Annotated in this window: 56 protein-coding genes, 1 other RNA gene and 2 riboswitches (2 of these 59 cut by a window edge); of the genes, 24 read left to right on the top strand and 33 right to left on the bottom strand. The window is 66.2% G+C overall.

Annotation, left to right across the window (positions count from 1 at the left end; genetic code table 11):
- Window positions 1-150 carry the final stretch of a threonine ammonia-lyase, biosynthetic gene (gene ilvA, locus BTO32_RS11995; protein ID WP_076724854.1) on the top strand. 1,386 nt of this gene lie to the left of the window's left edge, so 150 of the gene's 1,536 nt are visible here — the last part of the coding sequence; its start codon lies beyond the left edge, outside the window; the stop codon is at window positions 148-150.
- 254 nt (window positions 151-404) lie between these two features.
- On the opposite strand, the gene BTO32_RS11990 is transcribed toward ilvA, so the two are convergent.
- The 6 genes from BTO32_RS11990 to BTO32_RS11965 form a co-directional block, all read right to left on the bottom strand.
- Window positions 405-1,076, bottom strand: coding sequence for a 5-formyltetrahydrofolate cyclo-ligase (locus tag BTO32_RS11990; protein ID WP_076724853.1), 672 nt, complete (start codon window positions 1,074-1,076; stop codon window positions 405-407).
- Between the two features lie 4 nt (window positions 1,077-1,080).
- Window positions 1,081-1,261, bottom strand: a non-coding RNA gene (gene ssrS, locus BTO32_RS11985) — 6S RNA.
- A 51-nt stretch (window positions 1,262-1,312) separates the two neighbouring features.
- Window positions 1,313-1,609 (bottom strand): cell division protein ZapA, encoded by a 297-nt coding sequence (locus tag BTO32_RS11980; protein WP_076724852.1) that lies wholly within the window; start codon window positions 1,607-1,609, stop codon window positions 1,313-1,315.
- Window positions 1,609-1,815: a TIGR02449 family protein gene (locus tag BTO32_RS11975; protein ID WP_076724851.1), complete on the bottom strand. Its 207-nt coding sequence runs from the start codon at window positions 1,813-1,815 to the stop codon at window positions 1,609-1,611. The genes BTO32_RS11980 and BTO32_RS11975 overlap by 1 nt, the downstream gene beginning before the upstream one ends.
- A 101-nt stretch (window positions 1,816-1,916) precedes the next feature.
- Window positions 1,917-3,188: an ABC transporter permease gene (locus BTO32_RS11970; RefSeq protein ID WP_076724850.1), complete on the bottom strand. Its 1,272-nt coding sequence runs from the start codon at window positions 3,186-3,188 to the stop codon at window positions 1,917-1,919.
- Window positions 3,178-3,900, bottom strand: coding sequence for an ABC transporter ATP-binding protein (locus tag BTO32_RS11965; RefSeq protein WP_076724849.1), 723 nt, complete (start codon window positions 3,898-3,900; stop codon window positions 3,178-3,180). Before BTO32_RS11965 ends, BTO32_RS11970 begins: the two co-directional genes overlap by 11 nt.
- 71 nt (window positions 3,901-3,971) lie before the next feature.
- On the opposite strand from BTO32_RS11965, the gene BTO32_RS11960 reads away from it, so the two are divergent.
- On the top strand, window positions 3,972-4,478 hold the full coding sequence (locus BTO32_RS11960; protein WP_076724848.1) for a DUF3299 domain-containing protein: 507 nt from the start codon (window positions 3,972-3,974) through the stop codon (window positions 4,476-4,478).
- A 7-nt stretch (window positions 4,479-4,485) separates the two neighbouring features.
- Here BTO32_RS11960 and BTO32_RS11955 read toward each other — a convergent pair whose 3' ends face one another.
- Complete coding sequence (locus tag BTO32_RS11955; protein ID WP_076724847.1) at window positions 4,486-5,133, bottom strand: ZrgA family zinc uptake protein; 648 nt, start codon at window positions 5,131-5,133, stop codon at window positions 4,486-4,488.
- A 147-nt stretch (window positions 5,134-5,280) separates the two neighbouring features.
- Between BTO32_RS11955 and BTO32_RS11950 the strand changes: the two genes are divergently transcribed.
- Genes BTO32_RS11950 through BTO32_RS11930 form a run of 5 tightly spaced genes read left to right on the top strand, consistent with a single transcriptional unit; the run spans window position 5,281 to window position 10,726 of the window.
- Window positions 5,281-5,880 (top strand): UPF0149 family protein, encoded by a 600-nt coding sequence (locus BTO32_RS11950; RefSeq protein ID WP_076724846.1) that lies wholly within the window; start codon window positions 5,281-5,283, stop codon window positions 5,878-5,880.
- A gap of 31 nt (window positions 5,881-5,911) precedes the next feature.
- Entirely contained in the window at window positions 5,912-7,237 is a 1,326-nt protein-coding gene (gene pepP, locus BTO32_RS11945) for a Xaa-Pro aminopeptidase (protein WP_076724845.1), read from the top strand.
- Window positions 7,234-8,517 carry a 2-octaprenyl-6-methoxyphenyl hydroxylase gene (ubiH, locus tag BTO32_RS11940; protein WP_076724844.1) on the top strand — a complete coding sequence of 428 codons (1,284 nt, stop codon included), beginning with the start codon at window positions 7,234-7,236 and terminating at the stop codon, window positions 8,515-8,517. The genes pepP and ubiH overlap by 4 nt, the downstream gene beginning before the upstream one ends.
- Window positions 8,504-9,763 (top strand): UbiH/UbiF/VisC/COQ6 family ubiquinone biosynthesis hydroxylase, encoded by a 1,260-nt coding sequence (locus BTO32_RS11935; protein ID WP_175618662.1) that lies wholly within the window; start codon window positions 8,504-8,506, stop codon window positions 9,761-9,763. The genes ubiH and BTO32_RS11935 overlap by 14 nt, the downstream gene beginning before the upstream one ends.
- Before the next feature lie 27 nt (window positions 9,764-9,790).
- On the top strand, window positions 9,791-10,726 hold the full coding sequence (locus BTO32_RS11930) for a DUF808 domain-containing protein (RefSeq protein ID WP_076724843.1): 936 nt from the start codon (window positions 9,791-9,793) through the stop codon (window positions 10,724-10,726).
- 7 nt (window positions 10,727-10,733) lie between these two features.
- On the opposite strand, the gene BTO32_RS11925 is transcribed toward BTO32_RS11930, so the two are convergent.
- The 9 genes from BTO32_RS11925 to ubiE form a co-directional block, all read right to left on the bottom strand.
- Window positions 10,734-11,453, bottom strand: a complete 720-nt coding sequence (locus BTO32_RS11925; RefSeq protein ID WP_076724842.1) for a 16S rRNA (uracil(1498)-N(3))-methyltransferase — start codon at window positions 11,451-11,453, stop codon at window positions 10,734-10,736.
- Complete coding sequence (gene tatC, locus BTO32_RS11920) at window positions 11,450-12,235, bottom strand: twin-arginine translocase subunit TatC (protein WP_076724841.1); 786 nt, start codon at window positions 12,233-12,235, stop codon at window positions 11,450-11,452. The genes BTO32_RS11925 and tatC overlap by 4 nt, the downstream gene beginning before the upstream one ends.
- Window positions 12,232-12,672 (bottom strand): Sec-independent protein translocase protein TatB, encoded by a 441-nt coding sequence (tatB, locus tag BTO32_RS11915; protein ID WP_076724840.1) that lies wholly within the window; start codon window positions 12,670-12,672, stop codon window positions 12,232-12,234. Before tatB ends, tatC begins: the two co-directional genes overlap by 4 nt.
- A gap of 12 nt (window positions 12,673-12,684) precedes the next feature.
- Entirely contained in the window at window positions 12,685-12,921 is a 237-nt protein-coding gene (tatA, locus tag BTO32_RS11910; protein WP_076724839.1) for a Sec-independent protein translocase subunit TatA, read from the bottom strand.
- A gap of 87 nt (window positions 12,922-13,008) precedes the next feature.
- Window positions 13,009-13,338 (bottom strand): phosphoribosyl-ATP diphosphatase, encoded by a 330-nt coding sequence (locus BTO32_RS11905; protein WP_076724838.1) that lies wholly within the window; start codon window positions 13,336-13,338, stop codon window positions 13,009-13,011.
- 11 nt (window positions 13,339-13,349) lie between these two features.
- The gene (gene hisI / locus BTO32_RS11900) at window positions 13,350-13,766 is read right to left on the bottom strand and encodes a phosphoribosyl-AMP cyclohydrolase (protein WP_076724837.1); all 417 of its coding nucleotides are present in this window, start codon (window positions 13,764-13,766) and stop codon (window positions 13,350-13,352) included.
- Window positions 13,767-13,796: 30 nt separating this feature from the next.
- Window positions 13,797-15,440: a ubiquinone biosynthesis regulatory protein kinase UbiB gene (ubiB, locus tag BTO32_RS11895; RefSeq protein ID WP_076724836.1), complete on the bottom strand. Its 1,644-nt coding sequence runs from the start codon at window positions 15,438-15,440 to the stop codon at window positions 13,797-13,799.
- Window positions 15,437-16,078 (bottom strand): ubiquinone biosynthesis accessory factor UbiJ, encoded by a 642-nt coding sequence (locus tag BTO32_RS11890; RefSeq protein WP_076724835.1) that lies wholly within the window; start codon window positions 16,076-16,078, stop codon window positions 15,437-15,439. Before BTO32_RS11890 ends, ubiB begins: the two co-directional genes overlap by 4 nt.
- Window positions 16,078-16,869: a bifunctional demethylmenaquinone methyltransferase/2-methoxy-6-polyprenyl-1,4-benzoquinol methylase UbiE gene (gene ubiE, locus BTO32_RS11885; RefSeq protein ID WP_076724834.1), complete on the bottom strand. Its 792-nt coding sequence runs from the start codon at window positions 16,867-16,869 to the stop codon at window positions 16,078-16,080. The genes BTO32_RS11890 and ubiE overlap by 1 nt, the downstream gene beginning before the upstream one ends.
- Window positions 16,870-16,984: 115 nt before the next feature.
- Here ubiE and BTO32_RS11880 point away from each other — a divergent pair, with 115 nt between their 5' ends.
- Window positions 16,985-17,263 carry a polyhydroxyalkanoic acid system family protein gene (locus BTO32_RS11880; RefSeq protein ID WP_076724833.1) on the top strand — a complete coding sequence of 93 codons (279 nt, stop codon included), beginning with the start codon at window positions 16,985-16,987 and terminating at the stop codon, window positions 17,261-17,263.
- A 6-nt stretch (window positions 17,264-17,269) separates the two neighbouring features.
- Here BTO32_RS11880 and BTO32_RS11875 read toward each other — a convergent pair whose 3' ends face one another.
- Entirely contained in the window at window positions 17,270-18,193 is a 924-nt protein-coding gene (locus BTO32_RS11875) for an alpha/beta fold hydrolase (RefSeq protein ID WP_076724832.1), read from the bottom strand.
- A gap of 337 nt (window positions 18,194-18,530) precedes the next feature.
- Here BTO32_RS11875 and BTO32_RS11870 point away from each other — a divergent pair, with 337 nt between their 5' ends.
- The 5 genes from BTO32_RS11870 (at window position 18,531) to msrB (ending at window position 23,981) form a co-directional block, all read left to right on the top strand.
- Window positions 18,531-19,895 (top strand): WS/DGAT domain-containing protein, encoded by a 1,365-nt coding sequence (locus tag BTO32_RS11870; RefSeq protein WP_084206839.1) that lies wholly within the window; start codon window positions 18,531-18,533, stop codon window positions 19,893-19,895.
- A gap of 184 nt (window positions 19,896-20,079) precedes the next feature.
- On the top strand, window positions 20,080-20,391 hold the full coding sequence (locus BTO32_RS11865; protein WP_076724830.1) for a hypothetical protein: 312 nt from the start codon (window positions 20,080-20,082) through the stop codon (window positions 20,389-20,391).
- 36 nt (window positions 20,392-20,427) lie between these two features.
- Window positions 20,428-21,129: a response regulator transcription factor gene (locus tag BTO32_RS11860; protein ID WP_076724829.1), complete on the top strand. Its 702-nt coding sequence runs from the start codon at window positions 20,428-20,430 to the stop codon at window positions 21,127-21,129.
- Between the two features lie 3 nt (window positions 21,130-21,132).
- The gene (locus BTO32_RS11855) at window positions 21,133-22,635 is read left to right on the top strand and encodes a sensor histidine kinase (protein ID WP_076724828.1); all 1,503 of its coding nucleotides are present in this window, start codon (window positions 21,133-21,135) and stop codon (window positions 22,633-22,635) included.
- A 92-nt stretch (window positions 22,636-22,727) separates the two neighbouring features.
- Window positions 22,728-23,981, top strand: a complete 1,254-nt coding sequence (msrB, locus tag BTO32_RS11850) for a peptide-methionine (R)-S-oxide reductase MsrB (RefSeq protein ID WP_084206838.1) — start codon at window positions 22,728-22,730, stop codon at window positions 23,979-23,981.
- A gap of 9 nt (window positions 23,982-23,990) precedes the next feature.
- On the opposite strand, the gene BTO32_RS11845 is transcribed toward msrB, so the two are convergent.
- Window positions 23,991-24,668: a response regulator gene (locus BTO32_RS11845; protein WP_076725095.1), complete on the bottom strand. Its 678-nt coding sequence runs from the start codon at window positions 24,666-24,668 to the stop codon at window positions 23,991-23,993.
- A gap of 270 nt (window positions 24,669-24,938) precedes the next feature.
- Entirely contained in the window at window positions 24,939-26,141 is a 1,203-nt protein-coding gene (gene zigA / locus BTO32_RS11840) for a zinc metallochaperone GTPase ZigA (protein WP_076724827.1), read from the bottom strand.
- Window positions 26,142-26,289: 148 nt separating this feature from the next.
- Here zigA and BTO32_RS11835 point away from each other — a divergent pair, with 148 nt between their 5' ends.
- From BTO32_RS11835 to BTO32_RS11825, 3 genes are read left to right on the top strand one after another with little or no spacing between them, the layout of a single operon-like run.
- Entirely contained in the window at window positions 26,290-27,444 is a 1,155-nt protein-coding gene (locus BTO32_RS11835) for a hypothetical protein (protein WP_245820322.1), read from the top strand.
- A gap of 2 nt (window positions 27,445-27,446) precedes the next feature.
- Window positions 27,447-28,367 carry a metal ABC transporter solute-binding protein, Zn/Mn family gene (locus BTO32_RS11830; protein ID WP_245820321.1) on the top strand — a complete coding sequence of 307 codons (921 nt, stop codon included), beginning with the start codon at window positions 27,447-27,449 and terminating at the stop codon, window positions 28,365-28,367.
- Entirely contained in the window at window positions 28,354-29,097 is a 744-nt protein-coding gene (locus BTO32_RS11825) for an ABC transporter (RefSeq protein ID WP_076724826.1), read from the top strand. Before BTO32_RS11830 ends, BTO32_RS11825 begins: the two co-directional genes overlap by 14 nt.
- 4 nt (window positions 29,098-29,101) lie before the next feature.
- Here BTO32_RS11825 and BTO32_RS11820 read toward each other — a convergent pair whose 3' ends face one another.
- Genes BTO32_RS11820 through BTO32_RS11805 form a run of 4 tightly spaced genes read right to left on the bottom strand, consistent with a single transcriptional unit; the run spans window position 29,102 to window position 32,801 of the window.
- A complete protein-coding gene (locus BTO32_RS11820) occupies window positions 29,102-29,902 on the bottom strand; it encodes an ABC transporter permease (protein WP_076724825.1) in 801 nt (266 codons plus the stop codon).
- 1 nt (window position 29,903) lies between these two features.
- A complete protein-coding gene (locus BTO32_RS11815; RefSeq protein WP_076724824.1) occupies window positions 29,904-30,626 on the bottom strand; it encodes an ATP-binding cassette domain-containing protein in 723 nt (240 codons plus the stop codon).
- Window positions 30,623-31,597, bottom strand: coding sequence for a YVTN family beta-propeller repeat protein (locus BTO32_RS11810; protein ID WP_076724823.1), 975 nt, complete (start codon window positions 31,595-31,597; stop codon window positions 30,623-30,625). Before BTO32_RS11810 ends, BTO32_RS11815 begins: the two co-directional genes overlap by 4 nt.
- Window positions 31,598-31,628: 31 nt before the next feature.
- The gene (locus BTO32_RS11805) at window positions 31,629-32,801 is read right to left on the bottom strand and encodes an ABC transporter substrate-binding protein (RefSeq protein WP_076724822.1); all 1,173 of its coding nucleotides are present in this window, start codon (window positions 32,799-32,801) and stop codon (window positions 31,629-31,631) included.
- 169 nt (window positions 32,802-32,970) lie between these two features.
- On the opposite strand from BTO32_RS11805, the gene BTO32_RS11800 reads away from it, so the two are divergent.
- Window positions 32,971-34,197, top strand: a complete 1,227-nt coding sequence (locus BTO32_RS11800) for a HAMP domain-containing sensor histidine kinase (protein ID WP_076724821.1) — start codon at window positions 32,971-32,973, stop codon at window positions 34,195-34,197.
- A complete protein-coding gene (locus tag BTO32_RS11795; protein WP_076724820.1) occupies window positions 34,194-34,850 on the top strand; it encodes a response regulator transcription factor in 657 nt (218 codons plus the stop codon). Before BTO32_RS11800 ends, BTO32_RS11795 begins: the two co-directional genes overlap by 4 nt.
- Window positions 34,851-34,861: 11 nt before the next feature.
- Here BTO32_RS11795 and BTO32_RS11790 read toward each other — a convergent pair whose 3' ends face one another.
- Together BTO32_RS11790 and BTO32_RS11785 are read right to left on the bottom strand one after the other, a co-directional pair.
- Complete coding sequence (locus BTO32_RS11790) at window positions 34,862-35,515, bottom strand: pentapeptide repeat-containing protein (protein WP_076724819.1); 654 nt, start codon at window positions 35,513-35,515, stop codon at window positions 34,862-34,864.
- 55 nt (window positions 35,516-35,570) lie between these two features.
- On the bottom strand, window positions 35,571-37,418 hold the full coding sequence (locus tag BTO32_RS11785) for a methanol/ethanol family PQQ-dependent dehydrogenase (RefSeq protein ID WP_425435229.1): 1,848 nt from the start codon (window positions 37,416-37,418) through the stop codon (window positions 35,571-35,573).
- A gap of 370 nt (window positions 37,419-37,788) precedes the next feature.
- Here BTO32_RS11785 and pedF point away from each other — a divergent pair, with 370 nt between their 5' ends.
- The 3 genes from pedF to BTO32_RS11770 all read left to right on the top strand — a co-directional run bounded on the left by pedF (window position 37,789) and on the right by BTO32_RS11770 (window position 41,178).
- Complete coding sequence (pedF, locus tag BTO32_RS11780) at window positions 37,789-38,217, top strand: cytochrome c-550 PedF (RefSeq protein WP_076724817.1); 429 nt, start codon at window positions 37,789-37,791, stop codon at window positions 38,215-38,217.
- Between the two features lie 70 nt (window positions 38,218-38,287).
- Entirely contained in the window at window positions 38,288-39,244 is a 957-nt protein-coding gene (locus BTO32_RS11775) for a transporter substrate-binding domain-containing protein (protein WP_076724816.1), read from the top strand.
- 158 nt (window positions 39,245-39,402) lie between these two features.
- Window positions 39,403-41,178, top strand: coding sequence for a PQQ-dependent methanol/ethanol family dehydrogenase (locus BTO32_RS11770; RefSeq protein ID WP_076724815.1), 1,776 nt, complete (start codon window positions 39,403-39,405; stop codon window positions 41,176-41,178).
- Window positions 41,179-41,230: 52 nt separating this feature from the next.
- Here BTO32_RS11770 and BTO32_RS11765 read toward each other — a convergent pair whose 3' ends face one another.
- The 3 genes from BTO32_RS11765 to BTO32_RS11755 form a co-directional block, all read right to left on the bottom strand.
- Window positions 41,231-42,016 (bottom strand): ABC transporter ATP-binding protein, encoded by a 786-nt coding sequence (locus BTO32_RS11765; RefSeq protein ID WP_076724814.1) that lies wholly within the window; start codon window positions 42,014-42,016, stop codon window positions 41,231-41,233.
- Complete coding sequence (locus BTO32_RS11760) at window positions 42,016-42,831, bottom strand: ABC transporter permease (RefSeq protein WP_076724813.1); 816 nt, start codon at window positions 42,829-42,831, stop codon at window positions 42,016-42,018. Before BTO32_RS11760 ends, BTO32_RS11765 begins: the two co-directional genes overlap by 1 nt.
- A 51-nt stretch (window positions 42,832-42,882) precedes the next feature.
- Window positions 42,883-42,996: riboswitch (guanidine-I (ykkC/yxkD leader) on the bottom strand.
- Window positions 42,997-43,198: 202 nt separating this feature from the next.
- A complete protein-coding gene (locus BTO32_RS11755) occupies window positions 43,199-44,230 on the bottom strand; it encodes an alpha/beta fold hydrolase (RefSeq protein WP_076724812.1) in 1,032 nt (343 codons plus the stop codon).
- A gap of 145 nt (window positions 44,231-44,375) precedes the next feature.
- On the opposite strand from BTO32_RS11755, the gene glnT reads away from it, so the two are divergent.
- Window positions 44,376-45,734 (top strand): type III glutamate--ammonia ligase, encoded by a 1,359-nt coding sequence (gene glnT, locus BTO32_RS11750; RefSeq protein ID WP_076724811.1) that lies wholly within the window; start codon window positions 44,376-44,378, stop codon window positions 45,732-45,734.
- Between the two features lie 28 nt (window positions 45,735-45,762).
- Here glnT and BTO32_RS11745 read toward each other — a convergent pair whose 3' ends face one another.
- From BTO32_RS11745 to BTO32_RS11725, 5 genes are all read right to left on the bottom strand, one after another.
- The gene (locus tag BTO32_RS11745) at window positions 45,763-46,374 is read right to left on the bottom strand and encodes a TetR family transcriptional regulator (RefSeq protein WP_076724810.1); all 612 of its coding nucleotides are present in this window, start codon (window positions 46,372-46,374) and stop codon (window positions 45,763-45,765) included.
- Window positions 46,375-46,501: 127 nt separating this feature from the next.
- On the bottom strand, window positions 46,502-47,569 hold the full coding sequence (locus tag BTO32_RS11740; protein WP_076724809.1) for a putative urea ABC transporter substrate-binding protein: 1,068 nt from the start codon (window positions 47,567-47,569) through the stop codon (window positions 46,502-46,504).
- A gap of 62 nt (window positions 47,570-47,631) precedes the next feature.
- Window positions 47,632-51,255: an urea carboxylase gene (gene uca / locus BTO32_RS11735; protein ID WP_076724808.1), complete on the bottom strand. Its 3,624-nt coding sequence runs from the start codon at window positions 51,253-51,255 to the stop codon at window positions 47,632-47,634.
- Window positions 51,246-51,884 carry an urea amidolyase associated protein UAAP2 gene (locus BTO32_RS11730; protein ID WP_076724807.1) on the bottom strand — a complete coding sequence of 213 codons (639 nt, stop codon included), beginning with the start codon at window positions 51,882-51,884 and terminating at the stop codon, window positions 51,246-51,248. The genes uca and BTO32_RS11730 overlap by 10 nt, the downstream gene beginning before the upstream one ends.
- Window position 51,885: 1 nt before the next feature.
- On the bottom strand, window positions 51,886-52,623 hold the full coding sequence (locus tag BTO32_RS11725; protein ID WP_076724806.1) for an urea amidolyase associated protein UAAP1: 738 nt from the start codon (window positions 52,621-52,623) through the stop codon (window positions 51,886-51,888).
- Window positions 52,624-52,681: 58 nt separating this feature from the next.
- Window positions 52,682-52,781: riboswitch (guanidine-I (ykkC/yxkD leader) on the bottom strand.
- Window positions 52,782-53,098: 317 nt separating this feature from the next.
- On the opposite strand from BTO32_RS11725, the gene exaC reads away from it, so the two are divergent.
- Complete coding sequence (gene exaC / locus BTO32_RS11720) at window positions 53,099-54,619, top strand: acetaldehyde dehydrogenase ExaC (RefSeq protein ID WP_076725092.1); 1,521 nt, start codon at window positions 53,099-53,101, stop codon at window positions 54,617-54,619.
- Window positions 54,620-54,826: 207 nt separating this feature from the next.
- Window positions 54,827-55,094, top strand: partial view of a ferredoxin reductase family protein gene (locus BTO32_RS11715; protein ID WP_076724805.1) — the 5' portion only. The gene runs 1,067 nt beyond the window's last position; the window shows 268 of its 1,335 coding nt (coding positions 1-268); its start codon is at window positions 54,827-54,829; its stop codon lies off the right edge, out of view.

Below are 55,094 nucleotides of genomic sequence, written 5' to 3'. Positions count from 1 at the left end.
AGCCGGGTGTTGCTGGGCGCGCAAGTGAACGACGACGAACAGGCGGACTTCGAGAAAATGCTGGACAAGGTCGGCTTCCGGTACGAAAACATGACCGACAACGAGGCTTACCGGCTGTTTCTCGGGGCGGGCAACGGAAACGAGCGGTAAATTCGGTGAAGGTTACCGAACTTTAACCCGTGAAAAATTGTAAAAATGAAGTTGCGTGTTAGTCTTTCGTCTAATTCTGCAAAGCCGGAATAGCTGGCTGATTTTCCGACTGTTTACCAACCACCTTGATCCGAGGGTATCACGACCATGGGCGGCAGGCCTGACATCATCAAAGCCATTGTGCTGATCTTTGCCGCCGGTCTCGTGATTACCGGGTTCACATCGATCCAGGCATCCGAGGACACGTCCCGCGATCAGGAGCCCGTCACCGTGGGGGCTCCGGCCGGCGAGGCGGTGCTGAACCGGTAACAACGCCGGTCCGTCACCACCCCGTGCAGGGGCACATCCCACGGTTCGATGGGCAACGCCGTCACTTTCTGACACTCATGGGCCAGGCCGATCAGCTTGGGCGCCAGTCTTGGCCGATGCCGGCTGAAGGCAAACGTCCGGTCGTAGAAGCCCCCGCCCATGCCCAGGCGCCCGCCCTGCTCGTCAAACCCCACCAGCGGAAACAGAACCGCATCCAGGGCCCAGACCGGTCGGCGCAGGCCGTGCCGGAACTCGGGCTCGGGGATGCCGAAACGGTTCGGTCGTAATACCACACCATCATCATAGGGGCTGAACACCAGTCGGCCGGTATGGATGGGGTGCAGCACCGGCAGGTAGAAATGGACGCCCCGGCGCCGGGCCAGGTCGACGTAAGGCCGGGGATCAATCTCGCCGTCGTTGGGCAGGTACACCGCGACATGGCGTGCCCGGTACAGGTCCGGGTGCCGCAGCAGGTTCAGGGCCAGCGCCTCGGCCGCCTGTTGCTGCTGCTCGAACGACAGGGCTCGGCGCAGACTCCGCAGGTGCTTGCGCAACTGGCTGCGATCCAGAGTATCGGGATGGGGCGCAAAGGACCGAGGGTGGGGAAAGGTGTTCAAGGTAAAGCTTCCCGGGCTGCCGTTATCGGATGTGGCCCTTGAACCCAAGGTTCAAGGTTGGTGGCCGCTGTGACATATTAGGCTTTCCCCGTCGGGGACGTGCTCACAATGCCCTGAAGTAGCCACCTGGGTAGTGCGCATCGGCTCGAGGACGTATCCGACCATCGCGAACAGCCCAGGAAGTTGTGACCATTATACGGGTAGCCCCGGGGCGGATTGCAACACCTGATCGGTAATCAATGATTGCCGTTTTCCCCGAGAGCCTGGTCAAGCTTGCTGCCCATGGCCTTGAGGATGGCACTGGTGGCGTCCGACATGGAGTCCCGCTCCAGCAGTTCATGGGTGATGTTCAGGGCCGCCATCACCGCGATCCGCTCGACGCCGAAGACCTTGCCGCTGGAGCGGATCTCCCGCATCTTGCCGTCCAGGTGCCTGGCCGCCCGGATCAGGGCCTCGCGTTCTTCTTCCGGGCAGGCAACCAGGTACTCCTTGTCGAGAATCTTCACCTCGACGGTGGTGGATTTCTGAGACATCAGTGGTGCTCCAGTGCCCGCAGGCGGCCGATCATGGCTTCGATCTTGTTCTTGGCCAGGTCGTTCTTGTGCATCAGCTGGGCCCGTTCCCGGTTCCAGTCATCCTGCAGCGCCCGCAGCATCGCATTGTCGCGCTCCAGTTTTTCGCAGCGCTCGATGAGCTTGTCCAGCTTGTCTGCTAATGCCTGTACTTCGGACTGTTCCATGACCTGCCCAGCATTGGTGGTTGTGAATGCGATTAACTATAAGTGTGCACCGTAACCCGGTCAATTTACAGGCTTGTCATCGCCCGGGTCCGTGACCGGTGTCACCCGGGACGGGCGCCGCCCCAGCCCGCCCGACTCTGTCGCCAGCCGCTCAGGGCAGGAACCAGGCCAACCAACAGCGCCGCCACCGGCACGGCCGCCAGCAGTCCCCATTCGGCCAGATCCAGAGGACGCAGACGCAGGTTCAGGCCGTAGCTGTCCAGCAGCCAGGGGGACAGCAGAGCCAGGGTCAGGGCGCCGATCGCCACGGCCAGGCCGCAGGATACCAAGGCCAGGGTCACGCACTCGATGACCTGGAGCGCGCCGATCAGCGCCGGCGACGCGCCGGTGGCCCGGAGGACGGCAACCTCGTGAGCCCGTTGTGCCTGGAGTGTGAGCAGCACGGCGGCCAGGCCGGCCAGGCTGGTGATCACCACGAAGCCGGTGATCGCCAGCAGTGCCCGTTCGAACTGGCCCATCAGGCGCCAGAGTTCGCTGAGTGCCACTCCTGGCAGGATGGCACTCAGGGGCTCGCCTTCGAACTCGTTGATTGCCCGCTGTACCCGGAACGTCAGCACCGGATTCTTCAGGCCGATGTAAATGGCGGTGATGGCCCCCGGCGTGAACGTGCGCTGGCGGGCCTGCTCCGGCGTCAGGGTGCGCCCGGGGGCGGCGATGCCCGACTCCCAGCCGACATGGATGGCTTCCATGCCGTCCAGGCTGATGTATACCCCCTGATCCACCGGGGTGCCGGTGGCGGCCAGAATGCCGCTGACCCGAAACGGCGTGGCGGCATGGGTGACGAAGCTGGTCCGGCCTCCGCCGTGGGATAGGATGATCTGGTCATCGAGCTGATGCCCCAGTTCCCGGGCCACGCTGGCGCCCAGCACCACGTCAAACATGTCGCTGAACCAGTGGCCGCTTGCCAGGCGCAGCGGCTGATCCTGGCCGTAGCGGAAATGATCCAGAAAGCGCCGGTCGGTGGCGACCACCCGATAGCCCCGGTAGCTGTCGCCCAGGGAGATGGGGACCAGCCAGTCGATGCGGTCGTCGGCTTCGAGCGCCTGGAAGGTGGACCAACGGATGTTGTTGGTGGCGTTGCCGATATGGAACACCGTGTAAAGCAGCAGGTTCAGGGGGCCGCTGCGGGCACCGACGATCAGGTCGGTGCCGTTGATGGTGCTGGTGAACGTGTGCCGGACCTCGGTACGCAGGTATTGGATGCCCAACAGCAGGCTCACGCTCAGGGTCAGGGTCAGGCAGGCCAGGGCCAGCACGCGGCGCCGGTGCCAGAGGCTGGCCAGGGCCAAGTCCAGGGCTAGCCTAGCGTTCATGGTGCGATCTCCCGAGGCGGACGTGGTGATGGAAGTGGTGACCGAGGCTTGGGTCATGGCTGACGAACACCACCGCGATGCGGTGTTCCCGCGCCAGCCCCAGCAGTAGGTCGAGGAACCGATCCCGATTGTCGGTATCCAGGGCAGAGGTGGGCTCATCGGCCAGGATCAGCGGCGGCGCCCCGATCAGCGCCCGGGCCGCGGCCACCCGTTGCTGCTGGCCGATGGACAGGCCGGTGACTTTGCGGTGCCAGTGGTCTTCCGGGATATCAAGCTGTTTCAGCAGGGCCCGGGCAGCCGGTTCAGGGGCCGGGAGAGCCCGAGCCCGGCGCTCGGGCGACAGCCGACAGGGCAGGGTGACGTTGGCCAGTGCGCTCAGGTAGGGCACCAAGTTGAACTGTTGGAAAATGATCCCCAGATGGTTCGCCCGGAATCGGTCCAGGGCGCCGCGCCGCAGCTGCCCCAGATCCTGGTCCAACACCTGAATTTGGCCCGTATCGGGGCGCTGCAGGCCGCAGATCAGGCCGAGCAGGGTGCTCTTGCCGCTGCCGCTGGCCCCCTGCAGGAACAGGTGCTCGCCCCGGGGCAGTTCCAGGTCCGGAAACCGGAGTCTGGGCTGGTCAGGCTGCCAGCGGAAGCTCAGGTCCCGTGTTCGCAGGGCCGGCGCTGGTGGCTCAGCCGGTGCCGGTGCGGTATCTTGCGTCTCAGTCATGTTGGTCGCCGCGCGTACGGTGTAAGATGGCGGGGTTTGCTGTCCCCGGATGTTACTGGCAGAGGTTCGTGATGATGTCCGTTCGCCGTGTTTGGCGCCCGCTGTTCGTGTGGTTGTTTTGTCTGACGGCGTTGCCGGTTACCGCCGAGCTCCGTGAAATCGACTGGCTGGAGCTGATGCCCGCGGAGGACCTCGCGTTGCTCGAGAATATGCCAGAAATCGTGCACGAGGGCGACGGCCCGGCCCTGCTGCCGGATGAGATCATGACCGGTCGGGTGGTGCCGGAAATGGCCAATGTCGAGGGCCGTATTCCCGGCTTCGTGGTGCCCCTGAAAACCACACAGGACATGAAGATCCTGGAGTTCTTCCTGGTCCCCTATTACGGCGCGTGTATTCACGTGCCGCCGCCGCCACCGAATCAGATCATCCACGTCACCTACGCCCCCGGCTTTTATCTGGAGGCCCTGTTCGACCCCATCTGGGTCGAGGGCACCTTGAAGATCGAGCGAACCGAGCACGCGGTCGGCACCTCGTCCTATTCTATGGTGGCGGACAAGGTGACCCCCTACGAACAATAGCGGAACCTCACCGGCCCAGCGTGATGCGGCGATCCTTGCCGGTCAGGCGCGTGGCGCCTTGGCCCCGGTCGCCGGCCCACTGGACGGACAGCTCGTCCATGTGCTCGGTATCGGTCATCAGCGGCGTGGTCAGCTCGTCGGTATCGGCCAGCTCCGGGCAGTCCAGGGTTTGGCTGACCTCGAACTCAGAATGGTGGTGTTCGTGAGCTTCACCGTCATGATCGTGGTCGTGGTCGTGGTCGTGGTCGTGGTCGTGGTCGTGGTCGTGGTCGTGGTCGTGGTCGTGGTCATGATCGTGATCGTGATCGTGATCATGAGGCTCATCCGCCCCATGAACCCCTTGGATCTGGTGCACCGATCCTTCGCGGATCACGCAGCTGGCCGAGGCGGTGTTCACCAAGGGGGTTTCCGACAGCCACGCTTTCACCCGGGCCAGTGCCTGGCGCTGGGCCTCGGTTTGCGGTGCGTGTTCAAAGCCGAGCAAGTTGTGGGCGGGCGTTTCCAGCAACAGGTCGATCCGGGTACCGTCGATCGCCAGGGACAGTTCGCCATGCCCGTGCTGGTGTGCGGCCAGATTGTCCGCAGCGCTGGCGGCGGTTGCCGGCAGCAGCAAGGCCAGGAACAGCGAGGAGCGTCGGTGGATGGGGTGTTTCATACGAGGTCTCCGATTAGGTTTGGTACGTTATAACATATTTTTCTCGGGCTGCGAGAGGAGAGACAAACGGGCAAGTCCAGTGCCTTGATGCGGCCTCAATGCTAGGATAGAGGCTTCACTCACCAATACATGGGGTTGTCTAGGTTCATGTCAGAATCCGACACTGCGTCCGCCGCCCGCGCGGCCGAATTTGAGCGTTGGGCGAACGTTTTCACGGCCCACCAAGCCTTCAGCCACCCCTCGGAACTGCATGGTCTCCTGTGCGGCCGTCTGGCCACCGGGGCTCGAATCGATGAAGCGGAGTGGCTGGCCATGGTGTGCGAGCATATGGGCCTTTCCGAACAGGCTGCCGAGGCGTCCTCGGATCTGGCGCCGTTCATGAATCAGGCGTACCAGAAAACCCTGGCCCTGCTGCAATCGGCCGATCTGAGTTTCCACCCACTGCTGCCGGACGACGACTACGCCCTGAACCAGCGCCTGGAAGCCCTGGTCGCCTGGGTCCGGGGTTTTCTCGACGGCATGGCACTGTCGGCCGGTGCCTCCCTTGGTCAGGCTCCGGAGGAGATCCGGGAGTTGATCGAGGACATGGTGGCGATCAGCCAACTGTCCGAGGATGAGGAGGCCGACGAGGACAGCGAGCATCAATTGCTGGAAATCACCGAGTATGTCCGCTTGGGCGCACTGGCCGTATTTACTGAGTTCAATCCGCCGGAGGCGCCGGCCGCCGATGGCCGGACCCTGCACTAACTAACGGGAACGGGCCGATACGGGAGACGCTATGTCATCGATGATACCCATCAAGGAATTTGCCGAAAGGCGCCGCAAGCTGATGGAACGCATGGCTCCGGACAGCATTGCCATTCTGCCGGGTGCGCCGGAACGGGTGCGCAACCGGGACGTGCTGCACCCGTTCCGCCAAGACAGCGACTTCCACTACCTCACCGGCTTTGCCGAGCCGGAGGCGGTGCTGGCGTTGATTCCGGGGCGGGCCCACGGCGAGGCGGTGCTGTTCTGTCGTGAGCGCAATCCGGAGAAGGAGCTCTGGGACGGTTACATCTGTGGTCCGGAAGGGGCGATTGAGCGCCACGGCCTGGATGACGCCTTCCCGATCTCGGACATCGACGACATCCTGCCGGGCATGATCGAGGGGCGCAGCCGGATCTACTATCCCCTGGGCCGGGATCCGGGTTTTGACCAGCGGGTGATGGAGTGGGTCAAAACTCTGCGCAGCAAGGTTCGCACCGGTGCCCACCCGCCGGGGGAATTCGTGGCGCTGGATCATCTGCTGCACGACCTCCGGCTGTACAAGAGTCCCGCCGAGATCCGGGTCATGGCCCGGGCCGGAAAAATCAGTGCCGAGGCGCACTGCAACGCCATGCGCCGGGCCCGCCGGGGCGGCTACGAGTATCACCTCGAGGCGGCACTGATCCACACCTTTATGGAGCATGGCGCCCGGGACACCGCCTATCCGTCCATCGTCGGCAGTGGCGCCAATGCCTGCATCCTGCACTACATTGAGAACCGAGCGCCGCTCCGGGACGGTGACCTGGTCCTGATCGACGCCGGTTGCGAGCTGGAGTGCTATGCCTCGGACATCACCCGGACATTCCCGGTCAACGGTCGCTTCAGCCCTGAACAGAAGGCGCTGTACGAGGTGGTGCTGGCGGCCCAGTACGCGGCGATCGATGCCGTGCGCCCGGGCAACCACTGGAACCATCCGCACGAGGCGGCCCTACGGGTGCTCACTCAGGGGCTGCTCGATCTCGGCCTGTTGTCCGGTTCGCTGGACGACGCCCTCGAGCAGGAAGCCTACAAGCCTTTTTACATGCACCGTACCGGGCATTGGCTGGGCCTGGATGTGCACGACGTCGGCGACTACAAGGTGGGCGATGCCTGGCGTCAGCTGGAGCCGGGCATGGTGCTGACGGTAGAGCCCGGGCTCTACATCGCCCCGAACAACACCGACGTGGATGCGAAGTGGCGGGGGATCGGCATCCGCATCGAGGACGACGTGGTGGTAACCCGCGACGGCTGCCGGGTGCTGACCGACGACGCGCCCAAGACCATCGCCGATATTGAAGCCCTGATGGCGGACGGATCGTGACCCCTGTCGAGACGGATCTGATCATCGCTGGTGGCGGCCTGGCCGGCGCCAGCCTGGCGCTGGCGGTATCCCGGCTGGTGCCGGAGCTGCGGGTGACCGTGGTGGAGAACCATCCACTGGCTCCGGATGCCGCACCGGACGACTACCAGCCCAGCTACGACGCCCGTTCCACCGCGCTGGCCTGGGGCTCCCGGCTGATCTTTGAGCAGCTGGGGCTGTGGCCGGCGTTGTCCGAACATGCCACACCGATCCGGCATATCCACGTGTCCGACCGGGGGCGTTTCGGCGCCACCCGCCTGCACGCCGAGGACCACCGACAGGATGCCTTGGGCTATGTCGCCGACAACCGCTGGATGGGCCTGTGTCTGGTCGCGGCTCTGCGGGAGACACCGGTGCGCTGGCTGGCGCCGGCCGAGGTGCGTGGGCTGGTGCCGGCCCCGACGGGCGTTGCCGTGACGGTCCGGCGCGAGGGCCGGGACCAGGTGGTCACCGGTCGCTGTCTGGTGGTGGCTGACGGTGGCCGCTCCGGCCTGCGGGAAACGCTGGGATTTCGCACCCGCACTGAGGACTATGGCCAGAACGCCCTGATCGCCAATGTCTCCACCTCGGAGCCGCACCGCTTTACCGCCTACGAGCGTTTCGACGAATCTGGCCCCATGGCCTTGTTGCCGCACGGCTCGCCGACACGGGCCGGGCATCAGTCGGCGTTGGTCTGGACCCTGGACGACCGCAATCTGGCGGAGGTACTGGCATTGCCCGATGACGACAAATGCCGCCGCCTTCAGGAACGCTTTGGCTGGCGGCTCGGGCGTTTCACCCGGATCGGGGCCTGCAGCCATTACCCGCTCAAGCTGGTGACGGTGGACGAACCGGTGCGCCCGGGGGTGGCCCTGATCGGAAACGCCGCCCATGCCCTGCATCCGGTGGCGGGTCAGGGCTTCAACCTGGCGCTGCGGGGCCTGATGACCCTGGTCGAACAGTTCCGCCGGGCGGTGGACCAGGGCCGGGACATCGGTGAGCTGTCGGTGCTGGCTGCCTACCAGCGCCAGCACCGACAGGACTGGCTGAAGACCGTGTACTTTTCCGACTCGTTGATCCGGCTGTTCGGTCCGGCTCCGGCGCCACTGGCCGGCGCCCGTGATGCCGGTCTGGTGGGACTGGACCTGCTGCCACCGGCCAAGCGCTGGTTCGTCCGCCAGGCCATGGGCCTGGGCGGCCGGCGCCCGTTCTTCGGAAACGCCGGCCGAACCGGCAGGGAGGTATACCATGACGACCGCTAGGGCCCTGACCGGCTCCGTCCGGGACACGGATTTCGACGTGATCGTCGTCGGTGCCGGCTTGGTGGGTTCGGCCCTGGCGCTCGGACTGGCGCAACAGGGCTGGCAGGTTGCACTGGTGGAAGGCGATACGCGGGCGTCGGTGCTGGCGGAACCGCCGCCGGCCCGTGATGTGTCGGATTTCGAGCCCAGGGTGAGCGCCCTCTCCCTGGCCAGCGAGGCCCTGTTGACAGCCCTGGGCGCCTGGTCCGGGGTACTGGCCGGACGCCACTGCCGGTATCAGGACATGGTGGTCTGGGACGGCGACGGCACGGGCCGCATCCACTTCAGCGCCGGAGATCTGCAAGCGCCGGCGCTGGGCACCCTGGTGGAGAACCGACACATCGTCCGGGCCCTGTGGCACGGCCTGCTCGGCTGCCGGACCCTGACCCTGCTGGACGGGGTACAGGTGGCTGGCTGGTCGTCATCCCAGGGGCTGACTCTGGCCGACGGTCGCCGGTTGACCGCCCGACTGGTGGTGGGGGCCGACGGGGCCCACTCCCGCCTGCGTCAGTGGGCTGGGTTGCCCACCCGAGAGTGGGACTACGACCAGGATGCCATTGTCTGTACCGTGCGCACCGTCCACCCGCACCGGATGACCGCCTGGCAGCGGTTTTCCGCCACTGGCCCGCTGGCGTTTCTGCCACTGGTCAGCGAGCAGGGGGATGATCGCTTCTGTTCGATCGTCTGGTCCCAGGATACCGACGCCGCCCGGCGTTTGATGGCGTTGCCGGACGAGGCCTTCCAGTGTGAACTGGAGCGGGCGTTCGAGTACACCCTGGGGCCGGTCGAGGCGGTGTCCCGGCGCTTTGCGTTCCCCTTGCGCCAGCGTCACGCCAAGGACTACGTCGCAGACGGTCTGGCGCTGGTGGGCGATGCCGCCCACACCATCCACCCGCTGGCGGGCCAGGGCGCTAACCTGGGGTATGGTGACGTCGGCGTGCTGCTGGACGAGCTGGCCCGAGCCCGGGAGTTGGGCCTGTCGCCCGCGGACCCGCTGCTGCTGGCCCGCTACCAGCGCCGCCGAAAAGGTGAAAACCTGGCCATGATGGCCACCATGGAAGGGTTCAAGCAGCTGTTCGCCCGCGACGAACTGCCGGTACGCTGGCTCCGCAACGCCGGGTTGCGCTGGCTGGACCGGCTCGGGCCGCTCAAGCACCGGCTGGCCGCCGAGGCCATGGGGCTGGGCAGCCCCTGGATTCCCCGATAACCCGCTGAACCGTCAGGAGAAGGAACCATGGCCGCAAGCAGTTTGCTGGCCCTGATTGATGACATCGCCACCCTGCTGGACGATGTTTCGCTGATGACCAAGGCCGCCACCAAGAAAACCGCCGGCGTGCTGGGGGATGATCTGGCACTCAATGCCCAGCAGGTGACCGGCGTGCGTGCGGCACGGGAGTTGCCGGTGGTCTGGGCGGTGGCCAAGGGATCCCTGGTGAACAAGGCGATTCTGGTACCGGCGGCCCTGGCGATCAGCGTGTTCGTACCCTGGCTGGTGACGCCGCTGCTGATGGTTGGCGGCGCCTTTCTATGTTACGAAGGGTTCGAAAAACTGGCCGGCCGTTGGCTGCATGCCGGGGAGAACGCCGCCCACCAGAGTGAGCTGAAACAGGCCCTGGCCCACCCGGAAACCGACCTGAGAACCCTGGAGCGGCAGAAGATCCGGGGCGCGGTGCGCACCGATTTCATCCTGTCGGCGGAAATCATCGCCATTACCCTGGGCACCGTCACCGGCGAGCCCTTGGTCGAACAGTTCCTGGTGCTGGCACTGGTGGCCCTGCTGATTACTGCGGGGGTGTATGGGTTGGTGGCCGGCATCGTCAAGCTGGATGACGGCGGCCTGTACCTGAGCCGCCGCGACAGTGCCCTGGCCCAGCGCCTGGGACGGGGTATTCTGTGGCTGGCCCCGTACCTGATGAAAACCCTGTCGGTGCTTGGCACAGCGGCAATGTTCCTGGTGGGCGGCGGCATCCTCAGCCACGGCCTGGCACCGGTGCACGAGGCAATCCAGCATTTGTCGGCGCCCCTGGAGGGCGCGGCGGGACTGGCTCAGACCCTGGGGAACGGGGTGTTCGGGGTGCTCGCCGGAGGCGGGTTGGTGCTGTTGCTGACGCCCCTGGGCCGGTGGTGGGCACGGCGTTCCGGTGCTGGCAAGCCCCAGGACGGTGGGTAACCGGGCACTAGCGGCAGGCGTCGAACAGCCGGCTCACCAGCACCGGCACCGCCGTTTCCACCCGCAGAATGCGGGGGCCCAGGTGCACCCCCTGACAACCGGCCTCTTCCAGCTTACCTACCTCATAGGGGGTGAATCCTCCCTCCGGACCGATGCACAGCAGCGCCGGTGCGTTGACATGCACCGGGCAGGGGGTGGCCGTGCCCGGGTGGGCCACCCAGCCTTGGCGACCGGCCAGCAGCCCGGGCAGTTCGTCCTCGACAAAGGGTTTGAAGCGCTGGCGGACCTGCACCCGGGGCATCACCGTGTCCCGGGCCTGCTCCAGCCCCAGCGTGAGGTTCTCCCGCAGGTGCGGTTCACTCAGCCAGGGGGTCTGCCAGAAGCTTTTTTCCACCTTGTAACTGTGGATCAGCCACAGGTCCTTGACCCCCAGGGAGGCGCAGGTTTGCAGCACCCGCCGGAACATTTTCGGCCGGGGCATGGCCAGTACCAGGGTCAGCGGCAGCGCGGGCGGGGGGAGCTGCGTCAGTTGCACCCGGAGCTCCGCCTCGGTGTCGCTCAGGCGCAGGACCTCGCCCATGCCCATGCGGCCGTTGACCCGGCCCACCGGAACCTGGTCGCCGGTACCGGCCTTGAGCACGGAACGCAGGTGTGCCAGGCGCCGGCCGGTCAGGCGGGCGCGGTCCTCGGCGATGAAGTCGTCGTCGAACAGCAGTGCCAGGTTCATTCGCCGGTCGGTTCCTCGGGCGCATCCTGGTGGATTTCACGGCGGGCCAGCCGGCTGAACAGGATGCCGATCTCGAACAGGATCCACATGGGCACCGCCAGCAGGGTCTGGGAGATGATGTCCGGCGGCGTCAGCAGCATGCCGATGACAAAGCAGGCCACCACCACATAGGGGCGCTTGGCGGCCAGGCTGTCCGGTGTAGTGGCCCCGGTAAGCACCAGCAGCACGGTGGCGATGGGTATCTCAAAAGCCACGCCGAAGGCGAAGAACATTTTCAGCACGAAGTTGAGGTAGCTGCTGATGTCCGGCAGCTCGACGATGCCTTCCGGGCCAATGGCGGTAAAGAAGCCGAACACCAGCGGGAACACCACATAGTAGGCAAAGGCGGCGCCGGCGTAGAACAGCAGCACCGAGGAAAACAGCAGCGGGAACGCCAGGCGCTTTTCATGGCGGTACAGGCCCGGTGCGACGAACCGCCAGAGCTGGTACAGAATGATCGGAATGGCGGCGAACACCGACACCACCAGCGCCAGTTTCAGCGGCGCGAAGAACGGGGAAGTGACATCGGTGGCGATCATGGTCTGACCCACCGGCAGCAGCGCCCGCAGCGGCTCGCTCAGCCACAGGTAGAGCTCGTTGGCGAAGGGATAGATGGCAGCGAAACAGACCACCACCGACAGCACCATTTTCAGCAGGCGGCTGCGCAACTCGAGCAGGTGCTCGATCAACGTCATTTCCTGGGATTCGGGAGCGCTGGGTGTGCCCTCGGAGTGCTGGGTCATGAACGGTGTTCCGGTGAGCCGGAGGGCGGCTCGTTGCTCTGGGGGGTATCCCGTGCCGGCTCGTCCGGCCCGGTGTCGGTGGCCTTGGGGGTGTCCGCAGCCGACGGCGTCCGGCGGGTGGCCGGGGCGGGCCGCGGCGGGCGGGTCTGCCCCTCGGGCAGGATCATGTGTTCGTACTTACGGGCTTCGGCCAGCGCGTCCTTGACGGTCTTCTGGACATCCTCCAGGCCCACGTCGCCGGCCTTGCGGAGCTCCTGGCGAAGTTCCTCGGCCTTGAGCTGGCGTTCCAGTTCCGAGCTGAACTGGTTGACCATCCGGCGCGCCATGCCAACCCAGCGCCCGGCCGCCCGCGCGGCCGTGGGCAGCCGCTCGGGGCCCAGCACCAGCAGGGCGATGACGGCACAGATCAGCAGCTCAAGAAAGCCGATATCGAACATTCAGACAGGGCCTCAGCCGTGGTTCTTTTCCTGGGGCTTGTCTTCCGCCGCAGCGGTGTCGGTGGCGGACTTGTTCTCCAGGTTGTCCGGTTTCGGCTTGGCCGGTGCCTCTTCTTCCTCGTTCATGGACTTCTTGAAGCCACGGATGGCACCGCCCAGGTCACTGCCGATGTTGCGCAGTTTCTTGGTTCCGAACAGCAGGATCACGATGCCGAGCACGATGAGAAGTTGCCAGATGCTGATACCCATTCGGGGGTCCTCGTTCAAGTGTGTCGATTCAGTGACATTGTACGCCACCGCAACCGCTTGGCGGAAACCCCGGCGTTGCCGGGACCGTCAGCGCGTTCGCGAGGCCTTTTCTTCCAGTCCCGACAGGTCGAAGCGCCGATCCAGCTCGGCCAGCACGTCGTCCGGTCCCAGGCCAAGGTGAGACAACATGACCAAGCTGTGAAACCAGAGATCAGCGGTTTCATAGACCAGATCGCGGCTTTCGCCGCTGCGTTCGGCGTCCTTCGCGGCCAGCAGGGTTTCGGTACACTCCTCGCCCACTTTTTCCAGGATCTTGTTCAGACCCTTGGCGTGCAGGCTGGCGACATAGGACTTTTCCGGGTCGGCGTTCTTGCGTGCTTCCAGCACCCGTGCCAGGCGTTCCAGTACATCACTCACGGGCAGCTCCTTCAGTGGTTACCGTAGATGGCGTCCGGGTCCTTGATGACCGGGTCCATGGTAACCCAGCGACCGTCCTGCAGGGACCGGTAAAAGCAGCTGCGCCGGCCGGTGTGACAGGCAATCCCGCCCTTTTGTTCGACCTTGAGCAGGATGACGTCCTCGTCGCAGTCCAGTCGGATGTCCTTCACCACCTGTTGGTGCCCGGACGTTTCCCCCTTGCGCCAGAGCGCGCCCCGGGAACGGGACCAGTAGACCGCCTGGCCTTCCTCGGCGGTCAGTCGGAGCGATTCCCGGTTCATCCAGGCCATCATCAGGACATCACCGGTTTCGGCGTCCTGGGCAATGGCGGGGATGAGACCATCGGCGTTCCAGCGGATGGCGTTCAACCAGTCAGGGGTGTCGACGTTAGCGGAGCTATCTTGCATTTCTGTGAATCCTGAATCCGTTTCGGTGAATTATCGCCCTGCCCGTAGCAGCAGGGCCGCGGCTCCGGCCATCAGGGCCCAGCTCCAGGCCGGTGCCTGGGCGAGCCAGAGGCGTGTTTCCGGTTCGCCGCCCAACAGGGCCGCGGCCAGCAGCACGGCTGCCAGGGTTGTTCGGCGCCAGCGCCGTTCCGAGCGTGCCTGCTGGGCTTCCAGGAACGCCAGAGTGGCCCGGCTGCGAGGGTCCGACGGCCCGGACTGACGCAGCTGCAACAGGGCATCATGCACCAGTTGTGGCATTTCCGGCGACTGCTCCAGCCACGAGGGCAGATGCGACTGCAGGCTCTTCAGCAGGCCGCCGGGGCCGATGCGCTTGCGCATCCAGTCTTCCAGGAACGGTTGCGCGGTGCTCCACAGGTCCAGTTCCGGGTACAGTTGCCGGCCCAGTCCCTCGACGTTGAGCAGGGTTTTCTGCAGCAACACCAGCTGCGGCTGCACCTCCATGTTGAAGCGTCGGGCGGTCTGGAACAACCTTAGCAGGAAGTGGCCGAAGGAAATGTCCTTGAGCGGGCGCTCGAAAATGGGTTCGCACACGGTACGGATGGCCGCCTCGAACTCGTTGACCCGGGTGTCCGGCGGAACCCAGCCGGACTGGATGTGCAGTTCCGCCACCTGTCGGTAGTCCCGGCGGAAAAACGCCAGCAGGTTCCGGGCCAGATAACTCTGGTCGTCCGGGGCCAGGGTACCGACGATGCCGAAGTCGACGGCAATGTAGCGCGGGTCGGCCGGGTTGCGTACGTCCACGAAGATGTTGCCCGGATGCATGTCGGCGTGGAAGAAACTGTCCCGGAAGACCTGGGTGAAGAAGATTTCCACCCCTTTTTCCGCCAGTACCTTCATGTTCACCCCGGCGGCCCGGAGCGCGTCGACATCGGCGATCGGGATGCCGTGGATGCGCTCCATCACCAGGACCGAGCGACGGGTGTAGTGCCAGTCGATCTGGGGGATGTAGATCAGCGGCGAACCTTCGAAATTGCGCCGCAGCTGGCTGGCATTGGCGGCTTCGCGCTGCAGGTCCAGTTCGTCGTGGATGGTGGCGTCGTAGTCGGCGACCACCTCCACCGGGCGCAGGCGCCGGCCCTCGGACCAGTAGCGTTCCAGCAGGCGGGCCAGCAGGTACATCAGCGACAGGTCTTGGTTGATCACCCGCTCAATGCCCGGGCGCAGGACCTTCACCACCACCTGCTGACCGTCGTGCAGGGTGGCGGCGTGGACCTGGGCCACCGAAGCCGAGGCCATGGGTTCGGCGGAGAACTCGGCGAACAGTTCCGACACCGGCTGGCCCAGGGCGCGTTCGATGATTTGCCGGGCGGTGTCGCCGGGGAACGGTGGGACCCGGTCCTGGAGCTGCTTGAGTGCCTCGGCCATGTCGTCTGGCAGCAGATCCCGCCGGGTCGACAGGATCTGCCCGAACTTGACGAACACCGGTCCCAGCTCCTCCAGTGCCCGCCGCAGCCGGTCACCGCGGCTGAGCCGGGGGCGTGGGAACAGGTGCCAGGGCGCGAGCAGGAACAGCAGCTTCAGTGGCACGGGCAGGTCCGCCACCGGCAGGAAGGTGTCGAGCCGGTAGCGACAGAATACCCAGGTAATGCGGAACAGGCGTCTGAGGCGGGTCACGGGGTCTCCGGCGTGTCTGTCGATCCGTGGTCTTCCAGGTGGCGCAGCCGGGCTTCCAGGCGCTCGGCGCGCAGGTGCAGGTCGTCGATGTCGGCGAAGCTGGCCTCCAGCTCACGCCGGCCGGGCAGAGCCCGGCGCTCCTCGTGGACGTATTCCTCGATGTTGGCGGTCATGGCCTGGGTGGCCTGGCGGCTCCATCGGACGGCATTGCGGATGCGCCGGCCAATGAAGTGGGCCGGTACATCGCCGAACTGGCGAGCCATGGCCGCCTCCCAGTCCGGATTGAGCCGGCGCAGGGCCCGCTGCAGCTGGTGTGCCAGAGCCATGTCGCCCTCGACCTCCAGCCGGCCGTCCTGGAACACCCGGTCATCGCCCAGAGCCAGGGCCGCGAGGGCCACCGGCCGGCCGCGCAGGGCCAGGGCCGGCGGTCCGGACGGCTGGCTACGGACCTGAACCGAGTCGGCCACCCACTCCAGAGCGTAGGTGAGTGACAGGGGCGCGGTGAGGCTGACCAGCACCGGCCCCGTCAGCGCCTGCCGCAGCGCCTCACGCCCGGCCGGGTCCAGCGCCAGGGCGCGGTTCAGGGCGGCCTCGACAATGGCGGTGGTGGCGGCGGTCAGGGTGGGACCGGGGAACATCAGGGCTTGATTCCCACGTGCAGGGCGACGATGCCGCCGGTCATATTGTAGTAGCGGCATTGCACCAGCCCGGCCGTTGCCATCATGCCCTTGAGGGTTTCCTGATCCGGGTGCATGCGGATGGACTCGGCCAGGTACTTGTAGCTTTCGCTGTCGCCGGCCACCAGCTGGCCCATCAGGGGCAGGGCGTTGAAGGAGTACAGGTCGTAGGCCTTGCTCAGCAGCGGGTTGGTGGGTTTGGAAAACTCCAGCACCATCAGCTTGCCGCCGGGTTTGAGCACCCGGGTCATGTCGCGCAGTGCCTGATCCTTGTCGGTGACGTTGCGCAGCCCGAAGGCAATGGACACGGCGTGAAAGCTGTTGTCCGGGAACGGCAGGTGTTCGGCGTCCGCCTGTACATATTCGATATTGCCAACATAGCCCCGGTCCACCAGGCGGCTCCGGCCTACCTGCAGCATGGAAGCGTTGATGTCCGCCAGCACCACCCGGCCACCGGGGCCGACCAGGTCCGAGAACTTCATGGTCAGGTCACCGGTGCCACCGGCGATGTCCAGCACTTGGTGGCCCGGGCGGACACCGGACAGCTCGATGGTGAAGCGCTTCCAGAGCCGGTGAATGCCCATCGACATGAGGTCGTTCATCAGGTCGTACTTGCTGGCCACGTTGTGGAAGACCTGCGCGACCTCCCGGGCCTTCTGGCTTTTCGGCACGTTGCGGAAGCCAAAATGGGTGATTTCTTCCTGGGCGCCTGAGGCGTTGTCCGGTTTGACGGGCGTCGGTTGCTCGCTCATGGCTGGTGTCCTGTCAGAATCTGAATCCCGTATTCTAACGGCTGCCGGGGTGGCGACAAGCTTATTCCCGCTTTACACTCTAAATCCGTTTCGTTGGGGAAGAGAAAACCGATCCATGGCCGTTATCGATGTCCACCGCAGCCACGCCCTGGATAAGGAGCATGCCCGCCAAGTCGCGGAGACCCTGGCCCAGGACCTGTCACGGCAGTTTGATGTGCAGTACCAGTGGGAGGGGGATGTGATGAGGTTCCGGCGCAGTGGCGTCAAGGGCGAACTGACCCTGACCTCGGATGACCTGCACGTCCGCCTGGAGTTGGGGCTGATGCTGCGCCCGTTCAAGCACCGGATCGAGCAGGAGATCCACAGTCAGCTGGATCAGGTACTGGGCGCCTGACCGGAATTAGCCCTGGGCCGCCGCCGGTAGGGCGGCGAAGCCGGGGATCCACTCCTTGCTGTCCAGGGTAATGAAGTGGCTGGGCGCTTTGGTCTCCACGATGCGCATGGTGGTCGGGCTCTGGCGCGCGCTCGCCAGCATCGCGGAGCGGTCCAGGATGCGGTCCACCGCGGGAATGAGAAAGGTGCCGTGGCGGATGTGCTGGTACACCGAGGTGTCGGTGCGGCTCATCCAGTCCATGATGTTCTCGATGTTGCGCACGATGGTCAGATGATCCTGGGTGGCCGAGAACAGTTTGCTCAGCAGCTGTTTCTTGCGCGGATTCATCTTGCCAAAGAAGGTTTGGCCGTAGGCGGAGTGGGGCGCGCTATTGATCAGCCGGATCAGCCAGGGCCACATGCCGTGGCTGATCGGCTCCAGCAGCATGGTCACCAGGGCGTGCAGCCGCCCCTGGGGCAGAACCGGGGCTTCCAGCACCACCTCGACCTGTTCGTAGAGTTCCGGGCGCTGGCGAATTGCCTCGAGAATCACGGCGCCGCCCCGGGAGTGGCCATGCACCCGGACATGCTCGGCGCTGGGCAGGTTGGCCAGCGCCTGGTTGAGGATGCAGGCGTCGTACTCGATGGTGCCTTCCAGATGCTTGATCGGAACTTCCCAGTCCGGGTTTTCCGGCGTCACGCCGTTGACCGGGATGTGGTAGTTGCTGCAGGTCAGCAGGATCAGCTCGGTGGTGGCTTCCTCGTAGGCCTGGGTGAAGTAGCAGTGGTTTTCCAGGAAACCGTGCACGGCAATGACGGTATGCAGGGCCTCGCCACTGTGGTTGCGCACCGAAACGGCGCCCTTGCCGACACGGTAAACCCGGCCGGAAAACATCTCCGAGTAGGCGCTCTCGATCGGCTTGATCAGCTTGCGAATGTGACTCGCTTTCATACTCAGCCCTCCCCGCCAGCACGTTTTTCGGTTTCTTGTTGGTCTCGTGGTGCTGGCCTGTCCCCGTTGTATCGCCATCGGGGCCGGCATGGATTGGCGCTGGATGCGCCGAATTCGCACATCCACAGCCAACCGGCAGCGGCAACGCCGGGGTCGTCTTTCGCCAGTATAAGGCTGAACCCCTGTTCACGTGTAACGTTTTGTAATCAGGGGTGGCCCGGCGTCATATGGAGCCCGCCGGGCTTGTCTGGCACAATGCCGAGTTCGGTTTCTACCTATCATCCGCTTTTCTGACCTCCGGGGACCTGCTGGTTTGAGTCAAGAGCCCTCGCATCTCATGCTGCCCGCGGATTCAGCCTGGCTGGCGCTGGAACGTCCGGAAAACCCGATGATCATTACGGTCATGCTGCGGGTTCAAGGGCTGACCGCACCGCGCTTCCGGGAGTTCCTCGCGGTGTACTGGAGCGCCTGGGAACGTTTCCGGTACCAGCCGGTGCGCCGGACCGCCGGCTGGTATTGGCAACGCGATCCCGACTTCGACCCCCTGCGCCATCTGGAGGTGGTGATCGACCGGTTCACTTCGGATCAGCTCCGGAGCTGGGTCTCGGCCCGCCTGAATGAACCACTGCCGTTGTTCCGGCCGTCGTGGAAGTTCTGGCTGGCGCCGAACGCCGAGGGGGGCGCCGCCCTGGTGTTGCGGATGCACCACTGCTATGCCGACGGTCTGTCCCTTCGGGGGCTGTTCGAGCGCCTGTGTCCGGCGTCGCCGCGCCAGCCGCCCGCGTTGTATGGCGCGCCCGAGCGGGACGGGTTCGGACGCTGGCTGGGGGCCGCCGAGGGCTGGCTGTCGTCGCTGGCCAGCGCGGTCGGCGACAACGTCGGTGACGGCGCGCTGGCAGAGGCCCTGGGGCGGGCCGGTCATACCCTGGGGCTGTGGCGCCGGGCCGGTGTGCGGCTGACCCACGACTTCACCGGTCTGCTGGTGGAAGCCGAGGACACCCCAAGCCCGCTGCGTCGCCCGCTGCTGGGGCGCCGGCAGTGCCACTGGTCGGCACCGGTGCCGCTGGCGCGACTCTGGGGCATCGCCCGCACCACCCGGACCGCCATCAACGACGTGCTGCTCAGCTGTGTCACCGCGGCGCTGGCCCCCCGGCTGGGTTTGACCCGCGGGGCGCGCCATCGAGCCTGTTTGCATGCGGCGGTGCCGGTGGATCTGAGGCAGCGCCTGCCCGCTGAGCTGTGCCCCGAACCGGGCAACCTGGGCAACGGTTTCGGTACGTTGTTCGTGCCGCTGCCGGTGGACGGCGAGTCGCCCCTGGAGCGGCTTTACCGGATCAAGCAGGAAACCCGGCGCCTGAAGGCCAGCACTCAACCCCTGGTGGCCTGGGGCCTGAGCGCCTGTGCCCCGCTGCTGCCGGACAGCCTGCGCTCGCCCATCGTCGACGCCTTCTGCCGCAAGGCGTCCCTGGTGGTTTCCAACGTGCCCGGCACCGCCGAGCCGCGCTATCTGGCCGGCTGCCGGGTGACCGAGCAGATGTTCTGGGTGCCGCAGGCCGGGGAGCAGGGGCTGGGGTTGGGAATCGTCAGCTACGCCGGCCAGGTGCAGTTCGGGGTGGTGGCGGACGAAGCCCTGAATCTGGAGCTGGAGGGTTTCCTCCAGGATTGCCTGCATGAACTGGACCGCCTGGAAGCGGGGGGGTAACCCTTGCCCGTCTTTCCACCGTCCCACCGTCTGTCACGCCGGGCCTGCGGGCGTGACTGTTCTGTGATATTTCCGCGATGGATTTTTTAACAAGGCGTGACCGGCTTGTGAGTCCTGATCGGGATACTGCTCCGTGTCGGGTGGGGCAACCACCCAATCTTGTGAATGACACGGAGAGACCATCATGAATGTGCTGAACCGGATGTGCGCGATTGTTTTGCTGAGCTGCTCGGCGAGCTTGGCCTTGGCGGACGACATGGGAATGGCCGATGACACCATGACACACCAGGGAATGTCTGACGACACCATGAAACACGAGGGAATGTCAGACGCGCCCATGAATCAGGGAATGGATGACATGAAGAAAGATGACATGGCCGATGACATGGGGCAGGGTATGAAAGAGGGGGCCATGTCCGATCCGGGCATGGATGCCATGAAGAAGGACACCATGTCCATGGATCAGGGAACCATGGACAAGGACACCATGAAGTAACGTCATTCGGAACGGGCCACCGGGGCCGGGGAGACCATGACACGAACCGTACTGATCATTGAGGACAATCCCGGTATCGGCGAGTTGGTACGTATGCAGGTGGTGGATCTGGGCCTGGAGCCTGTCCTGGTGGACAGCGGCGAGCAGGGGCTTGCCCGTTTTCGACGGGGCGGCATTGACCTGGTCATCCTCGATCTGATGTTGCCCGGCATGGACGGACTGGCGGTGTGCCGTGACATCCGCGCCGGCCAGGATTACGTGCCGGTGCTGATGCTCACCGCCAAAAGTACCGAGCTGGATCGGGTGTTGGGGCTTGAAATGGGGGCCGATGACTACCTCACCAAGCCGTTCAGCGTGGCTGAGCTGGCCGCCCGGATCAAGGCCCTGTTCCGGCGGGTGGACGCGCTCGCCGCCCGGGGGGCAACTGCGCCGGAAACCGAAGAGGTCGTCGTCGACGGGCTACGCATTGACCCGGTTCGACGGCGGGTCTTTGTCCGGGAGCAGGAAGTGGAACTGACCGCCCGGGAATTCGATCTGCTCTGGTATTTTGCCCGTCACCGGGGCCGGGTGTTCAGCCGGGCCCAGCTGCTGGACGCCGTCTGGGGTTACAACCACGACGGCTACGAACACACCGTGAACACCCACATCAACCGCCTCCGCAACAAGATCGAGGCCGATCCGGCCGATCCGCATTTCGTTCAGACGGTCTGGGGCGTCGGCTATCGGTTCATGGACTGACCCATGGCTCGACCGATGTTGCGAACACTGTACGGCCGCCTGGCACTGGCCCTCTTTCTGCTGCTGGTGACCGTCGGCGCGCTGTTTACCCTTCTGAGCCTGTATTCGGTGCGGGAGTACACCGCGGCGGTGAATCAGGCGCTCAACCGGGACCTGGCCCGGAACCTGGTGTCGGATCGCAATCTGGTGACCGACGGCCGGCTGAACCGGGACGCACTGAAAACGCTCTTCGAGCTGTATATGACCATCAATCCGAGCATCGAAATCTATTTGCTGGATGCCGATGGCCGTATCCTCTCCTACTCGGCGGACCCCGACAAGATCAAGCGCAAGCGGGTATCGCTGGGGCCGATCCGCGCACTTCTCAGCGATCCGACGGCGTTTCCCTTGCTCGGTGATGACCCCCGCAGTCATGATCGCCGGAAGGTGTTCTCGGTCACGCCGGTGCCATCCGAAGCCCACCCCACCGGTTACCTGTACGTGGTCCTGCGAGGCGAGGAATACGACCTGGCCGAAAGCATGGTCCACAGTCACCAGTTGTTGCAGATGGGGGCGGGCGCCCTGGCGGTGAGCCTGTTTGTCGGCCTGCTGGCGGGGTTGCTGTTTTTCCGCCTCCTGACCCGCCGGCTGTCCCGCCTGACCGAGCGGGTCGAGGCCTTCGAGGCAGACGTGGGAACGGCCGTATCCGCCGCCGGCGATGACGGCCCGGTGGCCGGGGACGACATCGATTACCTGTCCGCCCGGTTTGATCAGATGTCACAGCGCATTGTGGCCCAGCTGGAACTGCTGAAGGACAAGGATCACCAGCGTCGGCAGCTGGTGGCGCAGGTTTCCCATGACCTGCGCACCCCGCTGGCCTCGATCCAGGGCTACCTGGAAGCGTTGAAGCTGAAACAGGACAGCCTGCCCCCGGCCGAGCAGCGGCGTTTCGTTGCGGTTGCCCTGTCAGAGAGTCGCCGGCTGGCCCGGCTGGTGGACGAGTTGTTTGAGCTGGCGGCCCTGGAAGCCCGGGAGAAGCATGCACGGCCCGAACCGTTTGTGATGGCGGAACTGGTACACGATGTGGTTCAGAAACATCAGCCGGAGGCCGAGCGCGCGGGCGTCACCCTGCGCCTGGGGGACATGGCTCCGGTTCGGGCAATGGCGGACATCGCGCTGTGTGAGCGGGTTCTGGACAACCTGATTGGAAATGCCATCCGCCATTCTCCGCCGGGGAAGGCCGTGACATTGTCGGTCCGTGCCGACACTCCCGGTGTGAGTGTCTCCGTGCTGGACGACGGTCCCGGGATTGCGCCGGACCAGATGGATCACATTTTCGAGCCTTTCTTTCAAGGCAGCACCCGATCGCAGGCTGGCCACCATGCCGGACTGGGGCTGGCCATTGCCCAGCGGCTGGCCGGGCTTCAGGAGGGGCGTATTTCCGTCGCTAACCGGCCCGAGGGCGGTGCCGAGTTTCGGATCTGGTTGCCCGCGGCCGACAGGACGCCCCCCGGTGGGGAGACATGATCCGCGCCGTGATCGATTCGTGATAAACGAAGAACGGTTTTGTGAAACCTCAGCGGTAGCCTGATCGTATCGAATGATCAGAGGAGGTGTTTATGAAACGCGGAATGATAGCGGCGGCGCTCACCCTGATGGTGGCCCTCGCCGCGTCGGTAGGGGCCTTTCAGGCTTCAGCCGAAAAAGGTTCAGCTGCTGACACGGCGTTTGCGCCGGACAATCCGGATCTGGCCGTGGCGACCTTCGCCGGAGGCTGCTTCTGGTGCGTAGAAGCCGGGTTTGAGAAAATTCCCGGCGTGGTCGAGGCCGTGTCCGGCTACGCCGGTGGCCAAGTGGACCATCCCTCCTACGAGGCGGTTTCATCGGGCGGCACCGGCCATACCGAGTCCGTGCAGGTCTACTACGATCCCACGAAAATAACCTATGAGGGGTTGCTGCAGGGGTTCTGGAGAATGATGGATCCGACCGATGCCGATGGTCAGTTTGTGGATCGTGGCAAACAGTACCGGCCGGTGATTTTCTACCATAACGCGTCCCAGAAGCGGCAGGCCGAAGCGGCGAAGGCGAAGCTGCAGGCGTCCGGCCTCTATGACAAGCCGGTGGTGGTGGAGATTGCACCGCTGAAGACGTTCTGGCCTGCGGAGAAATACCACCAGGACTATTACAAGAAAAACCCCATCCGGTACCGCTTCTATACGTTCAATTCGGGTCGCTACCAGTTCATTGAGAGCGTGTATGGTGAAGACTACGAGCTGGACTTCTCCCGCTTCAAACCCGACACCGGGGACGCCCCGTCGGGCGGCATGGGATTCGATCCGGATACCTTCACCAAACCGGACGATCAGACGCTCCGGGAGACACTGACGGAGCTGCAGTACGAGGTGACCCAGGAGGAGGGCACAGAGCCGCCCTACGACAATCCCTACTGGAACAACAAGCGGGTGGGCCTGTACGTGGATATCGTTTCCGGTGAGCCCCTGTTCTCATCACGGGACAAATACTCATCCGGCACCGGCTGGCCCAGTTTCACCCGGCCCATTACACCGGATGCGGTGGTCGAGAGAACGGATGCGTCGTTCTTCATGACCCGCACCGAAATCCGCAGCCGGTACGCCGACTCCCACCTGGGTCACGTCTTTAATGACGGTCCCGCTCCCACCGGTTTGCGGTATTGCATGAACTCCGCGGCCATGCGTTTCATCCCGCTGGAGGATATGGCCGCCGAGGGCTATGGCCAGTACATCGACCGGGTGAGCGGCGGGCATTCAGGCGCCGGGGTAGCCGCGGATGAACACGCCGGTGACACCACGGAAGCCGAGCCGTCCGCTGTACCACCGGCTGGGCGCGGCTGAGGCCGGGGCTCAGCGCTTGAGGTACTGGCTGAAATCCACGTCGCCGGCGGAGAGGATGGCCTGCACCCGGTTGTGCACGCCCAGCTTGCGCAGGATGGCGGAGACATGGGCCTTCACGGTGGTTTCGGCGATGTTGAGGTTGTAAGCAATCTGCTTGTTGGATTCGCCCTTGGACATGCGCTCAAGCACCAGCAGCTGGCGCCGGGTCAGGGAATTGAGGGTTTCCGGAGAGATCGGGTGGTCCTCCGGCCGGCTCCGGCGCTGGGGGCTTTCCTTGCCGGTGCGGATGATGTCCGAGGGCAGGTAGACGTTGCCGTTGAGAATCTGCTGGATGGCCTCGGTCATCCGGGCCCGGGGCGAGGATTTGGTGATGAAACCGACCGCGCCATAGGTGATGGCCTGCAGCACCACCTGTTTGTCTTCCTCAGCGGATACAATCACCACCGGAATCGTCGGGGCTTCGTTGCGCAGCGTGATCAGCCCGTTCAGGCCGTGCATGCCGGGCATGTTCAGGTCCAGCAGGATCAGGTCGAGGTCATCGTGGGCCCGGGTGATGGCCAGAGCGCTGTCCAGGTCGTCGGTTTCCAGGATTTCGCTACCCTCAAAGCCTGAGGCAATGACGCTGATGATGGCCTCCCGGAACAGTGGGTGGTCATCGGCGATGAGGATTTTGTAGGCGGGCTCCATGTCCGTGTCTGCCTGTCGGTTGTCGGGACCGGGAACGGTTCTCCGGGTGTCGTCGCGCGTTTTCCGGGATTCCGCAGTCTCCAGCTCGTTCAGCATGGTGTCCTCCTCGATGGCGGTGGCCGGACCCCGCCCTTTATTCTTGTGATCGTTTCATTACACGCGATTGCGGCGACCGGTTGAATGCGACCATCGCAGTAAACAACCGGTACCAAAGTCGAATATCCGCCCGCCGGACGGCGGGCGGTGAGTGGCGGGATTCGGCTGGGAGGCTCAGTCCCAGGCGGGGAAGGGGTCGTTCAGGGTGCGCCAGAACGCCTGGCCGGCCAGCAGCTGCTCGTCGTCCAGCAGGCAGGCGTCGAGCGCGCGGGTGATGGCCTCTTGGTCGATGTTCTGGCCAATGAACACCAGCTCCTGGCGCATGTCGCCAAAAGGTTCTTCCCAGTTGGCGAGAATCGCCTCGCGGTATTCCGGATCCTGGGGCCACTGGTTGGTCGGCACGGCCTTCCAGAACAGTCCGGCGCAGCCGAACCGGGCCATACCGCCGGCCTGGCTCCAGTGGCCGGCGAATTCGGGGCGGGAGGCCAGCCAGAAATACCCCTTGGAGCGGATCAGCCGGCCGCGGGCGACCGGTTGGTGCAGGAACTCATGGAATTTCGCCGGGTGGAAGGGACGGCGCGCCCGATAGACAAAACTGGAAATGCCGTATTCCTCCGTTTCCGGAATGTGCTCGCCACGCATTTCCTTGAGCCAGCCCGGGGCCTGTTGGGCCCGCTCGAAGCTGAACCGTCCGGTATTCAGGACCCGGTCCAGGGGAACCTGGCCATTGCGGATCGGCACGATGTCCGCCTCGGTGTTGAGGCTGCGCAGCACCGCCTGGAGCCGTGCCAGTTCGGTTTCGCTGACCAGGTCGGTTTTGCTGATCAGCAACACGTCGGCGAACTCCACTTGGTCCACCAGCAGGTCCGACACGCTGCGCTCATCCTCCTCACCCAGGCTTTCCCCCGTCTCCTGCAGGGAGCGCGCGGCGTCGTAGTCACGCAGAAAATTGGCGGCATCCACCACGGTGACCATGGTGTCGAGCCGAGCGATGTCGGACAGGCTGGTGCCGTCCTCGTCGGCGAAGGTAAAGGTCTCCGCCACCGGCAGGGGTTCGGAGATGCCGGTGGATTCGATGACCAGGTAGTCGAAGCGGCCCTCGCGGGCCAGTCGCCGCACCTCCAGCAGCAGGTCCTCCCGCAGGGTGCAGCAGATGCAGCCGTTGCTCATTTCCACCAGCTTTTCTTCGGCCCGGTTCAGGCTGACTTCCTGCTGGACCTGGGCTGCGTCGATGTTGACCTCGCTCATGTCGTTGACAATGACGGCGATCCGTCGCCCTTCGCGGTTGTTGAGAATATGGTTCAGCACGGTGGTCTTGCCCGCGCCGAGGAATCCGGACAGCACGGTGACCGGCAGACGTTGATCGGCATTGGACATGGTTGGGCTCCTTGAACGAGACAGGTTGGGCGGTTGGCCCGGGGTTTACGGTAGAGATGTTATAACATAACATTTTGTTCGCGATGAGCGAAGCGTCTGCGCTCACGCACTCAAGGTTTTAGCGCGACATAATCAAGGAGCTTGCTGGATGGATGTTTTACCCAAACGCGGGGGTGGCCAGCGACGGGCCGCCGTGATGCCGCCACGTTCGTTTACCCGGGCCCTGATCCCGCTGGTGGTGCTGGCCGCGCCGGAGGTCCAGGGCGACGCACTGAACCCCGACGTCAGTGTTACGCTCGACGGCTACTACAAGCAGGAGGACACCGCCCTGTCGCACCGGGACAAGGGCTTTGGCCTGGGCCACACCGAGCTGACCCTGTCGGCGCCCATCGATGACCTGTTTTCTGGTCGCCTGACCACCGTGTACGAAGAGCACGAGGGCGAGAGCGAAGTGCAGGTGGAAGAAGCCTATCTGCAAACCAACGGCCTGCCGGCATCCCTGAGCGTCCGGGCCGGACGGTTCCTGTCACAAGTGGGCTATCTGAACGGCCGCCACCTCCACGAAGACGACTTCGTCGAGCGTCCGGCGGCCTACCGCGCCCTGCTGGGCAGCCACTACTACGACGACGGCGTCCGTCTCAATGCCCTCCTGCCCACCCCCTTCTTCTGGCAGGTGGGAGCCGAGGTATTCAGTGGCGCGTCCCTGTCGGAAGGCGACGAGGAACTGGGGGTGTTCACCCTCAACACCCGCGTCGGTGGGGACCTGTCGGTATCCCAGAGCTGGCAGCTGGGGCTGTCCTACCTGCGTAACCGTAACGCCGGGGTCGTCGAGGAAGACCACGACGAAGAGGGAGAGGAACATGAGCACAGCCATGCCGCCTCCTACACCGGCAGAAACCTCTACATCGCCGATGCGGTCTGGAAGTGGGCGCCCAACGGCAATGCCAGGGAGCAGCAGCTGACCCTGAGTGGCGAGTACCTCTACGCCGACGACCTGAACCGGTACGCCACTTCGGACGACACCCACGAGGGTTGGTACCTGTCCGGGGTATACCGCTTCGCGCCGCAGTGGTCTGCCGGCCTTCGCTACGGTGAAGTGGACCTGCGCCAAGCCCATGACGATCATTTCCACGACCAGAGTCTGGACGAGACGGAAGTGATGCTGGCCTGGTCCCACTCCCACTTCTCCACCCTGCGGCTGCAGTACACCCACCAGGATGGCAACGGTTTCGACAACGCCGATGATACCGTAACGGTGCAGTACGTGATGTCGCTGGGCGCGCATGGCGCGCACGGGTTCTGAGCGTGCGCACCGCCGCCGTGGTTATGGCCCTGCTGGCCGGTCTGCTGGCGCAGCCGGCCCGGGCCGAGTTTCACGTCTTCGCCTGTGAACCGGAGTGGGCGGCGCTGGTGCGGGCATGGTTGCCCGAGGCTGACATTACGACCGCCACCCATTACCTGCAGGATCCTCACTACATCGAGGCGCGTCCCAGTCTGATTGCCAAGCTGCGCCGGGCCGATCTGGCGGTGTGCACAGGGGCCTCACTGGAGGCGGGCTGGCTGCCGACCCTGCTACAACGTGCGGCCAATCCGGCCATCCAGGTCGGTCGACCGGGCCTGTTCCTGGCGGCCGAGCAGGTCGAACTGCGGGATGCTCACCGCCCTGTTGACCGCAGCATGGGGGACGTGCATCCGGAGGGTAACCCCCACGTGCACCTGGCGCCGGACCGGTTGCCACGCATTGCCGAGGCCCTGATGGAACGGCTGCGCCAGCTCCGCCCGGATCTGTCCTCCCAGTTGTTCGTACGTTACCTGCGCTGGCGGGGGGCCTGGAACCAGCAGCGCGAGGTCTGGCGACAGGCGGCGGAACGCCTGCGCGGACACTCGGTAGTGGTTCAGCACGGCAGCTTCCGCTACCTGCTGGACTGGCTGGGGGTGGAGGCGGTTCTGGATCTGGAACCCAAACCCGGGCTGCCGCCCAGCGCCGCGCACCTGCAACAGCTGCTGGCGGCTCCGGAACTGGGCCCGGCCGATGCCATTCTGGTGGCCAGCCACCAGGATCCCCGGCCGGCGCAATGGTTGTCTGAGCAGACCGGCAAGCCGGTGCGGGTTCTGCCGGGCACGGTAACCGACGATGCCGCGACGGACACCCTGGCCGAGCTCATCTCGACCATCGTCGCGGCGCTGCTGGATCCGTCCGGGGAGGGCGCCGTTGACCAGCCTTGACTGGTTGCTCCCGCCTCTGCTTGGCAGCATCCTGCTGTGTCTGCTGCTGGTGCCCCTGGGCTACCAGGTCATTGCCCGGGGCGTCCTCTTCGCCGACCTGGCGATCGCCCAGTGGGCTTCGCTGGGGGCGCTGGCCGGTCGCTACCTCGGTTGGGATCCGGCTCTGGCCGGGGCTCCGGTCAGCAGCCTGGGGCTGGCGTTGCTGGCCGCAGGCGCGGTTCACTGGACCCTCCGCCTGCCCGGTGCCACCCGGGAGGCGGCCATTGGGGTGCTCTATGTCGTGGGCGCCAGCCTGGCCGTACTGGTGGTCAGCGGCGACCCCCACGGAGCCCAGGTTCTGCACCGGGCGGTGTCCGGCGACCTGCTGTGGGCGGAGTGGCCGGTGCTGTCAGCGTTGTCCGTCCTGGCCCTGCTGATGGCGCTGTTGTCCTGGCGCCGGCGCGGCTGGTCCGCCGGTGCCGGTTTCCTGCCGGTGTTCGCGCTGGCGGTCACCTATTCGGTGGCCCTGGCGGGCCTGTATGTGGTGTTCGCCACCCTGATCATCACTCCTTGGGTGCAGGGCCGGCTCCAGGGCCGCGGTCCGGCGCTGGCCATGGCTGCGGCCCTGGCCGGCCACGCCGGTGGTCTCGGCCTGTCGGTGCTGGCGGATGTGCCGGCGGGCCCGGCGGTGGTGGTGACCACCCTGGTGGCGGCCCTGGCCATGTGGTTCCCGGCCCGGCGCCGGGCCTGACCGGTCAGCGCCGCCCGGACAGGATCCGGGTTCGCTGGGGCCGGAAGCCGGTGCTCGCCAGTGCCGCCAGCAGCAGGGTGACCGTGCCGGTGATGCCCCAGGCCAGCGGGTTCCACTCCAGATAGAGGGAAAAACGGATCGCCTCCACCGCGTGGGTGAACGGATTCAGCTGGCAGGCCCAGTACAGCCACGGGCTGGCTTCCCGCATCCGCCACAGGGGGTACAGCGCCGAGGACAGGAAGAACATCGGGAAAATGACGAAATTCATCACGCCGGCGAAGTTTTCCAGTTGCCGGATCCAGGTGGCAATCAGCAGTCCGAGCGCACCCAGCATCAGGCTGGTGAGCACGAGCGCCGGCACCGCCGCGAGGTAGCCGGCCGGAGGCGGCTGCACCCCGACCAGGCGAGCGAGGGCCAGGAAAACCCCGGCCTGGACCACCGCCACGCCGGCCATGGCCAGCAGCTTGGTGAACAGCAGGAACGGCCGCGGCAGGGGGCTTACCAGCAGGACCCGCATGCTGCCCAGCTCCCGGTCGTAAACCATCGACAGGGCGCCCTGCATGCTGTTGAACAGGATGATCATGCCGCACAGCCCGGGCACGATGTAGGTTTCGTAGGTGATGTAGGTCTGGTAGGGCGGCAGGATGGCGATGCCCAGTACGGCGCGGAAGCCGGCGGCGAACACCACCAGCCACAGCAGCGGCCGGACCAGGGCGCTGGCCAGCCGGGTCCGTTGTTGCCAGAAGCGCCGCCATTCCCGCACCTGAATGCCGATGAAACCGTGCCAGTAACGAGATGCGTCCACGTCAGTCGCCTCCGGTCAGGGTCCGGAACGTGTCGGCGAGGTCCCGGCCGCCCAGGGCCCGACACAGGGCCTGACCGGTGCCGTCGGCCCGCAGCCGGCCCCGGTGCAGGATCAGCACCCGGTCCTCGGGCCGGATTTCTTCGATCAGGTGGGTGGCCCAGAGCACCGTCAGCGCCCTTTCGCGGCAGAGATCACGGACGTGCGAGTTGAGGGCCGCGCGGCTGGCCGGGTCGAGTCCGACGGTGGCCTCGTCCAGCAGCAGCAACGACGGTCGGTGCAACAGTGCCCGGGCGATTTCCAGGCGCCTCCGGTGGCCGCCGTTGAGCTGCCGGACCCGCTCGTTGGCCCGTTCCAGCAGGCCGAACCGGGCCAGTTCCCGGTCGCCCCGTCGCCGGGCCTCGCGGCGGGACAGGCCCTGCAGGGCGGCGTGGTAGGCGAGGTTCTGGCGCACCGTCAGGTCCGGATCCAGGGCACTGTGCTGGAAAACCACGCCGATCTGTCCCATGACGGCGGCGGGGTGTCGGGCCAGGGATGTGCCGGCGATCCGGATCTCACCTTGCTGCAACGCCAGCAATCGGGTCAGCAGACCGAACAGGGTGGATTTGCCGGCACCGTTCGGGCCCAGCAGGGCGTGGAAGCGGCCAGGGTCCAGGCGGAAGCTGATTGCCCTCAGCACCGGCGTATTGCCGTAACGGAAGCCGAGGTTCCGGATGTCCACGGTCATGACGAGGGATCGACGACCACGCCCCAGGGGTAGCGCCCCACCTTGATCGACTTGACCACCTCGAGCCGGTCCACGTCGATCACCGACACGTCGCCGGAGACACCGTTGGTGGCGTAGAGGTACGTTTCGTCACGGTCCAGGTCCAGTTGCCACACCCGCCGCCCCACCAGCAGGTAATCCAGCACTTCGTAGGTGTGGGCGTCCACCACCGCGATGTGGTTGGCCGGGCCGAGGGCGATGAAGGCGTAGCGACCGTCGGAGGTGAGGGCGATGCCCACCGGCTGGATCCGGTCGGGGTTGACCCCGGGAACCTTGAAGGTGAGTTCGCGGATCGGCTCCAGCCGTTCGACGTCGATCACGTGGACGGTGCCGCCGATTTCACTGGAGGCCCAGGCAAACCGGCTGTCCTGGCTGAACTCGATGTGGCGGGGGCGCTGGCCGACGACGATGTTTTTCTCGATCTCGAAGGTTTCGGTGTTGATCCAGTGCAACATGCTGGTGGTTTCGGTGGTGTTGACCGCCCAGCGTCCGTCCGGGCTCACCGCCATCCCTTCCGGCTCGACCCCGACCTCGATCTGTGCCAGCACCGCCTTGGTTTGCACGTCCACCACCGTGACGATGGCGTCATCCTCGTTGGAGATGTACAGGTGCCGGTTGTTGGGGTGCAGCGCGAACTGCTCCGGGTCTTCGCCCGAGGGCAGGGTGTCGATGATCCGGCGGCTCGCCAGGTCCATCACCTGCACGGTGTCGTCGTCGCTGGCGCAGATGTACAGCCGGGTATGGTCCTTGGACAGCAGGATGCCGCGAGGGCGCTGGCCAACGGGCACCGTATCCACCACGGTCATCGAGTCGGTGTCGATCACCGAGAGAGTGTTGTCCTTTTCGTTGGAAACGTAGGCCAGGCCCGCCTGGGCCGGGTGGGCCAGGGTCAGCAGGGTGGCGAGCGCGGTGTGTCTGAGGCAAGGGGTCATGTCGGAGCTCCGTCGGGTCGCTGTCGGTGGGTCAGCCGTGGATTCGGCACTGGCTCTCGGGTTCGTCGAAGCCGAGGGTGTCGAGATCCGTGCGCGGGTGCAGAAAGCCCTCGAACGGCGCCTGCGCCACCAGCCCCCGGGGGTGCACCAGGGGGATGGGCTGCCGCAACTGGCCGTTCCAGGGCCGGTAGGTCAGCTTCCGCCCCTTGAAGGCGGCGAGCTGGAATTCGTCGTCGAACAGTGTCGCCCGCAGCCGTTCCATGTCTGCCGTGCCGGCCTGGGTCACGGCGGTGCCGAGGGAACGGACCGCCGCCCAGGCGGCGTAGTCCTCCGCGGTCATGTCGCGGCCGGCGAGCTGCCGGAAGCGGTTCTGTAGCTGGGCCGCGCCCCAGCTCTCCACCACCCGATGCCAGGCCACCGGGCGCATGCCCTGGGTCCCCAGCACCGGTCGCGGCAGCCAGGTGTTGAAGGGCACGTACTCGCCAAAGTCTCCGCGGACATCGGCCACCACCACCGCATCGTAGTCCCGGGCCTGGGTGAACAGCGGCAATTCCCGGGCGGCGGTGCGGCGCAGATCGGCGTTGAAGGTCCAAGGCTTGTCCTCGACGAGGGTCAGGCCGAAGCGGGCGGCGGACCGGCGGAACGCCGAGGCCCAGGCTTGGTCCGCCGGCGTTGGCCCGGTGACCAGGAACACCCGGCGCCAGCGTCGCCAGTTCAGCCATTGCCCCAGCGCGTCCGTCAGCATGGCGTAGCTGGGCAGGGTGTGCAGCAGGTGGCTGTCGCAGTCGCGGCGTCTCAGGCGGTCGTCCCGGGCGCCGGCGTTGAACACCAGGGCCTGCCCGCCGGCGTGTTGCATCAGCGCGTCCAGGGTCGCCGCGGGCACATTGACCACGAACAGGTCCAGCCCGTCCCGGCGCAGTTGATCGAAGGCCTCGAGCAGCGCCGGTTCCGATCCGGCCACCCGGGTAATCAGGGCATAGTGGTGGCCGAGAAAGCGGCCGGTGGTGGCGTTGTCCCGGATGGCCAACTCGGCGCCGCGCTGGCCGGCGTCTTTCGGCTCGGGCAGCACGTTCGAGAGCACCGGCCCCGGGTCCGGGTGCCATTGCAGGTAGCCGATGCGCACGGCCAGCTCGCCGGCCGCCAGAGGGGCCGCCGTCAGGGTGCTGTGCAGAACGATGGCCAGGAGCCGAAGGAAGCGGCGCATGGGAATCTCCCTGTTGTTCTTGTGCTTCCAGCTTAGAGAAGGCCCCGGGGCCCGGAAATATTCAGAAAGTAGGAAACTGGCGGTACTAAAGAAGTATTCCGGCCGGACGCGCAGGCACTAGCATGGAGGGGAACGACGGCGGCTTGCTGACAGTGAACGGACAACAACCATGACAGCCTACCGGACAACCGCTTTGGTCATGCTGGCGGTGTTCCTGATGATCTACGCCCTGGGCGCCGCGCTCTACATCCATCAGGCCCGGCTCGACGTGCAGCGGGAACTGGACGGCGTCGCGGGCCTGGCCCTTGCCCTGGGGCCGCCTTCGACCCTGCCGGCCGCGGCGGTGTCGGCCCTGCGCCACCTGCATCCGGCGGATGAGGCGGCGCCCGCCGGCACGGCTCCGGACAGGTTCCGGCAGTGGCTGGTGGACGGGGCGGGCCCCCGGACGATTCACGGCTGGCGGCTGGACCCGGCGGACGAAGTGGCGGAAATCTGGGAAGGGTTCCTGCTGGTGTCCCTGGCGTACGGCCTTGGCCTGGTGCTGTGTTTCTTGGCCCTGTTCCAGGTGGTCCGGCGGGGGGTGCGGCCGCTGTGGGATCTGGCCGCGGCGATGGATCAGATCGCCGGTGGCCGGCTCGACGCGCGCCTGCCGCGCCAGGGCGTGCGGGAACTGGATGCCCTGGCGCGCCGGTTCAATCACATGGCCGGGGCGTTGCAGGCGGAACAGGACACCGTGCGCCGGTTGCTGCACGAGTTGCTGCAGCTGCAGGACCGGGAGCGGGCCCACATCGCCCGGGTCTTGCATGACGACCTGGGGCAGTACCTCACCGGTATCCGGGCCCAGGCCCGCAGCTGGCTGTACGACCCGGACCTGGGGGAGCACCAGCGCCGGCAGGCCCGGGACCTGGAGCGTCACTGTGCAACGGTGCAGCGGCACTTCCGGCATCTGTTGCAGGATCTGCATCCGCTGGTCATGGAGCAGCTGGGGCTGGCCAGCGCCATCCGGCACTTGGCCGAGCAGTGGCAGCGGCTCAGCGGCCTGCGCTGCGAGCTGGCGCTGGACGAGCGGTTGCCGGCCCTGAGCGGCGAGCAGCAGACCCACCTCTACCGGTTCCTCCAGGAAGCCCTCAACAACGTGTCCCGCCATGCCCACGCCAGCCACGCCCGGCTGGCGGTGGTCTGTTCGGCGGGCCGGTTGCAGGTGGATGTGCGGGACGATGGCGTGGGCAGTGCCCAGTTGATGGCCCGGGCGGGGCTGGGGCTGCGTTCCATGCGCGAACGGGCCCGATGCCTGGGGGGCCGGGTCCAGTTCTTCAGCGCCGAGGGACGGGGCACCCGGATCCGCCTGTCCGTGCCCCTGCCGGCGGCCGTTCCGGTTCCAGGAGATCCGTCATGAAACTGATGATCGTTGATGACCACCCGGTGGTGCGCCAGGGCATCGCCAATTTGTTGCGGTCCATGATGCCGGGGCTGACCGTGGCCGAGGTGGCGACCGGTCAGGAGGCGGTGGCCGAATACGCCCGCTGGCACCCGGATGTGGTGCTGCTGGACATGGGGCTGCCGGACATTTCCGGGCTGGAAGTGGGACGTCGCCTGCGGCAGCGCTGGCGGGGCGCGGCGTTGCTGTTCTTCACCATGCACGACGAGCTGCCGATGGTGCGCCAGGCGCTGGCGGTGGGTGGCCTTGGCTTCGTGTCCAAGAGCTGCGCGCCGGAGGCTCTGGCGGAGGCCGTGCGCCGGGTGGCCGCCGGCCAGCCCTACATCGAGCACCCCATCGCCACCCGGCTGGCGATGAATCGGGAACGGCCGCTGGACCATCGGCTGCGGGATCTGACCCAGCGGGAGCTGGAAGTGCTTCTGATGTACGCTCGGGGGGACAGCATCCAGACAATCGCTGGCCGTCTGTGCGTCAGCGGCAAGACGGTTTCCAACCACCTGGCGATGCTCAAGGGCAAGTTACAGGTGGCCTCCTCGGTGGCGCTGGTGCATCTGGCGGTGGACGCCGGCTTGGTCCGCTACGGGCAGAGGGCGCCGGAGCGGCGGGCCTGAGCCCGCCGTGGCTACCAGTCGAACGGGCAGTCCGTGCACCCCTCCATGTCGGTCCCCTCGAAGGTGGCGTAGTGAATGCGCGCTGCGGTGAGAATGGCCTGGGCCAGGTTGGCCCAGCCCAACTTGGCTTCCTGAAGGTTCGCGCCGGTGAGATCGGCCTCCCCGAGGTCTGCTTTCGGCAGCCACGCCATTTCCAGACGGGCAAACGCCAGCCGGGTCTGGTGCAGCCGCGCTCCGGACAGCCGGGCGAAGCCCAGGTCGGCGCCGGTGAGGTCGCTGCCGGAAAAATCCGCGCCCTGGGCGAACAGGTACTCCGCTTGCAGGCCCTGCAACTGGGCGTGGTGCACGCTGGCACCGCGCATCGAGGCGCGGGTGAGGTTCAGGCGATAGCCGCTGGCACCGTCCAGGTGTGCGCCGTCCAGATTGGCGCCCCGCAGGTTGGTGTGGTTCAGGTTGGCGCCGGTCAGGTCGGCGCCCTTGAGATGGGCGGCGCTGAGGTCCCGGTGGGACAGGTCGGCACCCCGCAGGTCCGCGCCCGGGCACTGAGTCTGGCGCGCCAGGGTGCAGCCGTTGAGCACCGGGGGCTGGTCCAGCCCCGCCAGGTAATCGCCAGCCTGGGTCGGAGGCAGGAACAACAGCGCCGAGGCAAAGGCAAGTGTGCGCATGGTGAGTCTCCTTATCGCCGTGGCGGCCCTTTCCGGGTCGCCACGGCGGCTGGGGTCAGTGGCGGGTGGCCCAGGCGGGCAGCTTGAACACCCAGAAGGATCCCCCTTGGGAGATCGGCTTGGTCAGTTCCGCCATGTCACCCCCCCAGAGCGGCACCGCGCCCCCGTAGCCGGAAGCCACGCCGACGTACTGCTCGCCGTCCATTTCCCAGGTGATGGGGGGCGAGATGATTCCTGAGCCGGTCTGGAACTTCCACAGCGCCTCGCCGGTGTCGGCGTCAAAGGCTTTCAGATAGCCGTCGCCGGTTCCGGTGAACACCAGGCCGCCGCGGGTGGCCAGCACGCCGGCCCACAGCGGCATTTTTTCCTGATGTTCCCAGCGGAGGCTGCCGGTCAGGGGATCAAAGGCCCGCAGGGTACCCACGTGGTCGTCGTACATACGCTTGATGCGGAATCCCTGGCCCAGGTAGGCGGCGCCTTTCTTGTACCGGACTTCCTCGGTCCAGTAGTCCTCCTTCCAGTGGTTGGCGGGAATGTAGAACAGGCCGGTATCCGGGCTGTAGGCCATGGGGCTCCAGTTCTTGCCCCCCAGGAACGGTGGCGAGACCTCGATCGCCTCGCCCCGGCTCTCGCCCGGGGCGGGCAGAGGCGGGCGTGAGCCTGCCGCCTCGATGGGCCGGCCGGTGTCCGGGTCGATGCCCTTGGCCCAGGTGATGTTGTCGACGAACGGAAACGCCTTTATGAACTGGCCGCGGGTCCGGTCCACGACATAGAAGAAACCGTTGCGGTCGGCATGGGCGGTGGCCTTCACCGTCTGGCCGTTTTCGCTGTATTCAAACAGCACCAGCTCGTTGTTGCCGGAGTAGTCCCAGGCATCGTTCGGGGTGTGCTGATAGAACCACTTGATCTCGCCCGTGGTCGGGTCCACGCCCACCTGGCCGGAGGTGTAGAGGTTGTCGTAGTCCCCGGGGCGGCCACCCGGCGCGGTGCGCTTCCAAGTGTTCCAGGGCGCCGGGTTGCCGGCACCGACGATGATGGTGTTGGTTTCCACATCGAAGCTGGCGCTCTGCCAGGGCGCGCCGCCGCCGTGACTCCAGGCCTCCACCTTGCCGGTATCCGTGTCCGGGTCGTCCGGCCAGCTGGGGGCCCGGGGATCTCCGGAGGGGGTGCTCTTCTTGCCGTGCAAGCGGCCATAGTGGCCTTCCACGAAGGGGCGCATCCAGACCTCCTCGCCGGTGTCCGGGTCGCGGGCGTACAGCTTGCCCACCACGCCGAACTCGTCACCGGAGGAGCCGTGGATCAGCAGCACCCGCCCGGTTTTCTGGTCCTTCACCAGCACCGGTGCGCCGGTCATGGTGTAGCCGGCTTCGTGGTCCTCGAACTTCTCACGCCAGACCACCTTGCCGGTGTCCTTGTTGAGGGCGACGATGCCCGCGTCCAGGGTGCCGAAAAACACCTTGTCGCCAAAGATGGCGGCGCCCCGGTTGACCACGTCGCAGCAGGGCCGGATGCCTTCGGGCAGGCGGTGGTTGTACTCCCACAGGCGCTCGCCGGTGCGGGCGTCCAGGGCGAACAGCCGCGAGTAGGAGGCGGTGATGTAGACGACGCCATCGTGTACCAGTGCCTGAGACTCCTGGCCCCGCTGCTTCTCGTCGCCGAACGAGAAGGACCAGGCCGGCACCAGCCGCTCCACGTTGTCCCGGTGGATGGTGGCCAGCGGGCTGTAACGCTGGGCCTTCGGACCGATGCCGTAGCTGAGCACGTCCTCGGTGGTGGTGGCGTCATTGACGATGTCGTCCCAGGTGACTTCCCGGGCCCCGGCCTCCAGGGCCAGGCCGGAGGCGGAGCCCAGCGCCAGGGCCAGGCCGATCCCGCGCAGCAGCGGGCGTTTGCGTGTGGTGATGGTCATGGTGTTCCCCTTGGTTTCTTGTTGTCTCGTCGCGCGCTTGGCGTGGACGTTCCGAGTATTGGTCCGCAGCCCGGGCCACGGCGACGGAAAACCGCCCGGAAGGTCCGGGAAAACGCCGCCGGAAGCCGGGAAATCCTCCCGTGACCGGGCCGGGTGATTGAATCGCGAGGCTTTTTTGCCGCGCCGCCGCCGGCGTCCTGCTTTCGCCTTCGCCCTGTCCGTGTACGACCAAGGGAGTACGCCAAAGCCCCGAAAGTGGCATTCGGGTCGGGCCGGGCGATTCCTAGACTGGGGACAGCCCGATGGCAACCGGCGGCGGAGACGCGCCAACGCACGGGGTAACAAAAACACAGAGGTAACAACAATGACATTGTCCTATTCGTCCAGAGCGGCCGTGCTGGCCTTCCTGCTGGGGATGGCCGGCTACGCCGGCGCCCATGGCAACGTGACACCGCAGGCCGTCGACACCGGCAAGCTGCCGGACCTGGGAGACGAGGTCCGCACCGAAAACCCGTTCCGGATCGGCAACGAGCTGGAACAGTTCAATGCCGAGGCCATCCGGGTCGGCGAGAGCGCCTACGCCGGCAACTGCGCCGGCTGCCATGGCATTCGCGCCATGTCCGGTGGCCTGACCCCGGACCTCCGGGAACTGAGCATCTGGGACGACGAATACTTCATCACCCGGGTGCGCAACGGCACCGACCGGGGTATGCCGTCCTGGAAGAACACTCTGGATCAGAACGCCATGTGGGCCATCAAAACCTACATCGAGTCCTTGCCAAAGCCCGAGTGATGCCACCGTTCGTTCGGGCAGCCGATCCGGGCCGGCCCAGTGCCGGCCCGTCGCCGTTGGGGGAAACCGCATGAAAGCCATGACGCTGGTTCTGACACTGCTGCTGGCCTGGGGGCAGGCCCGGGCCGAGACCACCGGGGACGGGAACGCCCTGCTCAACCGTCCCTCCGACCGCACCTACGACGTCATCCTGGCCTCCGGCTACTTGAAGGTCGGGGTCTACCGGGACTTTCCACCCTACTCCTACGAGGTGGACGGGGAGCCCCGGGGCATCGACGTGGCGCTGGGCAAGCGCCTGGCCGAGGGCCTGGGGGTCGAGTTCCGGGTGCACTGGATCACCCCGGATGAAAACCTGGGGGACGATCTGCGCAACAACGTCTGGAAAGGGCACTATCTGGACCGGCAGCGACTGGCGGACGTGATGCTGCGGGTGCCCTACGACACCGAATACGCCTACCTGCGGGATGCCACCGGCGAGTACATCAACGAGCAGGTGGTGCTGTTCGGGCCCTATCAGCAGGAAACCTGGCAAATCGCCTATGACCCGGACCAGCTGGCGGAGGTCGACTCGGTGGCGGTGTTCCAGTACCACCCCATCGGCGTGGAAATCGACACCTTGCCGGATTTCTACCTGAGCTCCGGCCTGGGCGGCCGGTTGCGGGATCAGGTCCGGCACTACCGGAACGTGCGGGCGGCCTTCGCGGCCATGGCCCGGGGCGAGGTGAGCGGGGTCATGGGCATGCGCGCGGAGATCGACCACGAACTGAACTGGCCCGGCCACGCCCGCTTTCGGGCCGCGGACACCGGCTTCCCCGGCATTGTTCGCCAACGCTGGGATGTGGGCCTGGCGATCAAGCACACCCATCGCCAGCTGGGGTATGCCCTGGAGGGGGTGATCGACCACCTGGTACGGTCCGGGGCGCTGGCGGCGCTGTTTGCCGCCGAGGGGCTGCGCTACAGCGTGCCCCAGTACTACCGGGCGTTCCTGGCGCCGGACGCCCTGGCCCGGGCGCAGGGCCAGCGCTGAGGCGCGCCGCCGGTCGGGTTGTACGACCAAGTGATGAGAAAACCTGTTCCGGCGGGCAATTGTTGCGCTTGCCGACAACGCCAAGAATCGTCCCGGAGGCGGGAAAATTTCCCGGTTCGCCTGAGCAACCGACAACAAGAGAATCGGAGAGCGCAACCATGAGATCAAGCAAGTTCGGGATACGCGTCGCCGCCGGCACCCTGGCCCTGACGGTGTCCTGCGGCGCCCTGGCGGTGACCGACGAGGACATCTTGAATGACGCCCGGACCACGGAGGACGTGGTCACCTACGGCATGGGCCTGTCGGGCCAGCGGTTCAGCCCGCTGGACCATCTGACCACTGACAACGTCCGCTACCTGCAACCGGTGTGGGCCTTTTCCTTTGGCAACGAGAAGATGCGGGGCCAGGAAGCCCAGCCGCTGGTCAAGGATGGGGTGATGTACGTTTCCGCCTCCTACTCCCGGGTCTACGCCATCGACGCCCGCACCGGCGAGGAGCGGTGGCAGTACGATGCCCGGCTGCCCGACGGCATCATGCCCTGTTGCGACGTGGTCAACCGGGGGGTTGCCCTGTACGGTGACAAGGTCATCTTCGGGACCCTGGACGCCAAGCTGGTGGCGTTGAACCGGGACACCGGCAAGCCCATGTGGATCAAGAAGGTGGCGGACTACCAGGCCGGCTATGCCATCACCGCCGCCCCCATGATCGTCAAGGGCAAGGTCATCACCGGGGTGTCCGGGGGTGAGTTCGGCATCGTCGGCAAGGTTGAGGCCTACGACGCCAATACCGGCGAAAAACTGTGGACCCGGCCCACCGTCGAAGGTCACATGGGGTATGTGTACCGGGACGGCAAGGCCATCGAGAACGGCATTTCCGGTGGTCAGGCCGGCCGGACCTGGCCGGGCGACATGTGGAAGAACGGGGGCGCGGCCACCTGGCTGGGCGGCACCTACGACGCCGACACCGACACCCTGTTCTTCGGCACCGGCAACCCGGCGCCCTGGAACTCCCACCTGCGCCCGGGGGACAACCTGTTCTCCTCCTCCCGCCTGGCGATCGACCCGGACGACGGCAGCATCAAGTGGCACTTCCAGACCACGCCCCACGACGGCTGGGACTACGACGGCGTCAATGAGCTGATCGCCTTCGACCTGAACGAGAACGGCCGGACCGTGAAGGCGGCGGCCACCGCCGACCGCAACGGCTTCTTCTACGTCCTGAACCGCGAGAACGGCGCCTTCATCCGCGGTTTCCCGTTCGTGGACACGATCACCTGGGCCAAGGGCCTGGACCCGGACACCGGGCGCCCCATCTACGCCGAGGGCGGCCGTCCGGGGGATCCGTCCAAGAGCTCGGGCGGCAAGGGCGAAACCGTCCTGGCGCAGCCCGCCTTCCTGGGGGGCAAGAACTGGATGCCCATGGCCTATAACCCGGGGACCGGTCTGTTCTATGTGCCCTCCAACGAGTGGGCCATGGACATCTGGAACGAGCCGGTGTCCTACAAGAAGGGTGCGGCGTTCCTGGGCGCCGGCTTCACCATCCGGCCGGCCAACGACGACTACATCGGCGTGTTGCGGGCCATGGACCCGACAACCGGCCGGGAAGTCTGGCGCTATGAGAACACCGCGCCGTTGTGGGGCGGGGTGATGACCACCGCCGGCAACCTGGTGTTCACCGGCACGCCGGAAGGCTACCTGAAAGCCTTCGACGCCCGCACCGGCAAGGAACTGTACCGGTTCAACACCGGCTCCGGCGTGGTGGGGTCTCCGATCACCTGGGAAATGGACGGCGAGCAGTACGTCTCCGTGCTGTCCGGCTGGGGAGGCGCGGTGCCCCTGTGGGGCGGTGAGGTGGCCAAGGTGGTCAAGCACTTCAACCAGGGCGGCATGGTCTGGACCTTCAAGCTGCCCCGGGACCGGATTGCGTCGAACTGATCTGCATGTTCGGGCATTGTCGGGCTGCCTCCGGGCAGCCCTTTTTTTGGGGTTATGCCGCCTGGTGCCGGGCGGTGGTGGTCACCGAGGCTTCGATGTCCTGATACAGCCGGCGGTCGGCCTGCCCGATCGGCTGGTCGTAGGTTACGGTGGCGCCGTAGGCCCCGGGAGCGTGCGGGTCGTTGCGGACCTTGTCGAACACCAGCAGCCGGGTGCCCAGGTAGAAGCCTTCGCGCAGGTCGTGGGTGACCATGAAAATGGTGGTGCCGGTCTCCCGCCACAGGGTCAGCAGCAGCTCGTGCATGTCGGCCCGGATGCCCGGGTCCAAGGCCCCGAAGGGTTCGTCCAGCAGCAGCACCCGGGGCCGCATGATCAGCGACTGGGCGATGGCCAGCCGTTGCTGCATGCCGCCGGACAGCTCGTGGGGCCAGCGGTGTGCGGAGGCACTCAGGCCGACCTGGGCCAGCATCTCGTCCACTCGGGCCAGGGCGGTCCGGCGGGCCCGGCCGAACAGCCGGCCGAGGACCGGTTTCTGTTCCAGTTCCAACCCCATCAGCACGTTCTGGCGCACACTCAGATGCGGGAACACCGAGTAGCGCTGGAACACGATGCCCCGGTGCCGGTCCGGCTCCCGGGGGAACGGCCGGCCGTCCAGCAGCAGTTCGCCCCGACTCGGACTTTCCTGCCCCAGCAGCATCTTCAGGAACGTCGACTTGCCGCAGCCGGAGGCCCCCACCAGGGTGCAGAATTCCCCCTGGGGCACGCTCAGGTTGAGGTTCTCCAGGACCACTTGGTCGCCGTAGTTCTTCCACAGATTCCGGACGGTGATGAAACTCATCAGTGACCTCCCGCGTTGTACCAGGGAAACAGCCGGCGATTGGCCAGGCGCAGACACTGGTCGATGAGGATTGCCAGCAGGGTGATCCAGATCACGTAGGGCAGGATGACCTCCATGGCGAGGTACCGGCGCACCAGAAAGATGCGGTAGCCCAAACCCTCGGTGGAGGCGATCGCCTCGGCGGCGATCAGGAACAGCCAGGCCGGTCCCAGGCTCAGGCGAACCGCGTCGATCAGACGGGGCAACACCTGCGGCAGGGCCATGCGGGTGATCACCTGCCAGGAATTGGCACCGAGGGTCTGGATCTTGATCCGTTGCTCGGCCGGCAGCTCCCGCACCCGCTGGGTCAGGTCCCGCATCATGATCGGGGCGGTGCCGATGACAATCAGCATCACCTTCGACAGCTCGCCCAGGCCGAACACGATGAACAGGATCGGCAGGATCGCCAGGGGCGGGATCATCGACAGCGCCGACACCAACGGGGCCAGGTGCGCCCGGACCAGCGGCAGCACGCCGTTGGCCAGCCCCACCACCAGCGCCAGCAAGGCCGCCACGCCGACGCCCAGCCCCAGGCGCTCCAGGCTGGCGACGGTGTCCTCCCACATCAGGTAATCGCCGCTGCGGCGGTCCTCCTCGAACGCCATCCGGTCCACGGCGGCGGCCATCTGCGTCATGCCGGGCAGGAGCTTGTCATTGGGGTTATCGGCCAGGCGCTGCTGGGAGGCAAGCCCGTAGAACAGCAGGATGGCGAGAAAGGGCAGCACACCGAGCGCGGTGGCGGCGAGGCGTCCCGGGGTGCGGTTGATCAGTCGCATGGTGTGTCTCCTCTGGTCACAGAACACGGCACTGGAATCGCGTGCAATCCGATCTCCCGGGCTTTTGTCCCGCCGTGTAACCTCCCAGAGGTCGGTGACTCTCGGACCAGCCATCCGGTGCGGCCGGCAGGCCGTGTCCGGATCGGAACCCTAGTCACCCATTGTGTCCAAATTGTGGCCCGCACACGGGGCGGTGTTGCTGTGCGTCGATCGCTTGTGGTCCGTCCCCGTCGGGTCGTGACCATCCCGGGAGAGGAGGCTGCAGGCTTCGTGCCAGCATGGCCAACGGCCGGGGCTCCGGGCCCTCCGCGGGCCAGGCTCCGGGGCCGTCGCACCAAAAGGGCGCGGCGGCGCTGGCCGAGCCCTGTCACGGGGCGTCTCCAGCGAGCAGCCGGGCGGCCTCCCGCAGCACGGCCCGCTGTACCTCCGGCACCCGGCCGGGGCCGCCGGCGATGTGGCCGAAGGACGAGGCCAGGGGGCGAACCCGAGCCCCTGGCATGCCGGCGGCCTCTGCCTCCACTTCCTCAACACGGAAATACTGGTCGCTGGTGCAGGGCATCAGGGTGCAGGGCATGGTCAGCCGGGCCCGGGCCGCGGCGCCGTCTCCGGCGAACCTCGGGTGGTCGGCCAGGTCGGCCTGGCTCCAGGTGGTCAGCACCGACAGCAGGTCGTTGGCGTCCTGAGCCTGGTGATCCCGTGCCCAGAACGCCAGCAGGGCCTCGGGGCTGTCAAACCCCAGCCGCCGGTACAGCCGTTGCCGGAAAAAAGCCGGTGCGTAGGCCCAGCCGGCATAGACCCGGCCGAACGCCGCCAGACCCTGCCGGGGCGGTTGCCGGTAGTGGCCACCGGCCCAGGCCGGATCGGCGGTGAGAGCCGCGCGCACCCCCTCCAGAAACATCCGGTTGAACGGGTGGCAGCGGCCGCTGGCGCACACCGCCAGAATTGCGCTCACCCGGTCGGGAAACAGCGCGCCCCAATGCAGCGCCTGCATGCCGCCCATGGACCAGCCCATCACCAGGGCCAGCCGGGCGCCGCCGAACACCGCATCGAGCAGGCGCCGCTGCAGGCGCACGTTGTCGTACAGGCTGACAACCGGAAACCCGGCGCCACCCTGACGGCCGGGGGTGTTGGAGGGGGAGGCGGACTCGCCGGCCCCGATCAGTGCCGGGATGACCAGGCAGTAGCGCTCCGGGTCCAGCGGTCCGCCCGGCGTGACCCAGGGGTGATTGCCCGAGGCTGCACCACCGTAGTACGTGGGCAGCAGAATCAGGTTGTCTTTTGGTGCGTTCAGCTTGCCCAGACGATGGTAGCGCAGGCGGGCGTTGTGCAGCGTGGCGCCGCTGGCGAGGGCCAGGTCGCCGGCCTCGAAATCCTCCACATGCCATTGATCATCGGTCATTTTCCGCTCCCTGTCCGGAACCGCGGCGGGCGGCGCCGGGCGGTCGGTGTCGGTTTATATACATGCTGGCATGTAAGTTGAATGAAAGTTCCGTGCCAAACCGACACCAACGGCCCGTGTCCGCGGGCCCCAGCGAGGACATCCCATGACCCGATCCAGCGACATCCAGGCCCTGCAGCAGCGACTCACCGAGGCGGGCGTCAAGTACGCCATCGCCAGCTACGTGGACATCCATGGCATCAGCAAGGGCAAGTTCGTGCCCGTGGCCCACCTGGGCCAGATGATGGCCGGTTCCGAACTGTACACCGGCGCCGCGCTGGACGGGGTGCCCCAGGACATCTCCGACGACGAAGTGGCGGCCATACCGGACGCCGCCAACCTGGCCATCTGCCCGTGGAATCGCCAGCTGGCCTGGTTCCCCGGCAGCCTCTACCTCAACGGCCGGCCCTTCGAGGCCTGCTCCCGCAACATCCTGATCCGTCAGCTGGAGGCCGCCCGGGGGATGGGCTACCGGTGCAATCTGGGCATCGAAACCGAGTTCTTCCTGTTCCGCGATACCGGGGACGGCGGCTTTGCGCCGCTCAGTGACCGGGACACCGCCGGCAAACCCTGTTACGACCCCCGTGCGTTGATGGACAACCTGCCGATCATGGACGCGCTGGTGGCGGCGATGAACGAGCTGGGTTGGGATGTGTACTCCTTCGATCACGAGGACGCCAACGGCCAGTTCGAGACCGACTTCCGCTACGCCGACGCCCTCACCATGGCCGACCGGCTGGTGTTCTTCCGCCTGATGGCCAACGAAATCGCCCGCCGGCATGGGGCGTTTGCCAGCTTCATGCCCAAGCCCTTCGCCGACCGCACCGGCAGCGGCGCCCATTACAACCTGTCGCTGGCCGACCTGGAGACCGGGGACAACCTGTTCGAGCCCCGGGGCGACGACCCCCACGATTGCGGGGTCAGCCGGCTGGCGTACCATTTCATCGCCGGGGTGCTCCGGCACGGTGCCGCCATTAGTGCGGTGATCGCCCCCACGGTGAACAGCTACAAGCGGCTGGTGCGTCAGGGCAGCATGTCCGGTTCCACCTGGGCCCCGGTGTTCCTGTGTTACGGTTCCAATAACCGCACCAACATGATCCGTATCCCCGGCGCCGGCGGCCGTATCGAATGCCGGGCGGCGGACATCGCCTGCAATCCCTATCTGGGGGCCGCGCTGATTCTGGCGGCTGGCTTGGAAGGCATCCGCGAGGGGCTGGAGCCCGGCGCGCCGCACCACGAGAACATGTACAACTACCGCGATGCCGAGATTGCGGCCCAGGGCATCCGCTACCTGCCGCGCAGCCTGGGCGAGGCGATCGAGGCCTTCGCGGCGGACCCGCTGGCCCGGGAGGTGTTCGGAGAGGCGATGTTCCAGGCGTTTGTCGACTACAAGACCGACGAGTGGCAGAGCTACCAGAACCATGTGTCCGCATGGGAGATCGAGCGTTACCTGAAACTGTTCTGAACGGCGCCGCGGCCGGTACCGGCCGGACTCAGGTCCGGCCGAGCAGGGTCCAGAACTGGCGTTGGAAGAACGGGATCTTGTCCTCCAGCGGAAACAGCCCGGGGGCGAACAGCCAGGCCTGGGTAATGCCCATGAGGTAGGTGTAGCCCAGCAAGCCGAGGTCGGCGGCGGATTCGCCCCGGCGCAACGCGCCCACGGCCATGGCGCGTTCGATCAGGGTGGCGAACAGGTCGACAATGGCACGCGTCAGTTGCCGTTCGCGGGCCAGGGTACGGCTCATGGCGTCGGTCAGTTCGGTCTTGTTGAGCAGAATCTCGAACGACTGGCGGTAGCGTCGGTCGTTGGCCAGCAGGGATAGCCACTGGTCGAGGAAGTGGTCCAGGGCGGCCAGGGGACGGTCGGCCATGCCCCGGCATTCGTCCACCAGGGCTTCGAGGGGTTCCTGGGAATAGGCCAGCACCGCTTCGTACAGATCGTCCTTGTTCTGGAAATACCAGTAGATCGGCCCCCGGCTGCAGCCGGCTTCCCTGGCGATCCGGCTCAGGGTCGTCCGCGAGTAGCCGTCCCGGCTGAACAGCGTTAACGCCGCCTCCAGTACCGTTTGACGGGTTTTCTCGGCCTCTTCCTTGGTTCGACGCATTCGTTGTGTCTCTTTGGGTCACTTGGGGCGGCGGGGCAGGACGGTCCGCCCCGCCCATACGCCCAAAACAGAAAAAAGGGCACGACTATCGTGCCCTCAGGTGCCGGATGAAACAAGCGAGGCCGGGTCAGATCTCGCCGTCCGCCGCCATCTGCATGTAGTCATCATTGAAACGCAGCTTCACATTGCCGGCATCGCCCATGACCGTGCCGTCCGGGAATTCGATGCCCACGAAGTCGGGGGTTGTCGCGCCCTGGCCCAGCAGCCCCTTGTCGAAGGAGAACCGGCGCACGCTGTCCATGGCCTCGAACGCCTCTTCGCTGTTGATGAAGTCCACCGACATCTGCGGCTGCCAGAACATCTTCATGGCCGCCAGCTGGGCCTCGTAACCGGCCTGGTCGGTGCCGGACAGCTCACCCAGGTAGGCGCGCGCCTTCTGGCCCGCCTCGCTGTCGGAGGCAAGAATGTCCATGACCTCGTACCAGGCGCCCACCAGGGCCTTGCCCAGTTTCGGATTGTCCGCCAGGGTCTCGGTGTTGACCAGGGTCAGGTCCTTGATGTGCCCGGGAATCTGGCTGGAATCGAACAGTTTGGTGGCCCCGGGGTAGGCTTCCACTTCGCTCAGCAGCGGGTTCCAGGTGACCACGTGACGCACCTCGTCGGTCTGGAACGCCGACACCAGATCCGCGTCCGAAATGTTCACCACGTTCAGGTCCCGCTCCTCCATGCCGACGCTGTCCAGCGCCCGCACCAGCAGGTAGTGGGATACCGACAGTTCCACCAGGTGCACGGTTTCGCCCCGAAGCTCCTCAATCGAATGGGCGTCCTTGGACACCAGACCGTCGTTGCCGTTGGAGTAGTCGCCGACGATCAGGGCGGTGGTGTCGACGCCGGAGGCGGCGGGAATGGACAGGCCGTCCATACTGGTGGCGACCACGCCGTCGAACTGGCCAGCGGTGAACTGGTTGATGGATTCGATGTAGTCATTGACCTGGACGATGTCCACGTCGATGCCGTATTTGTCCGCCCATTTCTTCATGATGCCGCTGTCCTCGGCGTACTGCCAGGGCACCCAGCCGGCGTAGATGGTCCAGGCGATGCTGAAGTGCTCCTTTTCCTGGCCCAGGGCGGCCATGGACAGGGAGGCGGCCAGCAGGCCGGCACCCAGACGCTTGCTCAGGTCACGTGTTTTCATGGTTGCTCTCCTCGGGCTCTGCCCGTTTGCTGATGTTGCGCGTTTTTCAGGGGGGTTGCGATTCAGGGGTGCTCCTGCACGATCACCACCGGCGTGCCGGGGGCGACCGGCTGGCCGGCCTCGCGCCGGACTTCCACCACGGTGCCCCCGACCGGGCTGAGCAGTTCGATTTCCATCTTCATGGATTCGATCACCGCCACCGGCCGCTGGGCGTCCACCGGGTCGCCCGGCTGCACCAGGCACTCCCAGACGCTGCCGGCGACGTGGCTGGCCACCGCGTGCTGGCCCTCGGGCAACCGGTCGGTGTCGTCGGCACCGGTGTCCTCGATCGGCGCCTCGCTGCTGAAGTGGATCTGGCCGGACTCGATCCAGCGTTGCAGTTCGGCGTCGAAGGCCTGCTGCCGGCGCCGGGTGAACGCCTCGATGTCGGCCTGGTGGTCCGCCAGGAAGCGTTCGTACGCCTTCAGGTTGAAGCGGGTATGCTCGACCCGGATCGGGTAGTCGCCGTTGGGAAAGTCCCGGCGGATGCGTTGCAGTTCGTCGGCACTGACTTCGTAGAAGCGGATCTGGTCGAAAAACCGCAGCAGCCAGGGGGTGCCGGGCGGGAAGTGCTCGGTGGTGCGGTAGCGGTTCCACATCTGCAGAGTGCGGCCGACGAACTGATAGCCGCCGGGCCCTTCCATGCCATAGATGCACAGGTAGGCGCCGCCGATGCCGACCGAGTTTTCAGCGGTCCAGGTCCGGGCCGGGTTGTACTTGGTGGTGACCAGCCGGTGGCGCGGATCGAGGGGTGTGGCCACCGGTGCCCCGAGGTAGACGTCGCCCAGCCCCATGACCAGGTAGCTGGCCTCGAATACGATGCGCTTAACCTCGTCGAGGCTGTCCAGGCCGTTGATGCGGCGAATGAATTCCAGATTGCTCGGGCACCAGGGGGCGTCCCTGCGCACCGACTGCATGTACTTTTGGATGGCCTGGCGGCAGGCGTCGTCGTCCCAGGACAGCGGCAGGTGCACGATGCGGGCGGGCACGTCCCATTCCGGCTGCCGGGCGAGGGCGTCCTCGCCCCTGAGCAGCAGCGCCAGCAGCTCGGCCTGGCTCAGTGCCAGGCTGTCGTAGCGTACCTGCAGGGAGCGGATGCCGGGGGTCAGGTCCCGGATCGCCGGATGGGCCTGCTCCTGCAGCCACAGCATCAGGGCGTGGGCCCGGAAGCGTAGGCGGATGTCCAGTTCCATCGGGCCGTATTCCACCAGCACGTCGTTGTCGCCGGCGGCACGGTAGATCACGCCGGTGTCGTGCTGATCGGTGGACAGCCGGTGCAGCACCGGCGTCGCCGGCCGCGCCGGGGTGACCGGCACCGACACCGGCGTCAGGGTGTCGATCCGGCGTTCCAGGGCCTGGCGCAATCGCACCGCCTGTGTCTGGCTCACCGGCAGGAAACGGATCCGGTCGCCGGCCTTGAGCTGGCCCAGTTTCCAGAGGTCGGCGCTGATCACCGTCACCGGGCACACGAAACCGCCCAGGCTGGGGCCGTCCGGACCGAGGATCACCGGCATGTCGCCGGTGAAGTCGACGGTGCCGATGGCGTAGGCGTTGTCGTGGATGTTGGAGGGGTGCATGCCCGCTTCGCCGCCGTCACGGCGGGCCCATTCCGGTTTGGGGCCGATCAGGCGCACGCCGGTGCGGCTGGAATTGTAGTGCACCTCCCACTCGGCCTCGAACAAGGTGTCGATGTCCCGGTCGGTGAAGTAGTCCGGGGCGCCGTGCGGGCCATAGGTCACGTGCAGGGTCCAGTCGCGCCCCAGGGCCGGCACCAGTTCCGCCGGCAGCGAGCTGACCGGTACCGGATCGGTGGGGTTCAGGTGCAGAACATCGCCCGTACGCAGGGCCCGGCCGCCATGGCCCCCGAATCGGCCGAGGGTAAAGGTGCTGACGGAACCGAGGTAGGCGGGGCAGTCCAGGCCGCCCCGGATCAGCAGGTAGGCCCGGGCGCCCGCGCCCTGGACGTTGCCCAGGTGCAGCACGGCGCCCTCGGGCACGTCCACCACGGTCCAGAAGGGCACCGGACGGTCGTTCAGGCGCGCCTCCAGCCGGGCCCCGGTGAGTACGATCTGGGTGGCGCGGTTGAAGGCCAGGGTCGGACCCCTGAGGGTGATTTCCAAGCCAGCGGCGTCGGCGGGATTGGCCAGCAGGCGGTTGCCCAGCCGGAAGGCATAGCTGTCGAACGGGCCGGACGGCGGCACGCCCACCTGCCAGTAGCCGACCCGGCCGGGGTAATCCTGCACCGTGGTCAGGGTTCCCCCGGACAGCACGTCGACGGTGGCCGGGCGGTAGCGGAACCCGTTCAGGTCGCCGGTACACAGCCGACCCTCGCGGAACGGGGTGTCCGCCAGCACCGCGCGGACATAGTCACGGTTGGTCTCGATGCCGTACAGGCGGGTCTCGGCCAGTGCCTGCTCCAGCCGCTGGCGGGCCTGCTCCCGGGTGTCACCGTGGGCAATCATCTTGGCCAGCATCGGGTCGAACAGCGCCGGCACCTCGGTGCCGGGCTGGAGCCAGTGATCGATGCGCAGGTCGTCGCCGGCCGGCCAACTGACCTCGGTCAACAGGCCGGCGCTGGGCTGGAAATCCTTGTTTGGGTCCTCGGCGTAAAGGCGGGCCTGGATGGCATGGCCCCGGGGGCGCAGGGCGTCGGCCCGGGCGGCCAGGTCGCCCAGGGTGCCGGCGCCCAGTTCCACCATCCAGCGCACCAGGTCGACGCCGTACACCCGCTCGGTGACGCCGTGCTCCACCTGCAGCCGAGTGTTTACCTCCAGGAAGTAGAACGCCTGGCTGTCCGGGTCGTAGATGAATTCCACGGTGCCGGCGCTGCGGTAGGCGATGGCCTCACCCAGACGCTGGGCGGTGGCGTGCATGCGTTCGCGCACGGCGTCGTCGAGGCCGGGGGCCGGTGCCTCCTCGATCACTTTCTGGTTGCGGCGCTGGGCCGAGCAGTCCCGCTCGCCCAGGGCCACCACGGTGCCCTGGCCGTCGCCGAATATCTGCACTTCGACATGCCGCGCCCGTTGCACGAATTTTTCCAGGAACACGCCGCTGTTGCTGAAGTTGTTCTGGCTCAGCCGCCGCACCGACTCAAAACTGCGGCGCAGTTCGGCCTCGGTGTGACAGCGGGACATGCCGATGCCGCCACCGCCGGCGGTGCTCTTGAGCATCACCGGATAGCCGATGGCGTCGGCGGCGGCCAGGGCCGCGTCCAGGTCGGTGAGCAGGTCGGTGCCGGGCAGCAGCGGCACGCCCGCCCGATGCGCCAGAGCCCGCGCGGTGTGCTTGAGGCCGAACTGCTCCATCTGGGCCGGGGTGGGGCCCAGGAACACCACGCCTTCCGCCTCGCAGCGGCGGGCAAACGCCGGATTTTCGCTGAGGAAGCCATAACCCGGGTGGACCGCCTGGGCACCGCTGGCGCGGATCACCTCGAACAGGCGTTCCTGGTTCAGATAGGTGGCGGCGGCGTTGCCCTCGCCCAGGGACCAGGCCTCATCCGCCTGGCGCACGTGCAGGGCGTCGAAGTCCGCCTCGGCGTAGACCGCCACCGAGGTCAGGCCCATGGCGTTCAGGGTCCGGATGATCCGGCAGGCGATGGCGCCCCGGTTGGCGATCAGCACCTTGGTGAGCGGTGGCCTCAGCTCCATACCAGCACCTCGATCGGGGTCGGATTGTAGGCGTTGCACGGGTTGTTCAGCTGGGGGCAGTTGGAAATCATCACCAGCACGTCCATCTTCGCCTTCAGCTCCACGTACTTGCCGGCATCGGAAATGCCGTCGGCGAAGGTCAGGCCGCCGTCGGCGGTGACCGGCACGTTCATGAAGAAGTTGATGTTGTGGGTGATATCGCGCTTGCTCAGGCCCAGTTCCTCGTGCTCGGTGACCGCCACCAGCCAGCTGTCGCGGCAGGCGTGCATGCACTTTTTCGCCAGGGCGTAGCGGGTGGTGTTGCTTTCCGCGGCACAGGCCCCGCCGAGGGTGTCGTGCCGGCCGCAGGTGTCGGCGGTGATCTCCAGCATCACATTGCCTTCGGAGGACATCAGCCGGGAGCCCGCGGTGAGGTAGACGTTGCCCTGTTCGCGGAGGGTGTCCATGGCGCTGTAGCGCTCGGTGGGGGTGTGGGCGTTGTAGAACAAGGTGTCGGCGGCCTGGTTGCCCTCCAGGTCGAGGATGCGCAGGGTTTCCCCGGCCTGAATCACCTTCAGGAAATAGTCGCCGGCTGGGATCACTTGGCGAAAGCTGGCCTGTTCGGGCTTGAGGGGGCTTTCCACGATCATCTTAGACCTCCGGTGACTGCATCAGGTGGTACAGGGCGGTGTTGGCAAAGGCGCGGGTGGCTTCCGGCGAGGAGGTTTTGCAGGGGTCGGCGTCGGTCACCGGCGCGGCCCGGAAGAACTGGTAGCGCAGCGGCTTGCGCGGGTATTCGGTGGCCGGGTTCATCGGGTGGGGGCAGGTGTGCAGCACCACCAGGGTATCCATCTCGAAGCGCAGGTCCACGGCCGCGCCGGGACGGGAGTGGTCGGCGACGTAGCTGAGGTTGCCGTCGTCGTCGGTCTGGACCCGGCTGAACCAGTTCAGGTTGGCGGTCAGGTCCTTCTTGCCCAGGCCGTACTTGGCCAGCTCGTTGAGAAAGCTGGTCCGGCCGTTGCGGTGGTACAGGTTGCGGGCCTCCTGATAGGTTTTGCGGCCCCAGCGCTGTTCCACCAGGCGGGCGTTGCTGGTGCCGCAGACGGTGTCGTGCCAGCCCAGGTCGTCGCGGATGATGGAGGCGAACACCCGGCCCATGTCCGAGAGCAGCACATGGCCCTGGGTCAGCCGGAAGGTGTGCTGGTTCTTCAGGGTGTCGGGCATGTTGTACCGTTCCAGCGGATTGTCCGGGTTGTACAGGAGCATGCCGACGTTGACGCCGCCGTCTTCGTCGATGAGGCGCAGGACATGGCCTCGGCGCATGAGGAACGACCAGTGGGATCCGCCGGGAATCAGATCGTCGTAGAGAGGGGAGGCTGACTGAAGCATGGCCTTTTCTCCTGGCTTGGGGGTCAAAACAACACGAGAGGCGTCAGTAACTGAACGATCCTCCCGGGCTTTTGTCCCGCCGTGTAGCCTTGGAAAAGGCCGTCAACTCTCGGACCAGGCACCCGTGGGCACGGGCCGGAACCCTAGTTGACCATATGTCAGATTGTCGCGCGTCGATCATCGATCGTGGAACACGACCTCTCGCAGCGTACCGGAACCACTGCAGGGTCTGTGCCAACCCCGGCGAGGTGCCGGTTTCGCGGGCCGTTCCCCGTCCCGCCCCGGCCCGGGCGCACCATGCGCGGGCGCGTCTGCCCCGGCCTGGTGCGCGAAAGGCGGGGGTTTCTACGACTAAGGGACGAGTCTTCCACCCCCAACGCAGCATTTCCCTGGGCCGGATCGGGGTCTACATTGAATGAGTGAAACGCGAAAGGCCGCGTTGCCCTGCGACAACCATAAGAAAGAGGTCCAAACCATGATCTACGCACAACCCGGAAAGGACGGTTCCGTCGTTTCCTTCAAATCCCGCTATGAAAACTACATCGGTGGTGAATGGGTCGCCCCGGTCAAGGGCCAGTACTTCGAGAACATCACCCCGGTCACCGGCGAGGTCATCTGCGAGGTGCCCCGCTCCACCGCCGAGGACATTGAGCTGGCGCTGGACGCGGCGCACAAGGCGGCGCCGGCCTGGGGCAAGACCTCGCCCACCGAGCGTTCCAACATCCTGCTGAAAATCGCCGACCGCATCGAGGCCAATCTGGAGAAACTGGCGGTGGCGGAGACCTGGGACAACGGCAAGGCCGTGCGTGAAACCCTGAACGCCGACATCCCGCTGTCCGCCGACCACTTCCGCTACTTCGCCGGCTGCATCCGGGCCCAGGAAGGCAGCATCGGCGAGATCGATCACAACACCGTGGCCTACCACTTCCACGAGCCGCTGGGCGTGGTCGGCCAGATCATTCCCTGGAACTTCCCGCTGCTGATGGCCGCCTGGAAACTGGCGCCCTGCCTGGCCGCTGGCAACTGCACCGTGCTCAAGCCGGCGGAACAGACGCCCGCCAGCATCCTGCTGCTGATGGAGATCATCGGCGACCTGCTGCCGCCGGGCGTGGTCAACATCGTCAACGGTTACGGCATTGAGGCCGGGCAGGCCCTGGCCAGCAGCAAGCGCATCGCCAAGATCGCCTTCACCGGTTCCACACCGGTCGGTTCCCACATTCTCAAGTGCGCGGCGGAAAACATCATCCCCTCCACCGTGGAGCTGGGCGGCAAGTCGCCGAACATCTACTTCTCCGACGTGATGGAGGCCGAACCCCAGTTCATCGACAAGTGCGTGGAAGGCCTGGTGCTGGCGTTCTTCAACCAGGGCGAAGTCTGCACCTGCCCGTCCCGGGCGCTGGTTCAGGAGGAGATGTTCGAGCCGTTCATGCAACGGGTGATCGAGCGCACCAAAACCATCAAGCGGGGTAACCCCCTGGACACCGACGTGCAGGTGGGGGCTCAGGCTTCCAAGGAACAGTTCGACAAGATCATGTCCTACCTGGAGATCGGCAAGCAGGAAGGTGCCGTGGTGCTGACCGGCGGCGGCCCCGAGGATCTGGGCGACGAGTTCCGCAACGGCTTCTACATTCAGCCGACCCTGTTCAAGGGCGACAACCGGATGCGCATCTTCCAGGAGGAAATCTTCGGCCCGGTGGTGGGCGTGACCACCTTCCGCACCGAGGAGGAAGCCCTGGCCATTGCCAACGACACCGAGTTCGGCCTGGGCGCCGGCGTCTGGACCCGCGACACCAACCGTGCCTACCGCATGGGCCGGGGCATCCAGGCCGGCCGGGTGTGGATGAACTGCTACCACGCCTACCCGGCGCACGCCGCCTTCGGAGGCTACAAGAAGTCCGGTGTGGGCCGCGAGACCCACAAGATGATGCTCGACCACTACCAGCAGACCAAGAACCTGCTGGTCAGCTACGACATCAACCCGCTTGGGTTCTTCTGAATCCCGGGGCCCCGTTCCGGGGCCCGTCACGGTGTCACCACAGGGACGTGACGTCTCCTCTGGCCCCTGACCGGGGCCTTTTTTCGTTGTCCGGCTCGGCCCGGACGCCGGTGTCGGGTAAATTCCGTGTAAACCCGCGCTCCGGGCCCGCTGGGCCGGGGGCCGGCCGGTTACACTGTGCGGACATTTCCTCCGCGTGACCGAGCGATGACCCAGATACACCGAGCCTTCGTGGCGCTACTGATTCTTTTGACGGCCCTCTGGCTGCTGGCCAACGGGACTCTGCCGCAACCTCTGACCTATTTCAGCTTCCGTGCCTGGTTCATCCAGTACAGCGGTGTCCTCGCCATCGGTGTGATGAGCGTGGCGATGATCCTGGCCACGCGACCGGCCTGGCTGGAGGCGCGTCTGAACGGTCTGGACAAGATGTACCGGCTGCACAAATGGCTCGGGGTCACCGGCCTGGTGATGGCGG

Origin of the sequence: Marinobacter lutaoensis, assembly GCF_001981305.1 — a bacterium.
GTDB lineage: Bacteria > Pseudomonadota > Gammaproteobacteria > Pseudomonadales > Oleiphilaceae > Marinobacter > Marinobacter lutaoensis.
The sequence above is the reverse complement of the archived record's forward strand: the minus strand, read 5'-3'. Positions and strand labels throughout refer to the sequence as shown.

Coding starts and splice junctions, on each gene's coding strand:
- BTO32_RS11980 (WP_076724852.1), bottom strand. CDS start 1,609: ATGTCTCAGAAATCCACCACCGTCGAGGTGAAGATTCTCGACAAGGAG.
- BTO32_RS11975 (WP_076724851.1), bottom strand. CDS start 1,815: ATGGAACAGTCCGAAGTACAGGCATTAGCAGACAAGCTGGACAAGCTC.
- BTO32_RS11970 (WP_076724850.1), bottom strand. CDS start 3,188: ATGAACGCTAGGCTAGCCCTGGACTTGGCCCTGGCCAGCCTCTGGCAC.
- BTO32_RS11965 (WP_076724849.1), bottom strand. CDS start 3,900: ATGACTGAGACGCAAGATACCGCACCGGCACCGGCTGAGCCACCAGCG.
- BTO32_RS11960 (WP_076724848.1), top strand. CDS start 3,972: ATGATGTCCGTTCGCCGTGTTTGGCGCCCGCTGTTCGTGTGGTTGTTT.
- BTO32_RS11955 (WP_076724847.1), bottom strand. CDS start 5,133: ATGAAACACCCCATCCACCGACGCTCCTCGCTGTTCCTGGCCTTGCTG.
- BTO32_RS11950 (WP_076724846.1), top strand. CDS start 5,281: ATGTCAGAATCCGACACTGCGTCCGCCGCCCGCGCGGCCGAATTTGAG.
- pepP (WP_076724845.1), top strand. CDS start 5,912: ATGTCATCGATGATACCCATCAAGGAATTTGCCGAAAGGCGCCGCAAG.
- BTO32_RS11935 (WP_175618662.1), top strand. CDS start 8,504: ATGACGACCGCTAGGGCCCTGACCGGCTCCGTCCGGGACACGGATTTC.
- BTO32_RS11930 (WP_076724843.1), top strand. CDS start 9,791: ATGGCCGCAAGCAGTTTGCTGGCCCTGATTGATGACATCGCCACCCTG.
- BTO32_RS11925 (WP_076724842.1), bottom strand. CDS start 11,453: ATGAACCTGGCACTGCTGTTCGACGACGACTTCATCGCCGAGGACCGC.
- tatC (WP_076724841.1), bottom strand. CDS start 12,235: ATGACCCAGCACTCCGAGGGCACACCCAGCGCTCCCGAATCCCAGGAA.
- tatB (WP_076724840.1), bottom strand. CDS start 12,672: ATGTTCGATATCGGCTTTCTTGAGCTGCTGATCTGTGCCGTCATCGCC.
- tatA (WP_076724839.1), bottom strand. CDS start 12,921: ATGGGTATCAGCATCTGGCAACTTCTCATCGTGCTCGGCATCGTGATC.
- hisI (WP_076724837.1), bottom strand. CDS start 13,766: ATGCAAGATAGCTCCGCTAACGTCGACACCCCTGACTGGTTGAACGCC.
- BTO32_RS11890 (WP_076724835.1), bottom strand. CDS start 16,078: ATGTTCCCCGGTCCCACCCTGACCGCCGCCACCACCGCCATTGTCGAG.
- ubiE (WP_076724834.1), bottom strand. CDS start 16,869: ATGAGCGAGCAACCGACGCCCGTCAAACCGGACAACGCCTCAGGCGCC.
- BTO32_RS11880 (WP_076724833.1), top strand. CDS start 16,985: ATGGCCGTTATCGATGTCCACCGCAGCCACGCCCTGGATAAGGAGCAT.
- BTO32_RS11875 (WP_076724832.1), bottom strand. CDS start 18,193: ATGAAAGCGAGTCACATTCGCAAGCTGATCAAGCCGATCGAGAGCGCC.
- BTO32_RS11870 (WP_084206839.1), top strand. CDS start 18,531: ATGCTGCCCGCGGATTCAGCCTGGCTGGCGCTGGAACGTCCGGAAAAC.
- BTO32_RS11865 (WP_076724830.1), top strand. CDS start 20,080: ATGAATGTGCTGAACCGGATGTGCGCGATTGTTTTGCTGAGCTGCTCG.
- BTO32_RS11860 (WP_076724829.1), top strand. CDS start 20,428: ATGACACGAACCGTACTGATCATTGAGGACAATCCCGGTATCGGCGAG.
- BTO32_RS11855 (WP_076724828.1), top strand. CDS start 21,133: ATGGCTCGACCGATGTTGCGAACACTGTACGGCCGCCTGGCACTGGCC.
- msrB (WP_084206838.1), top strand. CDS start 22,728: ATGAAACGCGGAATGATAGCGGCGGCGCTCACCCTGATGGTGGCCCTC.
- BTO32_RS11845 (WP_076725095.1), bottom strand. CDS start 24,668: ATGGAGCCCGCCTACAAAATCCTCATCGCCGATGACCACCCACTGTTC.
- zigA (WP_076724827.1), bottom strand. CDS start 26,141: ATGTCCAATGCCGATCAACGTCTGCCGGTCACCGTGCTGTCCGGATTC.
- BTO32_RS11835 (WP_245820322.1), top strand. CDS start 26,290: ATGGATGTTTTACCCAAACGCGGGGGTGGCCAGCGACGGGCCGCCGTG.
- BTO32_RS11815 (WP_076724824.1), bottom strand. CDS start 30,626: ATGACCGTGGACATCCGGAACCTCGGCTTCCGTTACGGCAATACGCCG.
- BTO32_RS11810 (WP_076724823.1), bottom strand. CDS start 31,597: ATGACCCCTTGCCTCAGACACACCGCGCTCGCCACCCTGCTGACCCTG.
- BTO32_RS11805 (WP_076724822.1), bottom strand. CDS start 32,801: ATGCGCCGCTTCCTTCGGCTCCTGGCCATCGTTCTGCACAGCACCCTG.
- BTO32_RS11800 (WP_076724821.1), top strand. CDS start 32,971: ATGACAGCCTACCGGACAACCGCTTTGGTCATGCTGGCGGTGTTCCTG.
- BTO32_RS11795 (WP_076724820.1), top strand. CDS start 34,194: ATGAAACTGATGATCGTTGATGACCACCCGGTGGTGCGCCAGGGCATC.
- BTO32_RS11790 (WP_076724819.1), bottom strand. CDS start 35,515: ATGCGCACACTTGCCTTTGCCTCGGCGCTGTTGTTCCTGCCTCCGACC.
- pedF (WP_076724817.1), top strand. CDS start 37,789: ATGACATTGTCCTATTCGTCCAGAGCGGCCGTGCTGGCCTTCCTGCTG.
- BTO32_RS11775 (WP_076724816.1), top strand. CDS start 38,288: ATGAAAGCCATGACGCTGGTTCTGACACTGCTGCTGGCCTGGGGGCAG.
- BTO32_RS11770 (WP_076724815.1), top strand. CDS start 39,403: ATGAGATCAAGCAAGTTCGGGATACGCGTCGCCGCCGGCACCCTGGCC.
- BTO32_RS11765 (WP_076724814.1), bottom strand. CDS start 42,016: ATGAGTTTCATCACCGTCCGGAATCTGTGGAAGAACTACGGCGACCAA.
- BTO32_RS11760 (WP_076724813.1), bottom strand. CDS start 42,831: ATGCGACTGATCAACCGCACCCCGGGACGCCTCGCCGCCACCGCGCTC.
- BTO32_RS11755 (WP_076724812.1), bottom strand. CDS start 44,230: ATGACCGATGATCAATGGCATGTGGAGGATTTCGAGGCCGGCGACCTG.
- glnT (WP_076724811.1), top strand. CDS start 44,376: ATGACCCGATCCAGCGACATCCAGGCCCTGCAGCAGCGACTCACCGAG.
- BTO32_RS11745 (WP_076724810.1), bottom strand. CDS start 46,374: ATGCGTCGAACCAAGGAAGAGGCCGAGAAAACCCGTCAAACGGTACTG.
- BTO32_RS11740 (WP_076724809.1), bottom strand. CDS start 47,569: ATGAAAACACGTGACCTGAGCAAGCGTCTGGGTGCCGGCCTGCTGGCC.
- uca (WP_076724808.1), bottom strand. CDS start 51,255: ATGGAGCTGAGGCCACCGCTCACCAAGGTGCTGATCGCCAACCGGGGC.
- BTO32_RS11730 (WP_076724807.1), bottom strand. CDS start 51,884: ATGATCGTGGAAAGCCCCCTCAAGCCCGAACAGGCCAGCTTTCGCCAA.
- BTO32_RS11725 (WP_076724806.1), bottom strand. CDS start 52,623: ATGCTTCAGTCAGCCTCCCCTCTCTACGACGATCTGATTCCCGGCGGA.
- exaC (WP_076725092.1), top strand. CDS start 53,099: ATGATCTACGCACAACCCGGAAAGGACGGTTCCGTCGTTTCCTTCAAA.